53 protein-coding genes and 1 other RNA gene (1 of these 54 running past the window's edge) are annotated in these 56054 nt (G+C 56.4%); 29 read left to right on the top strand and 25 right to left on the bottom strand.

Going from position 1 to position 56054, the window contains the following annotated elements; genetic code table 11:
* A protein-coding gene (locus tag N879_RS06345) for a LysR family transcriptional regulator (RefSeq protein ID WP_009454819.1) crosses the window boundary here: on the bottom strand, window positions 1–489 show its 5' portion. It extends 417 nt beyond the left edge of the window; the window shows 489 of its 906 coding nt (coding positions 1–489); it begins with the start codon at window positions 487–489; its stop codon lies off the left edge, out of view.
* Window positions 490–733: 244 nt separating this feature from the next.
* Between N879_RS06345 and hglS the strand changes: the two genes are divergently transcribed.
* From hglS to N879_RS06325, 4 genes are all read left to right on the top strand, one after another.
* A complete protein-coding gene (hglS, locus tag N879_RS06340; protein WP_031232389.1) occupies window positions 734–2122 on the top strand; it encodes a 2-oxoadipate dioxygenase/decarboxylase HglS in 1389 nt (462 codons plus the stop codon).
* Window positions 2119–3423 (top strand): NAD(P)/FAD-dependent oxidoreductase, encoded by a 1305-nt coding sequence (locus N879_RS06335; protein ID WP_009454823.1) that lies wholly within the window; start codon window positions 2119–2121, stop codon window positions 3421–3423. The genes hglS and N879_RS06335 overlap by 4 nt, the downstream gene beginning before the upstream one ends.
* A gap of 71 nt (window positions 3424–3494) precedes the next feature.
* Window positions 3495–5024 carry an L-piperidine-6-carboxylate dehydrogenase gene (gene amaB / locus N879_RS06330; protein WP_152978308.1) on the top strand — a complete coding sequence of 510 codons (1530 nt, stop codon included), beginning with the start codon at window positions 3495–3497 and terminating at the stop codon, window positions 5022–5024.
* Window positions 5025–5178: 154 nt separating this feature from the next.
* Window positions 5179–6582: an amino acid permease gene (locus tag N879_RS06325; protein ID WP_009454829.1), complete on the top strand. Its 1404-nt coding sequence runs from the start codon at window positions 5179–5181 to the stop codon at window positions 6580–6582.
* Window positions 6583–6630: 48 nt separating this feature from the next.
* Here the strand turns inward: N879_RS06325 and N879_RS06320 are convergent, their stop codons facing one another.
* From N879_RS06320 to N879_RS06305, 4 genes are all read right to left on the bottom strand, one after another.
* Entirely contained in the window at window positions 6631–7932 is a 1302-nt protein-coding gene (locus tag N879_RS06320; RefSeq protein ID WP_009454831.1) for a sulfate adenylyltransferase subunit 1, read from the bottom strand.
* Window positions 7932–8843 (bottom strand): sulfate adenylyltransferase subunit CysD, encoded by a 912-nt coding sequence (gene cysD / locus N879_RS06315; protein WP_009454833.1) that lies wholly within the window; start codon window positions 8841–8843, stop codon window positions 7932–7934. The genes N879_RS06320 and cysD overlap by 1 nt, the downstream gene beginning before the upstream one ends.
* Before the next feature lie 9 nt (window positions 8844–8852).
* Window positions 8853–9590, bottom strand: a complete 738-nt coding sequence (locus N879_RS06310; protein WP_022983217.1) for a phosphoadenylyl-sulfate reductase — start codon at window positions 9588–9590, stop codon at window positions 8853–8855.
* A 187-nt stretch (window positions 9591–9777) separates the two neighbouring features.
* Window positions 9778–10668 (bottom strand): DMT family transporter, encoded by an 891-nt coding sequence (locus N879_RS06305; protein WP_009454837.1) that lies wholly within the window; start codon window positions 10666–10668, stop codon window positions 9778–9780.
* Window positions 10669–10820: 152 nt separating this feature from the next.
* On the opposite strand from N879_RS06305, the gene N879_RS06300 reads away from it, so the two are divergent.
* From N879_RS06300 to ahpF, 3 genes are all read left to right on the top strand, one after another.
* Window positions 10821–12257: an aminotransferase-like domain-containing protein gene (locus N879_RS06300; RefSeq protein ID WP_009454839.1), complete on the top strand. Its 1437-nt coding sequence runs from the start codon at window positions 10821–10823 to the stop codon at window positions 12255–12257.
* A gap of 191 nt (window positions 12258–12448) precedes the next feature.
* The gene (gene ahpC, locus N879_RS06295) at window positions 12449–13012 is read left to right on the top strand and encodes an alkyl hydroperoxide reductase subunit C (RefSeq protein ID WP_009454841.1); all 564 of its coding nucleotides are present in this window, start codon (window positions 12449–12451) and stop codon (window positions 13010–13012) included.
* 116 nt (window positions 13013–13128) lie between these two features.
* Window positions 13129–14721, top strand: coding sequence for an alkyl hydroperoxide reductase subunit F (ahpF, locus tag N879_RS06290; RefSeq protein WP_009454843.1), 1593 nt, complete (start codon window positions 13129–13131; stop codon window positions 14719–14721).
* Between the two features lie 1280 nt (window positions 14722–16001).
* Here ahpF and N879_RS06285 read toward each other — a convergent pair.
* Window positions 16002–16910: a LysR family transcriptional regulator gene (locus N879_RS06285; RefSeq protein WP_009454845.1), complete on the bottom strand. Its 909-nt coding sequence runs from the start codon at window positions 16908–16910 to the stop codon at window positions 16002–16004.
* Window positions 16911–17173: 263 nt separating this feature from the next.
* On the opposite strand from N879_RS06285, the gene N879_RS06280 reads away from it, so the two are divergent.
* From N879_RS06280 to N879_RS06245, 8 genes are all read left to right on the top strand, one after another.
* Window positions 17174–18697, top strand: coding sequence for an acetyl-CoA hydrolase/transferase family protein (locus N879_RS06280; protein WP_009454847.1), 1524 nt, complete (start codon window positions 17174–17176; stop codon window positions 18695–18697).
* Window positions 18698–18843: 146 nt separating this feature from the next.
* Window positions 18844–19479: a leucine efflux protein LeuE gene (gene leuE / locus N879_RS06275; protein WP_022983215.1), complete on the top strand. Its 636-nt coding sequence runs from the start codon at window positions 18844–18846 to the stop codon at window positions 19477–19479.
* Between the two features lie 63 nt (window positions 19480–19542).
* On the top strand, window positions 19543–20529 hold the full coding sequence (locus tag N879_RS06270; protein WP_009454851.1) for a diaminopimelate dehydrogenase: 987 nt from the start codon (window positions 19543–19545) through the stop codon (window positions 20527–20529).
* A gap of 134 nt (window positions 20530–20663) precedes the next feature.
* Window positions 20664–20855: a YqaE/Pmp3 family membrane protein gene (locus tag N879_RS06265; RefSeq protein WP_009454854.1), complete on the top strand. Its 192-nt coding sequence runs from the start codon at window positions 20664–20666 to the stop codon at window positions 20853–20855.
* Between the two features lie 86 nt (window positions 20856–20941).
* Window positions 20942–22528, top strand: a complete 1587-nt coding sequence (locus N879_RS06260) for an ABC transporter ATP-binding protein (protein ID WP_080748106.1) — start codon at window positions 20942–20944, stop codon at window positions 22526–22528.
* A complete protein-coding gene (locus tag N879_RS06255) occupies window positions 22515–23576 on the top strand; it encodes an ABC transporter permease (RefSeq protein WP_009454858.1) in 1062 nt (353 codons plus the stop codon). Before N879_RS06260 ends, N879_RS06255 begins: the two co-directional genes overlap by 14 nt.
* Window positions 23576–24493 (top strand): ABC transporter permease, encoded by a 918-nt coding sequence (locus N879_RS06250; protein WP_009454860.1) that lies wholly within the window; start codon window positions 23576–23578, stop codon window positions 24491–24493. Before N879_RS06255 ends, N879_RS06250 begins: the two co-directional genes overlap by 1 nt.
* A gap of 24 nt (window positions 24494–24517) precedes the next feature.
* Window positions 24518–25597 (top strand): BMP family ABC transporter substrate-binding protein, encoded by a 1080-nt coding sequence (locus N879_RS06245; protein WP_009454862.1) that lies wholly within the window; start codon window positions 24518–24520, stop codon window positions 25595–25597.
* Window positions 25598–25827: 230 nt separating this feature from the next.
* Here N879_RS06245 and N879_RS06240 read toward each other — a convergent pair whose 3' ends face one another.
* Window positions 25828–27234: an MATE family efflux transporter gene (locus tag N879_RS06240; protein ID WP_009454864.1), complete on the bottom strand. Its 1407-nt coding sequence runs from the start codon at window positions 27232–27234 to the stop codon at window positions 25828–25830.
* A 3-nt stretch (window positions 27235–27237) separates the two neighbouring features.
* A complete protein-coding gene (locus N879_RS06235; RefSeq protein WP_031232386.1) occupies window positions 27238–27675 on the bottom strand; it encodes a PaaI family thioesterase in 438 nt (145 codons plus the stop codon).
* 145 nt (window positions 27676–27820) lie between these two features.
* Here N879_RS06235 and N879_RS06230 point away from each other — a divergent pair, with 145 nt between their 5' ends.
* The gene (locus tag N879_RS06230) at window positions 27821–28312 is read left to right on the top strand and encodes a copper chaperone PCu(A)C (protein WP_009454874.1); all 492 of its coding nucleotides are present in this window, start codon (window positions 27821–27823) and stop codon (window positions 28310–28312) included.
* Between the two features lie 66 nt (window positions 28313–28378).
* Here the strand turns inward: N879_RS06230 and N879_RS06225 are convergent, their stop codons facing one another.
* The 9 genes from N879_RS06225 to N879_RS06185 form a co-directional block, all read right to left on the bottom strand.
* Window positions 28379–29185, bottom strand: a complete 807-nt coding sequence (locus tag N879_RS06225) for an alpha/beta fold hydrolase (protein WP_009454876.1) — start codon at window positions 29183–29185, stop codon at window positions 28379–28381.
* Window positions 29186–29275: 90 nt separating this feature from the next.
* Window positions 29276–29965 carry a tol-pal system protein YbgF gene (gene ybgF / locus N879_RS06220; protein ID WP_022983212.1) on the bottom strand — a complete coding sequence of 230 codons (690 nt, stop codon included), beginning with the start codon at window positions 29963–29965 and terminating at the stop codon, window positions 29276–29278.
* Window positions 29966–30181: 216 nt separating this feature from the next.
* Window positions 30182–30685, bottom strand: coding sequence for a peptidoglycan-associated lipoprotein Pal (gene pal, locus N879_RS06215; protein ID WP_009454878.1), 504 nt, complete (start codon window positions 30683–30685; stop codon window positions 30182–30184).
* A 34-nt stretch (window positions 30686–30719) separates the two neighbouring features.
* Window positions 30720–32030 carry a Tol-Pal system beta propeller repeat protein TolB gene (tolB, locus tag N879_RS06210; RefSeq protein ID WP_009454880.1) on the bottom strand — a complete coding sequence of 437 codons (1311 nt, stop codon included), beginning with the start codon at window positions 32028–32030 and terminating at the stop codon, window positions 30720–30722.
* A 15-nt stretch (window positions 32031–32045) separates the two neighbouring features.
* Window positions 32046–33164 carry a cell envelope integrity protein TolA gene (tolA, locus tag N879_RS06205; RefSeq protein ID WP_022983210.1) on the bottom strand — a complete coding sequence of 373 codons (1119 nt, stop codon included), beginning with the start codon at window positions 33162–33164 and terminating at the stop codon, window positions 32046–32048.
* Between the two features lie 50 nt (window positions 33165–33214).
* On the bottom strand, window positions 33215–33661 hold the full coding sequence (gene tolR / locus N879_RS06200; RefSeq protein ID WP_009454886.1) for a protein TolR: 447 nt from the start codon (window positions 33659–33661) through the stop codon (window positions 33215–33217).
* Window positions 33661–34335: a protein TolQ gene (gene tolQ, locus N879_RS06195; protein WP_009454887.1), complete on the bottom strand. Its 675-nt coding sequence runs from the start codon at window positions 34333–34335 to the stop codon at window positions 33661–33663. Before tolQ ends, tolR begins: the two co-directional genes overlap by 1 nt.
* 2 nt (window positions 34336–34337) lie before the next feature.
* Window positions 34338–34763, bottom strand: coding sequence for a tol-pal system-associated acyl-CoA thioesterase (gene ybgC, locus N879_RS06190; protein WP_003805592.1), 426 nt, complete (start codon window positions 34761–34763; stop codon window positions 34338–34340).
* A 66-nt stretch (window positions 34764–34829) separates the two neighbouring features.
* Complete coding sequence (locus tag N879_RS06185) at window positions 34830–36566, bottom strand: proline--tRNA ligase (protein ID WP_009454889.1); 1737 nt, start codon at window positions 36564–36566, stop codon at window positions 34830–34832.
* A 64-nt stretch (window positions 36567–36630) separates the two neighbouring features.
* Here N879_RS06185 and N879_RS06180 point away from each other — a divergent pair, with 64 nt between their 5' ends.
* From N879_RS06180 to N879_RS06170, 3 genes are read left to right on the top strand one after another with little or no spacing between them, the layout of a single operon-like run.
* Window positions 36631–37197 (top strand): RNA pyrophosphohydrolase, encoded by a 567-nt coding sequence (locus tag N879_RS06180; protein WP_009454891.1) that lies wholly within the window; start codon window positions 36631–36633, stop codon window positions 37195–37197.
* Window positions 37178–37864 carry a response regulator gene (locus tag N879_RS06175; RefSeq protein WP_022983208.1) on the top strand — a complete coding sequence of 229 codons (687 nt, stop codon included), beginning with the start codon at window positions 37178–37180 and terminating at the stop codon, window positions 37862–37864. The genes N879_RS06180 and N879_RS06175 overlap by 20 nt, the downstream gene beginning before the upstream one ends.
* Window positions 37861–39384, top strand: a complete 1524-nt coding sequence (locus tag N879_RS06170) for a sensor histidine kinase (RefSeq protein WP_009454892.1) — start codon at window positions 37861–37863, stop codon at window positions 39382–39384. Before N879_RS06175 ends, N879_RS06170 begins: the two co-directional genes overlap by 4 nt.
* A gap of 1 nt (window position 39385) precedes the next feature.
* On the opposite strand, the gene N879_RS06165 is transcribed toward N879_RS06170, so the two are convergent.
* Entirely contained in the window at window positions 39386–40309 is a 924-nt protein-coding gene (locus N879_RS06165; RefSeq protein ID WP_022983207.1) for an NAD(P)-dependent oxidoreductase, read from the bottom strand.
* A gap of 224 nt (window positions 40310–40533) precedes the next feature.
* Here N879_RS06165 and N879_RS06160 point away from each other — a divergent pair, with 224 nt between their 5' ends.
* The 4 genes from N879_RS06160 (at window position 40534) to N879_RS06145 (ending at window position 45627) form a co-directional block, all read left to right on the top strand.
* Window positions 40534–41571 carry an ABC transporter substrate-binding protein gene (locus N879_RS06160; RefSeq protein WP_009454900.1) on the top strand — a complete coding sequence of 346 codons (1038 nt, stop codon included), beginning with the start codon at window positions 40534–40536 and terminating at the stop codon, window positions 41569–41571.
* Window positions 41572–41654: 83 nt separating this feature from the next.
* Window positions 41655–42740 carry an ABC transporter ATP-binding protein gene (locus tag N879_RS06155; RefSeq protein ID WP_022983206.1) on the top strand — a complete coding sequence of 362 codons (1086 nt, stop codon included), beginning with the start codon at window positions 41655–41657 and terminating at the stop codon, window positions 42738–42740.
* 12 nt (window positions 42741–42752) lie between these two features.
* Window positions 42753–44438 (top strand): ABC transporter permease, encoded by a 1686-nt coding sequence (locus tag N879_RS06150; RefSeq protein ID WP_022983205.1) that lies wholly within the window; start codon window positions 42753–42755, stop codon window positions 44436–44438.
* A gap of 154 nt (window positions 44439–44592) precedes the next feature.
* Entirely contained in the window at window positions 44593–45627 is a 1035-nt protein-coding gene (locus tag N879_RS06145) for an NAD(P)/FAD-dependent oxidoreductase (protein WP_009454902.1), read from the top strand.
* 190 nt (window positions 45628–45817) lie between these two features.
* On the opposite strand, the gene N879_RS06140 is transcribed toward N879_RS06145, so the two are convergent.
* Window positions 45818–47323, bottom strand: coding sequence for a tripartite tricarboxylate transporter permease (locus N879_RS06140; protein WP_022983204.1), 1506 nt, complete (start codon window positions 47321–47323; stop codon window positions 45818–45820).
* Between the two features lie 17 nt (window positions 47324–47340).
* A complete protein-coding gene (locus N879_RS06135; RefSeq protein ID WP_009454910.1) occupies window positions 47341–47799 on the bottom strand; it encodes a tripartite tricarboxylate transporter TctB family protein in 459 nt (152 codons plus the stop codon).
* A 340-nt stretch (window positions 47800–48139) separates the two neighbouring features.
* Between N879_RS06135 and N879_RS06130 the strand changes: the two genes are divergently transcribed.
* The 3 genes from N879_RS06130 to ssrS all read left to right on the top strand — a co-directional run bounded on the left by N879_RS06130 (window position 48140) and on the right by ssrS (window position 49096).
* Entirely contained in the window at window positions 48140–48544 is a 405-nt protein-coding gene (locus N879_RS06130; RefSeq protein WP_009454912.1) for a hypothetical protein, read from the top strand.
* A gap of 3 nt (window positions 48545–48547) precedes the next feature.
* On the top strand, window positions 48548–48859 hold the full coding sequence (locus tag N879_RS06125) for a cell division protein ZapA (protein WP_009454914.1): 312 nt from the start codon (window positions 48548–48550) through the stop codon (window positions 48857–48859).
* Between the two features lie 53 nt (window positions 48860–48912).
* Window positions 48913–49096: non-coding RNA, 6S RNA (ssrS, locus tag N879_RS20020), on the top strand.
* A gap of 54 nt (window positions 49097–49150) precedes the next feature.
* Here the strand turns inward: ssrS and lgt are convergent.
* The gene (gene lgt / locus N879_RS06120; RefSeq protein ID WP_026485505.1) at window positions 49151–49948 is read right to left on the bottom strand and encodes a prolipoprotein diacylglyceryl transferase; all 798 of its coding nucleotides are present in this window, start codon (window positions 49946–49948) and stop codon (window positions 49151–49153) included.
* A gap of 84 nt (window positions 49949–50032) precedes the next feature.
* Here lgt and N879_RS06115 point away from each other — a divergent pair, with 84 nt between their 5' ends.
* Together N879_RS06115 and msrA are read left to right on the top strand one after the other, a co-directional pair.
* The gene (locus N879_RS06115) at window positions 50033–50401 is read left to right on the top strand and encodes a c-type cytochrome (RefSeq protein WP_035275678.1); all 369 of its coding nucleotides are present in this window, start codon (window positions 50033–50035) and stop codon (window positions 50399–50401) included.
* Entirely contained in the window at window positions 50398–50928 is a 531-nt protein-coding gene (gene msrA, locus N879_RS06110; protein ID WP_009454920.1) for a peptide-methionine (S)-S-oxide reductase MsrA, read from the top strand. Before N879_RS06115 ends, msrA begins: the two co-directional genes overlap by 4 nt.
* Here the strand turns inward: msrA and N879_RS06105 are convergent.
* The 4 genes from N879_RS06105 to N879_RS06095 form a co-directional block, all read right to left on the bottom strand.
* On the bottom strand, window positions 50925–51905 hold the full coding sequence (locus N879_RS06105; protein ID WP_009454922.1) for a hypothetical protein: 981 nt from the start codon (window positions 51903–51905) through the stop codon (window positions 50925–50927). The two genes, msrA and N879_RS06105, sit on opposite strands and share 4 nt — an antisense overlap.
* Window positions 51906–52135: 230 nt before the next feature.
* A complete protein-coding gene (locus N879_RS20640; protein ID WP_009454924.1) occupies window positions 52136–52300 on the bottom strand; it encodes a hypothetical protein in 165 nt (54 codons plus the stop codon).
* Between the two features lie 11 nt (window positions 52301–52311).
* Entirely contained in the window at window positions 52312–53418 is a 1107-nt protein-coding gene (locus tag N879_RS06100) for a YeeE/YedE family protein (protein ID WP_009454926.1), read from the bottom strand.
* 11 nt (window positions 53419–53429) lie between these two features.
* Window positions 53430–54395: a sulfurtransferase gene (locus N879_RS06095; RefSeq protein ID WP_009454928.1), complete on the bottom strand. Its 966-nt coding sequence runs from the start codon at window positions 54393–54395 to the stop codon at window positions 53430–53432.
* A gap of 848 nt (window positions 54396–55243) precedes the next feature.
* On the opposite strand from N879_RS06095, the gene N879_RS20635 reads away from it, so the two are divergent.
* Window positions 55244–55642 (top strand): hypothetical protein, encoded by a 399-nt coding sequence (locus N879_RS20635; RefSeq protein WP_041202868.1) that lies wholly within the window; start codon window positions 55244–55246, stop codon window positions 55640–55642.
* Window positions 55643–56054 lie beyond the last annotated feature (412 nt).

The raw sequence follows: 56054 nt of genomic DNA, 5'->3' as shown, positions 1-56054 counted from the left end.
CAGAAAATCCAGATTCGCCCCCGGCCAGTCGGGCAGGCCGTAATGGATGGCGGCATCCACATTTTCCATTTGAAAGTCAAACGGTTGCAGGCGCGTCAGCAGGTTAATGGTGATGCCGGGGTATGCAGCCACAAACTCTGGCAGCCGGGGGGCAAGCCAACGAGTCCCGAACGTGGGCAGGATGGCCAGGTTCAGCGTTCCGCCATGCGGATTGGCTTTGAACCCCAGGGTGGCGTTGGCAATGCGTCGAAGAGCATCGCTTAGCTCTTGGGCGTAAGTGCTACCCGCCTGAGTCAAACGAACCGTCTGGCGTTCTCTGACGAAAAGTTCCGCGCCCAATATTTCTTCCAGCAGTCTGATCTGTCTGCTGACGGCGCTTTGGGTCAGATTCAGCTCGCCCGCTGCTGCCGTGAAGCTGCCCAGCCGTGCGGCGGCTTCAAAGGCAATCAGGACGTGCATGGGAGGAAGAAAACGTTTGGGAATGGACATGCTGGTTTGCTAAGGGAAAACGTTTAGTCATTCTATTTAGGAATGACTTGAGTTGGAATCATCGTTTGACCCCTCTTGCCACTGCTCACAGAATGAGGTGCAAGTTTGCTAAGTATTTCAGGCTTATAAGATGACGGGCTTCCGCTGGCTGTGGTGTGAAGGAGTGCATACGAGTACACGGAAGTGATTCATTAATGGACTGACCTTGCCTTGTCGACAGGTCATGCAATTTGCTGGCGGTTCTATGGACACCTCTGTTTTTGTTTCTAAGGACGAAATCCGTTCCCGTTTCTCAGGCGCCATGTCGGCCATGTATCAGCAGGAGGTGCCACAGTACGGGGCCTTGTTGAGCCTGGTGCACGAGATCAATGCCAGTGTGCTCAAGCATGACCCAGCATTACGCAGCGCCTTGCAGCAGCAGTCGGAGCTGACCCGTCTGGATGTGGAGCGCCATGGCGCCATTCGGGTTGGTACAGCGGCGGAGCTCAAAGGGATTGCAAAGATTTTTGCTGTCATGGGTATGTATCCCGTTGGTTATTACGATCTGTCGGTGGCGGGTGTACCCGTCCACTCCACCGCGTTTCGCCCTGTGGACGACCATGCGTTACAAACCAATCCCTTCCGGGTGTTCACCTCTCTGCTCAGACTGGAGCTGATAGAGGATGCGAATCTGCGAGCGCAGGCAGCTGCAATCTTATCGCAACGGACTATTTTTCCCTCAGGGTTGCTGGAGTTGGCGGAACAGGCGCACATGTCTGGTGGCCTGACCGAACTGCAGGTCACGGAGTTTGTGGCTGCCGCCACCACTGTTTTTCGCTGGCATCGCCAGGCGACTGTCGATCAGGACACGTATCGCAAGTTGCATGAGGCCCATCGTCTGGTGGCCGATATTGTTTGTTTCAAGGGCCCCCATATCAATCACCTGACTCCCAGAACCCTGGATATTGATGCGGTACAAGAGGCCATGCCCCAATGGGGGATCCCTGCCAAAGAACTGATTGAAGGCCCACCGCGCAGGCGCCATCCCATCTTGTTGCGCCAAACCAGTTTCAAAGCCTTGGAGGAGGAGATTGAGTTTGCCGGTCAAGCCAGGGTAGGGTCTCATACCGCACGTTTTGGTGAGATAGAGCAACGTGGCGTGGCTTTGACCCAGGCGGGCCGGGCACTTTATGACTCCTTGTTGGCTCAAGCCAGAGATGCCGGGCAGCAAGCCGCTACTACACAGACGTATGCCGAACGTCTCCAGCACGTGTTTGCTCAGTTTCCAGATGACAGCGATGAAATGTACGAGCGTGGGCTGGCTTTTTTTCGGTTTGAACCACGGGATCCTGCTATCTGGCAGCAGGAACTGGCTGCCGGCCGGCCCTGGAACCTGCCTGATTTGATCAAGCGCGGCGTAGTCGCATTGACCCCCATTACTTACGAGGATTTTCTGCCAGTTAGCGCGGCGGGGATTTTCCAGTCCAACTTGGGGGATGCTGAACAGAGAAACTATGTATCGCAAGCGGCTCGGTCTGAGTTTGAACGCGATCTGGGTGGCCCCGTGCTGGATGAAATTGAACTTTACCGCGCTGCTCAGATGCGTTCCGAGCACGCCTTGCAGCAACGTTTTCTGGCGGAGTCGAGGTCATGAACGCGGACGGGCGCAGCCATGGACTCTGGCAGGCATCAGCTCCAGCCCCTCTGGTCTGCGAGCGTTTACAAGGCCAAGTCCAAGCGGATGTTGCGGTTATTGGCGCTGGGTTTACCGGCTTGTCCGCGGCCCTGAATCTGGCACAGGCTGGAGCGCGGGTAGTGGTCCTGGAAGGGGCGCAGATCGGCTTTGGCGGATCGGGACGAAATGTGGGGCTGGTCAATGCTGGCTTGTGGCTTGAGCCAGAGACGCTGCTCAAAACATTGGGTTCTTATTACGGGGACCGCCTATTGCACTTGTTAAGCGGGGCGCCGGCTGCTGTGTATGAATTGGTAGCCCAACACCGGATTGATTGTCAGGCCGTGCAGAATGGTACTTTGCACTGCGCGGTCGGCGCGGGTGGCCTTCGCAACATCCGGAAGCGTTGGCAGCAATGGCAAGCTCTCGGGGCGCCGGTGGAGTTGCTCGATCACACACAGGCTACGGCGGCAACGGGAACCACCGCCTATGCGGGTGCCTTGCTGGACCGGCGCGCGGGCACGCTCCAGCCTTTAGCCTATGTTCGAGGACTGGCGCGGGCAGCGATCACGGCGGGGGCCCGCATTTGCGAGCAAAGTGCCGTCAGGCGGGTTGAGGATGGTCGCACGCACTGGGTGTTGCAAACGCAGGATGGGGAGGTGCTGGCACCTTGGGTCATTGTGGCGACCAATGCCTATACCAGCGATATCTGGCCAGCCTTGCCCGCAGAACTGGTGCGTCTGCCTTATTTCAATGTGGCCACGCAACCGCTGGATACTGCACTGCGCGCCCAGATTTTGCCGGGGGGGCAGGGTGCGTGGGATACGCGTTCGGTTTTGTCCTCGTACCGCTTCGATCAAGCCGGTCGCCTGGTGTTTGGCAGTGTGGGGGCATTGCGCGGACGCGGACAAGCAATACATAAGGCGTGGGCGCAACGCGCATTGCAGCACTTGTTTCCGGCCTTGAAGCACGTGCAGTTTGATTATGAATGGTATGGCTGGATAGGCATGACGTCTGATGCCGTACCCCGCCTGCATCAACTGGGGCGACAGGTCTTGTCATTTAGCGGCTACAACGGGCGTGGCATTGCTCCTGGAACGGTCTTTGGATGTGAGCTGGCGCATCTGGTTCTGGGGCGGATCAAGGTGGAAGAGCTGCCTTTACCTCTGTCTCCGCTCAAGTCGGTCCCATGCAAGTCTGGGAAGGAGGCAGTTTATGAATATGGCGCACAGTTGGCGCATCTTGTCGGTGCCCGCAGCCCCCAGGGGCGGCGTCGGTCTTGAGGACAGACTTTTTTTAAGGAATGGGCGTGTTTCTGAAAGCCGATATTCCGCATTTTTTATAGGGTACAGGTATGACTTACACAAGCATGACGCAGACAAGCGAACTGGCACATTCCACCCTGGCCCAATTGGGTGTGACGGCTGCGCTGGATGTTCAAGGGGGAATGTCGGTGCGCTCGCCTATCGACGGGGGCATTCTGGCCCATCTGCGGCCTCACAGCAGCGAGGAGCTTAGCAAGGCGATTGCTCGTGCCCATGATGCCTGGCAGGTGTGGCGTACCGTGCCTGCGCCGGCACGAGGTGAGCTGGTTCGACTGCTGGGCCAGGAGCTGCGGGCCCAGAAGCAGGCTTTGGGCCAGTTGATTTCCCTGGAGGCTGGAAAGATTACGAGTGAGGGCTTGGGTGAAGTCCAGGAAATGATTGATATCTGCGACTTTGCGGTGGGTTTGTCCCGACAGCTCTACGGTTTGACAATTGCCTCTGAGCGGCCTGGTCATCGCATGCTGGAAACCTGGCATCCATTGGGAGTGGTCGGGGTGATCACCGCTTTTAATTTTCCCATGGCGGTGTGGGCCTGGAATACTGCGCTGGCCTTGGTGTGTGGCGATGCCGTGATTTGGAAGCCCTCCGAAAAAACACCCTTGTCCGCCCTGGCGTGCCAGGCTGTCTTTGAGCGGGCAATGGCGCGGTATGAGGCCGGGCCGGCGCACCTGAGCCAAGTGCTGATTGGTGGGCGCGAAGCCGGAGAGCTACTGGTTGATGATCCCCGGGTGGCGCTGGTGTCGGCCACCGGCAGCACACGGATGGGTCGGGAAGTGGGGCCTCGTGTGGCGCGTCGTTTCGGGCGCGTTTTGCTGGAACTGGGGGGCAATAATGCCGTTATTGTCACGCCTAATGCGGATCTGGATCTGGCGGTCCGGGGGATTGTCTTTGCGGCGGTCGGGACGGCGGGGCAGCGCTGTACAAGTACACGACGCTTGATTGTGCATCGTAGTGTCAGTGAGCAACTGGTAGAACGGCTCAAGCAGGTGTATGGCAAGCTCAGGATTGGCAATCCGTTGCAGGAAGGAACGCTGCTGGGACCTTTAGTCGATCGGGCCTCTTTTGAGGCGATGCAGACCGCACTGGATGCGGCGCGCGCTCAAGGGGGGCGGGTTAGCGGTGGAGAGCGGGTGCTGGAGGATGAGTTCGCATCGGCCTATTACGTCAGACCAGCCATCGTGGAAATGGACAGCCAGACCGATACGGTACGGCAGGAAACCTTCGCACCTATTTTGTATGTGCTGCGCTATGAGAACCTGTCCGAGGCACTGGCGCTGCAAAACGATGTTCCGCAAGGCCTGTCGTCCGCCATTTTCAGTAATGACTTGCGTGAAACTGAGGAGTTTCTGTCGGCCAGCGGTTCGGACTGCGGTATCGCCAACGTCAATATTGGTACTTCCGGGGCGGAGATCGGTGGCGCCTTTGGTGGGGACAAGGAAACCGGCGGGGGGCGCGAGTCCGGTTCCGATGCCTGGCGTGCCTATATGCGCCGGGCGACCAATACCATCAACTACTCCCGAGAATTGCCATTGGCTCAGGGGGTGAAGTTTGACCTTTGACGCTGCCTGAGCGTTCGGACGGAGGGTCCTAGCCGATGATCGGCCGGGCCTGGCTGTTGGGTGACGTGCGCCTATAGCAAGCGAAGCATATCGTCGGGGCGCCCCGGGCGGGTCAGAACTGCCCCGCCATTGAATAAAAAGCGAGGAGACAATAATGACCATGCCTGAACAGGCAGGCCAGGGTGCGCTCGCGCACGGCCTGAACTCAAGACAGATGTCCATGATCTCTATCGCGGGGATCATTGGTGCCGGACTGTTCATTGGATCAGCCAATGCCATCGCGAAGACCGGGCCGGCAGCGGTACTGTCCTATATCTTGACGGGAGCATTGGTGCTGCTGGTCATGCGGATGTTGGGCGAGATGGCTGTCGCCAATCCTGATAGTGGCTCATTTTCCACCTATGCCGCGCGGGCGATCGGGCCCTGGGCGGGATTTTCCATTGGCTGGCTGTATTGGTGGTTCTGGGGCTTGATCATTCCCGTTGAAGCCATTGCCGGGGCCTATATCTTGCATCAATGGATGCCGGGTATCCCTTCGTGGCAGTTTTCCATTGTCATCATGGTCGCCTTGTCGATGACCAATCTGTTTAGTGTCAAGAATTTTGGCGAGTTTGAGTTCTGGTTTGCCTTGATCAAGGTGCTGGCCATTATTGTGTTCATTGTGGCCTGTCTCTGCGCCCTGACCGGCTTCTGGCCCTGGGTTGACGGGGGGAAGGTGCCGATGATTCCCGTGTTCAGCAACTTCGCGCCGCAAGGCATGGGCGCCGTGTTGGCGGGTATCCTGATTACGATGTTTTCATTTTTTGGGGCGGAGATCGTGACGATTGCCGCCGCCGAAACTGATAACCCGCAGGAAAAGATACGTAAGGCGACCAATCTGGTGGTCTACCGTATTTCCCTGTTTTATGTATTGTCGATTTCCTTGATTGTGCTGATCGTCGGTTACGACGATCCCAGGCTGATGCAGGTAGGGTCATTTCAGCGCACGCTGGAAGTTCTTCGCTTGCCTGGGGCTAAGCTAGTTGTGGATGTAGTGGTACTGATTGCGGTGACTTCCTGCATGAACTCCGGCTTGTATACGGCCTCTCGAATGATTTATTCCCTGTCCGTCCGTGGTGATGCTCCTGCTTGTATTGCCAGGGTATCGTCCAAAGGTGTGCCTTATAACGCCGTACTTGTATCGACCTTGGCCGGTTTTGCAGGCTGCCTGGTGAACTATCTCTTGCCTGGACAGGTGTTTTCGTTCTTGCTATCCACAACGGGTGCGATTGCCCTGATCGTTTATTTGGTGATTGCTGTGTCCCAGCTACTGTTGCGTCGCCAGGCAGAAAACTCAGGCATAGATTTGCCATTCAAGATGTGGTTTTTCCCCTGGCTGACTTATCTGTCCATCGTGCTGATCTTGGCGGTGCTGGTGTATATGGCGATGGTGGAGGCGTACCGCTATCAGTTAGCCATGACTTTGGGTGTGAGCGCGTGTATTGTGCTGGCGGCATTAATGAGGCTCAGGCGCAGTTCAGCACGGGGCCGGTCTGTCAGGCAGCAAGAGGCGTCGTGATCTTATACGGTGCCTGCGGCAAGACGTGGGTCTGCCGCAGGCTGTTCTTTATACGCGCTTCTGGACCAGACCAGCAGCCACGGTCTGGTTCGTGCTGGGGTCAATCAGGATGAAAGAGCCCGTGCTGGAATGATCCTGATAATCGTCCAGCACCAGTGGGTCACGGCTGACCAGGCTGACACGGCCAATATCATTCAGGGATAAGCTGCCAGTGGCTTGCTGCTCTTGCAGGCTATGTACATCGCGCAAGGCATGAACGGCTTGCACCTTGGCTTGGGTAAGGCGCGTGCCTTGCTTTAACCAGTAAGAGCGGGTGGTGTTCAAGGCCTGCTCGTCCAGCCAGCACAGCTGCGCATCAAAGTGTTTGCTGGTGCTTACCTCTTCATGGGCCAGTGTCAGCAAATCGCCCCGTGAAATGTCCAGTTCACGATCCAGCGCCACAGTCACGGCGTCCCCGTCGCTGACAGATGTTTGTTCCGTACCCGCGCGAAACAGCTGTGTGATCACCGCCGTTTTTCCGCTAGGCCATACTTGAACGCTATCGCCCACCTGGATACGGCCGCCACTGAGCTGACCGGCGTAGCCACGGAAGCCATCAGCACGGCTGCCGCCATGACGCGCCACCCATTGCACAAACAAACGGGCAGGGCGCTGAATGTTCTCGCGCAGATCCAGCGATTCCAGCAAAGGCAGCAGTGGCAAACCTTGATACCAAGGCGTGTGTGGCGAAGCCCGGGTGATGTTCTCGCCCTTCAGGGCCGAGAGCGGAATGATGTGAAAGTGCTCAATCCCCAGCTGGGTAGCCAGTTGGCGATAGGCTTCATGGATACGGTCGAACACGGCTTGGTCCCAATCGACCAGGTCCATCTTGTTCACCGCCACCACGATATGGCGCAGGCCCAGCAATTTGGCAACCGTGCTGTGGCGCTTGGTCTGGGTCAGCAGTTCACCGTCCTTGGCGCGGTGCGCATCGATCAGAATAATGGCGGCCTGGGCGGTGGAGGCCCCCGTAATCATGTTGCGGGTGTACTGCTCGTGACCGGGGGTATCGGCCACGATGAATTTGCGTTTGGGGGTCGCGAAGTAGCGATAGGCCACGTCAATCGTGATGCCTTGTTCGCGCTCGGCTTCCAGGCCGTCGGTCAGCAGGGCCAGATCGGGTTCGGCGTCCTCGCCACGCTTGTATTTGGAGCGCTGGATGGCCGCAATCTGGTCGGCAAACACGCCCTGGCTGTCTACCAGCAAGCGGCCAATCAAGGTGGATTTTCCGTCGTCCACGGAGCCAGCGGTAATCAGACGCAGCACGCCTTGATCGGCAGCCTGCAGCCAGGCGTCATTGACTGTGTTCATTAGAAATATCCTTGTTTCTTGCGGTGTTCCATGGAGGCTTCGGACGTCTGGTCATCCATGCGGGTGGCGCCACGCTCGGTAATGGTGGCCAAGGCGGTTTCAGCAATAATGTCTTGCACGGACGCGGCGGTAGAGAGCACCGGGCAGGTGCAGGAAATATCGCCTACGGTGCGGAAACGCACATCGCGCCATTCAGAGGTTTCCCCATCCAGCAAGGGAGTCAATGGCGTGATGGGTACGATCAGCCCCTGACGCTCCACCACTTCGCGCGAGTGGGTGTAGTAGATGGATGGCAGATCAATGGCCTCACGCTGGATGTATTGCCACACGTCCAGCTCGGTCCAGTTGGAAATCGGGAATACGCGCAGGTTCTCGCCCTTGTGAATACGGGTATTGAACAAGTGCCACAGCTCGGGGCGTTGCGCTTTGGGGTCCCATTGGCCGAATTCGTCGCGAAAAGACACGATGCGCTCTTTGGCGCGGGCTTTTTCCTCGTCACGGCGGGCGCCACCGAAACAGGCATCAAAGCCAAATTCGGCAATCGCTTCCAGCAAGGTGACGGCTTGGGCCCCGTTGCGGCTGGCGGTTTCATTGCGCAGCACCACGGTGCCGCGCGCGATGGAATCCTCCACGCTGCGCACAATCAGTTCGGCGTTCAGCTCGGCGGCGCGGCGATCCCGAAATTCGATCACTTCCGGGTAGTTGTGGCCGGTGTCCACATGCATCAAGGGAAACGGCAGCGGGCCGGGCGCAAAGGCTTTCTGGGCCAATTGCAGCAGCACGGCGGAGTCCTTGCCGCCGGAGAACAGCAGCACGGGTTTTTCAGCTTCAGCCGCGATTTCACGCAGAATAAAAATGGCCTCGGCTTCCAGCCAGTCCAGATGAGTACGGGTAGAGAGTGGTTCGCCCATGGGGTTCCTTCAGGTGTTGACACTGCTATTCAGATTGCTGGCATGCAGGCCGCATTCCAGGCTGTCGCGCTGTTCCCACCACCAGCGCCCGGCGCGCACGTCCTCACCGGGGCGAATGGCGCGCGTACAGGGCTCGCAACCTATGGAGGGGTAGCCCTGGTCGTGCAGCGGGTTGTAGGGGATGCTCAAGCCACGGATCACGGCCCAGACATCGTCCTGAGTCCATTCGATCAAGGGATTGAATTTCTGCAGCCCAAAGACGCTGTCGTATTCCTTGCTGGACAGTTCGGTGCGGCTGGCTGTTTGTTCGCGGCGCTGACCGGTAATCCAGGCTGATCGGCCTTGCAAGGCACGACGCAGTGGCTCCACCTTACGGATCGCGCAGCATTCCTTGCGCAGCTCCACGCTTTCGTAAAAAGCATGTGTGCCATGCGCGCTGACGTGTTCCTGCACCCGGTCCGGATTCGGGTGAAAAAACAGGATGGGGCGTTCGTAGTGCTGCTGGACGTCCCGCCCCAGCTGCAAGGTCTCTTCGTGCAGACGACCAGTATCCAGGGTGACGGTTTGCAACTCGGGGGTGTAGATGGACATGGCATGAAACAGCACCATGTCTTCCGCAGCCAGAGAACTGGCCAGAACGGCATCCGTGTGTTCGAGCGCGATGTATTGCAGATCGTCGCGCAGCTGTTTCCACAGCATCAGTGGCCGGGCGCTCAGGGCAAGCGCGGCAGGGGCTTGGGCGGGCATGATCAGATGTCCTTGCGGCAATACCAGTACCGGCCCTGCTCAAAACGGAGTCACGTGGGCCGCGCTATCGCCTTTACATGGTTCATGAAGTGATGAGCCAGTGTGCTTGCGCGAGCCCTCGCTGGGAACGAAGTATTAGTTAGGTGAATATGCCCTTGCTGTATTTAGCCGCCTTGTCATTGTGTTTTCAGGCCCGTCGGCTGGCGGCAATAATGGCGATGATGACGATGCAGGACAGCCAGGTCAGCAAGTCCACTTGCTCGCGTAACCATACTGCCGAAATCAGTACGGTCAGGAAGGGTTGGGCCAGTTGTACCTGACCAATACGGGCCACACCACCCATGGCCATGGCCTTGTACCAGGGGAAGAAACCCAGCAAGGAAGAGAACAGGGCCAGGTAGAGCAGAGCCATGACAGATTGGGAAGAGGGCATTTCTGTCATGGGAAAAGTCAGCCACAAGGTGGCAGGAATGGTCAGCGGCAAGCTGGCTGCCAGGCACCAGCAGATGGTGCGCCAGCCACCCAGGGTACGGGCAACACGCCCCCCTTCGGCATAGCCTACGCCAGACATGAATACCGCCAGAGCCAACCAGATATCGCCGGTTTGCAGGGCGCCCTCACCGATATAGAAAGCGTAGAGCAGCACCAGTACGGCACCCAGCAGGCTCAGCATCCAGAAGCGGCGGCTCAAGGGTTCACCGCTGCGGGCGGAGGCAACAATGGCGGTGGCCAAAGGAATCAGCCCGCTCAATACGGCCCCGTGCGAGGAAGGCACGGTCTGCATGGCAATCGAGGAAAACACGGGCCAGCCTACGATTACACCCGTACAGGACAGGGCAATCCCGCGCCATTCCGACGCAGTGGGGCGACGGCTGCGGGTTGCCAGCAAGATGATGGCCGCAAACACCCCCGCGATACTGGCTCGTGCCATTCCGACCAGCCAAGGGTCAAAGCTTTGTACCGCCAGCCGTGTCATGGGCAAGGTGAAGGCAAAGACGGTAACCCCGATAAAAGCGTAGAGATAGACCAGCAATGCTGGGGCGGTACTGGGCATGGGAAGACTGGTGCTGCGGCTCATGAAAATCACCACGGATGAGAAATAGGTTTATCACAGCTTTGAGCTTAAAATAAATAAACAATACAGTTGCGATACAGTTCATCAATCAGTCGGTCAAGCTGTACTGGTCAAACTTCCGCTACAGTCGGTTTTCTCGCTTGGAGCTCAGCATCATGGAATGGTTGGATTGGCAGCCCGTGCGCGGTTCGGACGTGACACTTAGCGATCAACTGGTCGCCTGGGTGCAGCAGGCCCTGCATTTGAGGTATCGGGGCGGCAGTCGCTTACCCTCTGTGCGCCGGTTGGCGCAGTCTGCCGGGGTCAGTACGCATACTGTTGTGGCCGCGTACGACAAGTTGATGGCCTTGGGCTTGGTGGAGTCCCGGCCCGGTTCCGGTTTCTTTGTGCGGGTGCGCAGCCCTCGACGCCTGCGTTCCGAATCCCTGCATGTAGAAAAGAATGAGCCGCGCAAAATAGATGTGAACTGGATGTTGAACAGTTTCATGGGGCATAGCGACAGCGCGGGCATTCCCAGTCAGTGGCTGGATAACGAGATGATTCTGGCGGCCTTGCGGCAGGTCAGCCGTAGCGCCGGCTCCAACTTGCTGGGCTATGGGCATTCGCATGGCTACAGGCCCTTGCGTCAGCACATTGCGGGACAACTGGAAGATAGCGGCATACAGGCAGATCCTGATACGCAGCTTTTATTGTGCAGTGGTGTTACGCAGGCGCTGGATTTGCTTCTGCGCCATTGGCTACGGCCTGGTGATGCGGTTGTTGTGGAAGATCCGGCCTGGTATCTCTTGTTTGCTCGCCTGGCGGTGGTGGATGTGCGAGTGCTGAGTGTGCCACGCCGCGCAGATGGCCCGGACCTGGCGGTACTGGAACAGCTGGCGCGCGAGCATCGTCCACGTCTGGTCATTTTGAATACCGTGGTGCATAACCCCACCGGCTTTAGTTTGAGTCCGGCGGTGGCGCACAGCATTCTGACTTTGGCCCAGACCTGGGACTTTCACATTATTGAAGACGATACCTATAGCGAGCTGCACGCCAATCCTGCCTGCCGTCTAGCGCAATTGGATCAACTGAACCGGGTGACATTGGTGGGGGGCTATTCCAAAGTCATGGCAGCTGGTTTGCGGGTGGCGTATATGGCAGCAGCTCCTGAACTGCTGCAGTCTTTGGTGAATCTGAAAATGCTGGCAGGGCTGACGTCACCGGAGCTGGGTGAGCGGGTCATTCACCGGGTGCTGGTAGATGGACCCTATCGCAAACACCTGGAGCGGTTGCGCCGTCACGCCAACGCCGACAGGCATAAAACCCTGGAGCAATTGGCGCATGTAGGCCTGGCGCCGGACGCACCACCCCAGGCGGGCATGTTTGTCTGGGTGGATACGGGTGTGGATACGGAAAGTCTGGTGCGTGCTTTGGGGCGACCAGGGCATTTATTGGTGCCGGGGGCCTTGTTTTCCCCGCAACAGCAACCATCTACATATATGCGTATTAATGTTTCTTTAGGCGACGATGCGCAGTTTTGGCAGGATTTTGCCCGTTGTTTGTTCAACGCCAAGCAGTCCTCCAGCCCCGTGGCCAGCGAAGTAGCCTTATAGCTTGAACGCTGATAGTTGCACTGTCATCCAGCTCTGTTAGCATAAGTCTGTGCGACGCATAGAAAGAAGTTTTTATGCGAAGCGCGATAGCTAATAGCAATGAACGTTATTGCATTAATCAATTTTACTAATCGGCAGTGGCTTCCTATAATGGCTTTACTGTCAATGATTAATCACTCACCGGAGCAAATATGTCTTTGATCAACACCGTCATCAAACCTTTTAAAGCACAAGCTTTTCACAACGGCAAATTTATCGAAGTCAGCAACGAAACCGTTGCCGGTAAGTGGGCTGTTTTCGTTTTCTACCCAGCCGACTTCACGTTTGTTTGCCCAACCGAACTGGAAGACCTGGCTGACCACTACGCCGAATTCCAGAAAATGGGCGTAGAAATTTACTCGGTGTCCACCGACACTCACTTTGCTCACAAAGCATGGCACGACACTTCGGAAGCCATCAGCAAAGTTAACTACCCAATGATCGGTGACCCAACTCATCAGCTGTCGCGCAACTTTGACGTGCTGATCGAAGAGGAAGGTATCGCTCTGCGCGGTACGTTCGTGGTGAACCCAGAAGGCGAAATCAAGGTCCTGGAAATCCACGACAACGGTATCGGCCGTGTGGCTTCCGAACTGCTGCGCAAAGTTAAAGCTGCTCAGTACATCGCCGCTCACCCCGGTGAAGTTTGCCCAGCTAAATGGGAAGAAGGCGCCAAGACGCTGACTCCTTCCCTGGATCTGGTTGGCAAGATCTAAGACCTTTTAAACACGGGTCTTTAGCGGTGGTCGGCGCGCTGCGCCGCCACCCCGGTGCCTGACCGGTTCAGGCACCTCAAGTTGTTTCGTTCAGTACAGGATAAAGGGCGTTTCACATGTTAGATGCAAACATCAAAACTCAATTGAAGGCATACCTCGAGAAGATCACGCAACCGATCGAGATCGTTGCGACGCTGGATACTGGCGCCAAGTCCGTCGAGCTGCGCGAACTGTTGCAAGAAATTGATGGTCTGTCCGACAAGACCAGCTATCGCGAAGATGCGGATGCGCAAGAGCGCAAGCCTTCCTTCAAAATTAACCGTCCCGGTACCGACATTAGCGTGAGCTTTGCGGGTATCCCGATGGGACACGAATTTACCTCTTTGATCCTGGCCCTGCTGCAAGTGGGTGGCCACGAGATCAAACTGGATGCCGCTGTGATTGAGCAGATCCGTAATCTGCCCGGCGACTTTGTTTTTGAAACGTATTTCTCGCTGTCGTGCCAGAACTGTCCTGACGTGGTGCAGGCCTTGAACGCCATGTCCGTGATCAACCCACGTATCAAGCACGTGGCGATTGACGGTGCCCTGTTCCAGGACGAGGTTCAGCAGCGCAACATCATGTCGGTTCCGGCCGTGTTCTTGAATGGCGAAATGTTCCATCAAGGCCGTGCCAGTGCTGAAGAGTTGCTGGCCAAACTGGATACGGGCGATAACTCGGCTCGTGCCGAAGCCTTGAATGCCAAGGACGAGTTTGATGTGCTGATTGTGGGTGGTGGTCCTGCAGGTGCTGCCGCTGCTGTGTACGCCGCTCGCAAGGGTATTCGTACGGGTGTATTGGCCGAGCGTTTTGGTGGCCAGGTTCTGGACACCATGTCGATCGAGAACTACATCTCGGTGGTCGAGACTAATGGTCCTGCGTTTGCAACGGCGCTGGAGCAGCACGTCAAAGCCTACGATGTGGACATCATGAATCTGCATCGCGCCAAGGGCATTCGTCGTGAAGGCAAGCAGGTCATTGTGGATGTGGATGGCGGTGCTCAGCTCAAAGCCAAGTCCGTAATTCTGGCTACTGGTGCCCGCTGGCGCGAACTGAATGTGCCTGGTGAGCAGGATTACCGTAACCGTGGTGTGGCGTACTGCCCGCACTGTGATGGTCCTTTGTTCAAGGGCAAGGATGTGGCGGTGGTTGGCGGTGGTAACTCCGGCGTTGAGGCGGCAATTGACCTGGCTGGTTTGGTCAAGCACGTTACCTTGATCGAGTTCGGTGATGCCTTGCGTGCTGACCAGGTCTTGCAGACCAAGCTGCGCAGCTTGCCTAATGTGACGATCATCATGCAGGCTCAGACCACTGAAGTTCTGGGTGATGGCACCAAGGTGGTGGGTCTGAATTACCTGGACCGTGCTACTCAGGAAGCCAAGAGCCTGAAGCTGGATGGTGTATTTGTTCAGATCGGTCTGGTGCCCAACACGGAATGGTTGAAGGGCAGCGATGTAGGTTTGTCGCGTCATGGCGAGATCGAGGTTGATGCTCGCGGTGCGACTTCGCTGGCTGGTGTGTTTGCAGCGGGTGATGTGACGACCGTGCCTTTCAAGCAGATCGTGATTGCTGCTGGTGAAGGTGCCAAGGCTGCGTTGAGCGCTTTTGATTACCTGATCCGTAGTTCGGCTGAAGTTGAAGAGCCGGCAGCAGAGAAGGTGACTGCTTAATTATTTCTGATTGTTGGACCTGGCTGTTCAAGAGGGCCACCCTGTTTTGGGGTGGTTCTTTTTTTTGTCTGTGGGTGGGGTGACAAGTAGTTGTTGTGTATCGGGAATGCTTCAGCATAGATCCCGTTCTTTGAGAAAAGTCGTCTCAGGAAAGACGCCGCTCAAGCCGTCTGCCCCTGCCTCGGGGCTTGACTACTTGCCGGTGCTGCGCACCGGTGCCCTTGTCTGTTCTGGAATCCGGGCGCCCTGTGAACTCGCGGCGTACTTGGTCCCCCGGACCAAGTACAAGCGTTCCGCTCAAACAGCACAGGGCTTGCATCCCGGATTCCAGAACAGCCCGCGGCAAGCAGTCTGAATCGCCCCGAGGCAGGGGCAGACGGCTTGAGCGGCTCGATGCATGAGATGGCGCGATTTTTCAGTCGTTTCATGTACGAGAAATTGGCAGGGATGTGGAACAAAAGAGGTGTTTGATTTCCTATGTTCCATGTGGAGACAACTGGCGGTTTGTGATGTGTCCTGAGCAGATGGTCATGATCCTGCCAACTAGCTGTTGATGGACGCTAAATTGGCGGGGTTTCTTGTTTTCTGTTGGTCTACCTACCTACCTACCTACCTACCTACCTACCTACCTACCTGTCTGCTTGTCTATTTGGCTGTCTGTCCATTTATTTCTTCGTGTTTACTTGTCAGTCGATCTGCTTGTCTGGCAACTAAGCACCTACCCGCCCACATGTTTTTTGATGCAGTGGCCAATCATGATCATCTTGCTCTAATTTGAATGTGCCGATGCTGATTTGTGATTCAGCTCTACATGTAAATACTTCCTCACTGCATACACCGTCTCAGGCTTAGAAGTTGGTTTAATGCTTGCTGACGCTATAAACCACTGCTGCGGCCTGCGGGGGCGCGGGGCGATTCAGACTACTTGCCGCGGGCAGAAAGACAGGGCGGGATGCAAGCATTCTGCTGTTTGAGCGCGACGCTTATAGCTCGTCCGGGGGACGAGCTATCGCGCGAGTTCAGAATGCGCCCGTCCTGTCTTTATGACAAGGGTACCGACGCGCAGCGTCGGCAAGTGGTCAAGCCCGGCACCCCCGCAGGCCGCAGTAGTGGTGCTTTACAGAGATTGCCTATTCATTAATCCAGGCTCTTCCAAACCGAAACGACATCACATAAGAAAGACATGCTCCTGCATGTACATGGCAATTCAATGCGATTGGGCCGGCCTTGGCCTAGTGTCGAGTACACGATGAGCATTCAAGGGCTAATAAATAGTCCTGCTATAAATCCCCTTCAAGCTCCGGCCAGTTCCCACCCAATACATCCGTACAAACCTGCAGCCATGCTCTGGCCGCCTGCGACAGATACCGCCCATTCCACAGTAGCGCCACTTCCCAGTTCAAGGCCGGTTCCACCACTTCTTTGGCAACCCAATCCCCCGGTTCCAGCCGAGAAAGAAACGGCTGGGGCAACAAAGCGACTCCCATTCCCGCCTGTGCCATGGAAGCCACCCAATCCCATTGATTGCTTTGCGCCGCAATATTCGCCCGCAAGCCCGCATGGGCGAACGCACGCCGCAACATACGGGTCAGGGCATAGTCTTCGCCCAGGAATATCAAAGGATGTTTCTCCAACTCCCGTAGCTTGATCTTCTTTTGCGCACCGGTCAGCGTATCTTTATGGCCAATCGCCCAAACCGCATGCTTGGCCACGGGGGTAGCCGATACATTCAGCTCCGGCCCCAAAGGCAAAATACTCAGCCCCATTTCAACCGTGCCCGCCGCAACCATACGCTCAATCCCCATGCCGGTTTCTTCATGCAGAATCAGCTCGATCTGCGGATGCCGGTTTTTGAAAGTCTTGAGCACTTCCGTAAACAGCACATTAATCATGGGCGGAATACCCAGATCCAGGCGGCCGCGTTGCAAGGCCTGAACTTCGTGAACCTCTCGCAGCAAGCCCTGCATGCTCTGCAGAACTTCCTGCCCCCGCTCCAGTACTACCTTGCCGCAATCGGTCAGCTGCAATTGACGATGATCGCGAATCAGCAGGGGCTCGCCCAGCTCATCTTCCAGCTGCTTCACCATCTTGCTGATGGTCGATTGCGTCACGTTCAGGCTCTGCGCAGCTTGCGTAAAGCTTTGATGTTTAACGGTTTCAATGAAGTATCGCAAGGATCGGATGTCCATGATTGGCAGGCCTTTTGTCTATGACTTTTACGACTTCTTGGGAGTTATTTTATTCATTATGGCGATGCTATGCTGGCTTTGTTCAAAAAACATAAACGCCTGTTGTCAGGGCGATTTCGGCTTTTTATCTCCGGCTTGTACAGCCCCTATTTTTAAAGCGTGATGTCGTTCTGTTGCGTGAAGATTTCGCCTGGCGCTTTCGGCCCTGGCTCCTTCCGAAAGCAACAACAGGTAGATCAATGACACAGAGACAGGAGCACACGATGTTCAAGGATCGCATTCGTTCCCCCGAATTGGAAGGCAAAGTCATGACCGCTCAGGAGGCAGTCGCCTTCTTCAAAGACGGGATGAATGTCGGGATGAGCGGTTTTACCCGTGCAGGGGACTGTAAGGTCATGCCTCGTGCCTTGGCCGAGCGCGCCCAGACCGAGCAATTAAAACTGAATGTGGTTACCGGCGCTTCGCTGGGTAATGATAGCGACGGCATGATGGCCGAGGCCGGTGTGCTGGCCCGCCGCTCGCCGTTTCAAGTGGACTCGGTGCTGCGCCGTCATATTAATGAAGGCAAGGTCCTGTTTACCGATCAGCACTTGTCCCTGACGGTGGAGCACATGCGTTCGGGCAACCTGCCTGCCATTGACATCGCTGTCATTGAAGCGGTTGCCATTACAGAAACCGGCGCAATTGTGCCGACGACCTCGGTAGGCAACTCGGCCAGCTTTGCCCAGCAAGCCAAACAAATCATTGTTGAGCTGAACCTGAGCATGCCAGTGGAAATGGAAGGCTTGCACGATATCTATGTGCCCGAGGCCCGCCCCAACCGTCAGCCTATTGAACTGACGGATGTGGACCAGCGTATTGGTACCACCGCCATTCAGGTGGATCCTTCCCGCATCGTGGGTATTGTGGTGACCGACGCTTTGGACAGCCCCTCCAGCGTGCTGCCACCTGATGAAGAAACCCAGGCAATTGCCGGTCACATTATTGAATTCCTGAAAGGCGAAGTAGACGCTGGCCGTATGAGCCACTCCCTGCTGCCCTTGCAGGTGGGAATCGGTACGATTGCCAATGCCGTGACTTACGGCTTGCTGGATTCTCCCTTCACCGACCTGAGGATGTACTCGGAAGTCTTGCAGGACAGCGCAATTGCCATGTTGGACTCCGGCCAGTTGAGCTTTGCCTCGGCTTCGTCCTTGACTCTGTCTGCTCCCAAGATGGCGCAGTTCCTGGAAGGCCTGGAAAACTACCGCGACAAGCTGGTGCTGCGTCCACAGGAAATTAGCAATCACCCTGAGCTGGTGCGTCGTCTGGGCATTATCGCGATCAACACCGCCCTGGAATTTGATATCTACGGCAACGTGAACTCCACGCACGTCTGTGGCACCCATATGATGAATGGCATTGGCGGTTCCGGCGACTTCGCCCGTAATGCGCACCTGTCCATTTTTGTCAGCAAGTCCGTCGCCAAGGATGGCGCCATCTCCAGTGTGGTGCCTATGGTGTCGCACGTAGACCACTGCGAGCATGATGTGGCCGTGCTGGTCTCCGAATGGGGCCTGGCTGATTTGCGCGGTTTGGCTCCTCGTGAACGTGCCCGCGTCATCATCGAAAAATGTGCCCACCCCGACTACCGTCCTGCTTTGCTGGACTATCTTGAGCGCGCCAGCAAACGTGGTGGCCACACGCCCCACATCCTGGAAGAGGCCTTGTCCTGGCACGTTCGTTTCCAGCAAGCAGGCACCATGAAACAGGAGCAATTCCAGACCCAGGAACTTGCGACTGCGTAGTCCATCAGGTCTGGTAATGCGTAGCCGAGTCAGTCCGGCAGCGCAGACCTTACAAATTGACCTGATCGCCCCTGGCATTCCACCCGTGCCAGGGGCATTTTTTTAGCGCTAAAATTGCGGATTCTGCTGCGTTTAGCGAGGCCAGCGTGTTCGAACAAATCGGTATTGTCAATTTCTGGGCCTTTGTGGTGGGTACGGTGTTTATCGTGCTTTTGCCCGGACCCAATTCTTTATACGTCCTGGCCAGTGGCGCCGGACATGGCGTGCGCGAAGGCTATAAAGCAGCCTTGGGCGTGGTCGTGGGCGACGGCATTTTGATGACGCTGACGGCCCTGGGCGCTGCCTCGCTGCTCAAGACGCTGCCCATGTTGTATATGGGCATACGCTGGCTGGGTGCGGCCTATTTGCTGTATTTGGGTGTGCGGCTTTTACAGTCGGCCTTCAGGCAAGGTGGCCCGGTTCAGTCTGTGGACACGCGTTTGCGTCACGAAACCCGCTTTCGCAAGGCCTTGCTCCTGAGTTTGTTGAACCCCAAGGCCATCTTGTTCTTCCTGTCCTTCTTCGTGCAATTTGTGGACCCGTCCAAAGGTTACACGGGCCTGGCCTTTATGTTGCTGGGCCTGGTGGTGGAACTGATCAGCATTTGTTATTTGTCTTTGCTGATTTTTGGCGGAGATCGCCTGGCAGGAATTTTCCGACGCCATCAGCGTCTGTCCCGGATGGGCAATGGCTCGGTGGGGCTGCTGTTCATGGGCTTTGCCGCCCGTATGATCAGCGACTAAGCCAGTTGCTTCAGAGCGCAGCAGTTCTGACAGCACTTATTTATCAGTTTTAAGGAAAACACCATGAGTAGCAAAATCCGTGTCGGTATTGCAGGTTACGGCAATTTAGGGCGAGGCGTAGAGCTGGCCCTGGCACAAAACCCGGACATGGAGCTGGTCAGCGTTTTTACTCGTCGTGACCCTGCTTCCCTGCGTCTGCAAAGTGCAGGCGTGCCCGTGCGCGCCCTGGACCAGATCGAACAGTACCGCAATGATATTGACGTGCTGATTCTCTGTGGTGGCTCTAAAAATGACCTGCCCGAACAAGGCCCGGCCTTGGCCCGCTGGTTCACGACGGTAGACAGCTTTGATACCCACGCCCGTATCCCTGAGTACTACGAAGCCGTGGATGCCGCCGCCAAAGGCGCAGGCACGACCGCCTTGATCGCGGTGGGTTGGGATCCAGGCCTGTTTTCGCTGAATCGCTTGTATGGCGAGTGTGTCTTGCCTGTTGGCCAAACGTACACCTTCTGGGGCAAAGGCTTGAGTCAAGGTCACTCCGATGCCATCCGCCGTGTGGCCGGTGTAGCCGGTGGTGTGCAATACACCTTGCCTATCGAAGCAGCGGTACAGCGTGTGCGCAACGGGGAGCAGCCCGAGCTGAGCACCCGTGAAAAACACAAGCGTCAGTGCTTTGTGGTCCTGGAAGAGGGCGCCAGCGCCGACGCCGTACGTGAAGCCATTGTGACCATGCCCGATTACTTCGCGGACTACGACACGGAAGTCAACTTCATTGACGCTGAAACCCTGGCACGCGATCACGCGGCAATGCCTCACGGTGGTTTTGTGATTCGTAGCGGTCAGTCCGGCGCGGGTTCGCAACAAGTGGTTGAATACGCCTTGAACCTGGGCAGCAACCCGGAATTTACCTCCAGTGTGCTGGTTGCCTACGCGCGTGCGGCTTACCGCATGAACCAGCAAGGTCAAATCGGTGCCCAGTCCGTGTTGGACGTGGCCCCTGGCCTGTTGTCGCCTAAATCGCCTGCGCAATTACGCAAAGAATTGCTGTAAATCCTGGTTTCAGGCTGCGGCCCGGCTCAGCTTGCCTGAGTCGGGCCGCAGGTCTTGCTGGTTTGCGCACAAATGATTCAGTGGGTCAATAAAGGGTAAAATAGCGCCCATTCCTCACTACATTGAGTGTTCTCATGCGCTTATTGATCGCACTGCTTCTGCCCTGGTTGGTCTTTTTCACGATCGGTCGACCTGTAGCGGGCATTATTTGCCTGATTCTGCAGTTGACCGTCATTGGATGGATACCGGCCGCTATTTGGGCGGTATATTCTCTTAGCCAATACAAAACTGACAAGAAAATTGAACAAGCCCTGGGCAAGCGTTAAGCCCTAGGTTTTCCTTCCTTTTTGCACGTCTGAGCAGGCCATGATGCGCTTGCTCGGGCGTTTTATACTTTTTTGCTGATACAGCCATGACCCTATCGTCTCCCGTGGGCCATTCTTCTGAGTCCGGTGAGCAAACGGTATCCGTAGACCCCAAGGCTGTGCCACGCCTGGAACTTCGCAATATCACCAAGGCCTATCCGGCGGTGGTAGCCAACGACAATATTTCCCTCTCTATCCTGCCGGGGCAGATTCATGCCGTGCTGGGGGAGAATGGCGCGGGTAAATCCACCTTGATGAAGATCATCTACGGTGTGGTCAAACCCGACCAGGGCCAGATTCTGTGGGACGGCCAGCCCGTCCAGATCAGCAGTCCGGCGGCGGCCCGACAGTTGGGCATCGGTATGGTGTTCCAGCATTTTTCCTTGTTTGACACCTTGACTGTCACGGAAAACATTGCATTGGGCTTGCCTGCTTCGACCAATATGCAGGAGCTGGCTGGTCGAATTAGTGAAACGGCCAGTCAATATGGTCTGGATCTGGACCCCCAACGTCATATCCATACTTTGTCCGTGGGCGAGTGCCAGCGGGTTGAAATTGTGCGTGCCTTGCTGGGCAAGCCAAAGCTGCTGATTCTGGATGAGCCAACCTCGGTATTGACCCCGCAGGCAGTACGCCGCTTGTTTGGCACTTTGCGTCAACTGGCTGCTGAGGGTTGCAGCATTGTCTATATCAGCCACAAGCTCGATGAAATCCGTGAGCTGTGCAATGCCTGTACGGTCATGCGTATGGGCAAGGTCACCGGCTATTGCGACCCTCGCGAAGAAACCACGGCCAGCCTGTCGCGCCTGATGATTGGTGCCGAGCCTCAGTCTCTGGGTGAACGCAGCATGCAACAAGGCGGGACGCTCTTGCAGGTGCGTAATCTGCAGTTAAGCAAATCCCATCCTTTTGCCTGTGAATTGCAGGATGTCAGTTTTGATCTGCACCAGGGCGAAATTCTGGGGGTGGCGGGTATTTCCGGTAATGGTCAGCAGGAGTTGCTGGCTGCCTTGTCAGGTGAAGATACCCGCGCACGGGCAGACATGATTTTGCTGGATGGTCAGGCGATTGCCCAACGCGATGCGGCTTGGCGACGAGATCAGGGCATGGGCTTCGTACCTGAAGAACGCTTGGGACGCGGTGCTGTGCCGGAATTGTCATTGGCTCAGAACCTGCTGCTGTCTCATCAGAACCCGGAAACGGTGAAGCGCGGTTTTCTGCGTTTTCCCAGCATTCGCCGTCTGGCAGGCGGGATTATCAAGCGTTTCCGCGTCAAGACTTCCAACGAGCAGGCCGCTGCCAACAGCCTGTCAGGCGGGAACCTGCAAAAGTACATTATTGGCCGTGAAGTCACCCGTCAGCCGCGCATTCTGGTCATTGCCCAGCCCACCTGGGGTGTGGACGTAGGGGCTGCCGCCCAGATCCACGCCGAGCTGCTGGCCCTGCGCGATGCGGGCTGTGCCTTGCTGGTCATCTCTGAAGAGCTGGATGAATTGTTTGCGATTGCCGATCGCCTGATTGTTATCTCCAAAGGTCGTATGTCTCCCTCTATTCCCGTGGCGCAAGCCAGTGTTGATCAGATTGGGCAATGGATGAGCGGTTTGTGGGAGGAGGGTGAACATGCTCAGGCTTGAGACTCGTGCCACGCCCTCTACCTTGATGGCCTGGTGCTCCCCTTTGCTGGCTGTCTTGCTGACCATGGTGGTCGCCGGAACCTTGTTCTGGTCGCTGGGCAAGAATCCTCTGGCGGGCTTGAACGTATTTTTTCTGGAGCCTTTGCGTGATCTGAATGGTTGGGCTGAGGTGGGCGTCAAACTGGTGCCCTTGCTGCTGATCTCGGTCGGTCTGGCCATCTGTTTCAGAGCCAATATTTTCAATATCGGGGCGGAAGGGCAGTTGGTGATGGGCGCCTTGGCAGCCGGGGCCTTTATTCTGCACGTGGACGATGGCGATAACGGTGGTTTTTTCCTGATTACCGTGGCTTTGGCCTGCGGCATGCTGGGCGGCATGGCCTGGGCTGCTATCGTGGCTTTCCTGAAAGATCGCTTCAATGCCAACGAGATTCTGGTTTCCCTGATGCTGGTCTATGTGGCTCAGCACTTGCTCAGCTATCTGGTGCACGGTGCCTTGCGCGATCCCGATGGTTTTGGTTTCCCGCAGTCCAGCCTGTTCTCGGACGGCTTTTTGTTGCCCGCGGTCTTGCCCGGCACGCGCTTGCATAGCGGTATTGTGCTGGCAGTGATTGCGTCGGTGGCGGCCTGGCTTTTCCTGACACGCAGCATGGCCGGTTTCCGCTTGCGCGTGGGGGGTATGGCCCCATTGGCTGCTCGTTACGCCGGTTTTTCCTCCCGTAAAGCCTTGTGGAGTTCCTTGCTGATTTCGGGGGCCTTGGCCGGTCTGGCTGGTGCAGCAGAAGTCATGGGCCCGGTTGGGCAACTGACCCCTTCGATATCTCCCGGCTATGGTTTTGCGGCCATTATTGTGGCCTTTGTGGGGCGACTGCACCCGCTGGGACTGATTTTTTCCTCTTTTGTGATGTCCTTGCTCTATATCGGTGGGGAATTGGCCCAAAGTCGTTTGGGCTTGCCCAATGCGATTACCGGCATTTTCCAGGGCATCCTCTTGTTTTCCTTGTTGGCTTGTGACGTGCTCATCACCAAGCGTTTGGTCTGGAGAAAGTAATGGACGCGATTGCACCTTTGCTCGCCGCAACCATCAACGCAGGCACCCCTTTGCTCCTGGCAGCCTTGGGTTTGCTGATTAATGAAAAGTCGGGCGTCATCAATCTGGGCTCGGAAGGCATGATGCTGATGGCGGCCATTGTGGGCTTTGCGGTGGCCGTGCAAACCGGCAGCCCTGCTTTGGGTTTTGTGCTGGGCGCGGTGGTTGGCATGGTCATGGCAGCCGCCTTTGCCTGGCTGACCGTCTGGCTGGGCGCGAATCAGGTGGCTTGTGGTTTGGCCCTGTCCTTATTCGGGGTAGGGGCCTCGGCCTATATTGGCTTGCCCTTTACCGGCAACTCCCTGGTCGTGACCAAGCTGTCCATTCCCGTGCTGAAAGATATTCCCCTGATCGGTCCTGCTTTTTTCCAGCAGCATTACATGGTCTATGTGTCCTGGGTGCTGTGTATTGCCGTGGCCTGGTTCCTGACTCGTACCCGCTCCGGTCTGGTGCTGCGCGCGGTGGGTGAATCGCCTGCCTCGGCGCACTCGCTGGGCTACAACGTGCGCTACATTCGCCTGGGTGCCTTGATGTTTGGTGGTGCCTGCTGCGGTCTGGCCGGTGCCTTCATCTGTCTGGTTTACACGCCCATGTGGGTCGAGAATATGGTTGCCGGGCGCGGCTGGATTGCGTTGGCGCTGACGACGTTTGCAACCTGGCGTCCCTGGCGCGTCATGCTGGGCGCTTACTTGTTTGGTGGGGTCACGATCCTGACCTATCATGCGCAGGCTCTGGGTGTTCCGGTAGCCTCGCAATTGCTGGCCATGATGCCGTATCTGGCCACGATTATTGTGCTGGTTTTAATTTCCCGAAACGCTAACTGGATCAGGTTGAATATGCCTGCATCGCTTGGCAAAAACTTCAATCCCAACAACTAGAGGACTGACATGACTGGAAACTTTATGCGCAAGGCTCTTTTGGCCGCTGCCATCGCTTCCCCCCTGGCCGCCTTGCCTGTGTCCGCTCAGGCAAACGATCAAGAACCCCTGAAAATCGGTTTTGTGTATGTCAGCCCTATCGGTGAAGCCGGCTGGACCTGGCAGCAAGACATTGGCCGTCGTGAAATGGAAGAGGCCCTGAAAGGCCGCGTGGTCACTCAGTACGTAGAAAACGTGCCTGAAGGTGCAGACGCAGAGCGCGTCATTCGCGATCTGGCTCAGCAAGGCAACAAGCTGATCTTCACCACTTCGTTTGGCTACATGAACCAGACGCAGAAAGTGGCCAAGCAGTTTCCGGACGTGAAGTTCGTGCACTCCACCGGCTACAAGACGGCTCCTAACGTGGCCACCACCAACGCCCGTTTCTACGAGTCCCGTTACCTGGCTGGCGTATTGGCCGGCAAGATGACCAAGTCCAATGTGGTCGGTTACGTGGGTGCTCACCCCATTCCTGAAGTGCTGCAAGGCATCAACGCTTTTGCCATCGGCTTGAAGAGCGTGAACCCCGAAGCCCAAGTGCGCGTGGTTTGGGCCAATAGCTGGTACGACCCAGGTAAAGAGCGTGACGCAGCGGTCACGCTGCTGGGTCAGGGCGCGGACGTGGTGACTCACCACACCGACTCCACCGCCACCGTGCAAGCGGCTGAAGAAGCTGGCAAGTACGCGATTGCCTACCACTCCGACATGAGCAAGTTCGGTCCTAAAGCCCAACTGGCTGCCGTGACCCACCACTGGGGTGATTACTTCACTCGCAAAGCCACTGAAGTTCTGGATGGCAAATGGCAGAACGACAGCACCTGGGGTGGCCTGAAGTCCGGTATGGCTGCTTTGGAAGGCTTCGGTCCTGAAGTGCCTGCTGACGTGAAAGAGTTCGTTCTGGCCAAACAGGCCGAGATCGTGGCTGGCACACTGCAACCTTTTGCCGCTCCTATCAAGGACAACGATGGCAAGGTGCGTCTGGAGTCCGGTTTCCTGGATGACGATGCCTTGAACCGCATGGATTACTACGTGGAAGGCGTGGCCAGCAAACTGCCCAAGCAATAAGCTGCCCTGCAGTCTGTAGATAAACAAAAGCCCCTTGTCGGAAAGTCCGACAAGGGGCTTTGTTGTAGGTGGCGTGTGTAGCTTTTCACGCTGTAGCTTGGGTAAAGTCTGAGCTTGTTCGGTGTTTGCTTCGGGTCTGGTTTGTCATCCGTTCAGGAAGACAAGGCTGACGCACAGAGCTGCAATACAGAGTCGCCATGCAAAATTGATCTATGGAACCGACCTCAGAACTATGCTGCCTGTGCAGGCCGCTTGCGGCCCAAGCGTGTCGATGCCCGCATCCAGCGCAGCGTCATCAGCACGGCAACTACAGACAAACCTGTCACCAGCCCGATCCAGATTCCCATCCCGCCCATATTGAACTGGAAGGCCAGCAAAGAGCCCGTAGGAACGCCCAGCACCCAATACCCTAGCAAGGCCAGCAGCATGGGTATGCGCGTGTCATGCAGGCCGCGTAGCATCCCTGCAGCCACGGCCTGAGCACCATCACTGATCTGAAACAGCGCGGCCAGCGCCAGGAAGGTAATGGCCAACTGAATAACGGTCTGGTTTTCGGCGACATCCAGATCCAGAAACAGGCCAATCAGGGTCAAGGGGGCGAACCAGAATACCAGAGCCGCCAGTCCCATGAAGCCTACCCCCAGAATGTAGGAAATCCAGCCGGCACGGCGGGCACCCAAAGGATCGACCCGGCCTGCGGCCAGCCCCACACGGATGGTGGCAACCTGACTGAAGCCCAAAGGAATCATGTAGGACACCGAGCAGATCTGCATGGCAATCGCGTGTGCGGCCAGATCAGATTGCCCCAGTACGCCCATCATCATGACGGCGGCGTAAAACACCAGGGTCTCCAGGGTGAAGGTAATCGCAATGGGGATGCCCAGCGCCCACATTTTCCACAGACGCTTCACACTCCACTGCCAGGCATCGTTGAACAGGTAGTAGCGTCGGAAGCGCGGATCCCGCAGTACCACCCAGCTCAAACCTGCGAACATGAAGAAGCTGGACAAGGTAGTGGCCAGACCTGCGCCTGCCAGTCCCATGGCGGGCATGCCCAGATTGCCAAAGACCAGGAGCCAGCCCAGCACGGCATTGATACCGATCGCGATGACGGCCACCGCCAAAGTCCATCCCGGCTTTTCCATGGCGGCCAAGAAGGAGCGCAGCACGATGTAACCCAGATAGGGCAGCAAAGCCCATTGCAGGGTGTGCATATAGGTGACCGAGCGCGCCGCGACAACGGGGTCCTGGCCCATCATCAGCAAGATATGCTCGGCATTCCACAACACAATCCAGGCAGGCAGGGTAATCAGTAAGGCCGTCAGAAAGCCGTGACGGATGATTTGCTGGGATTCGCGTACATTGCGCAGTCGTCGGCCCAGCGTTGTGGCCAGCATGGGAACGACAGCGGACACCAGCCCCATGCTGAAAATCATGAAGGCCTGATACAGACTGGCGGACAGTGAACCGGCAGCCAGCTCATCAGGACCCAGTCGGCCCATGTAAATCAGGTTGGTTGCCAACAGGCTGACTTGAGCCAGGTTGGTCAGAATCAGGGGGCCGCCCAATCGCAGGGAGGATTGCAGCTCCGCCAACCAGAGCTGGCTCGGGCTGGTAGTTTGAGACTTTGCAAACATGGTTTATTTGGCGCGAGGCAGGGACCAGGTGCTGATAACTTGTGCGACAGCCGGGCCACCGTTGGCCGGTTCCAGCAGCACATCGCCCGCGCAGGTACGGCCGGTCTTGTGAATCCGGGCATGAGCCAGAATATCGCCGGGAGGGGCCTTGCGCAGGAAATTGATGGTCAGGCTGGAGGTGACAGCATCGGGGTTGCCCGTGGCTCCGACTACAGCGGCATACAAGGCCAGATCAGCCAGCCCCATCAGCATGGGGCCTGCCACCATGCCGCCCATGCGCTGGTGGGCATTGCGCTCGGGCAAGCGCAAACAGGCGTTGTCGTGGCCTATGTGGACAACATCAATACCCAAAACGGCGGCAAAGGGATGCAGACGCTCCAGAAGATCACGAAACTGAACAATATCGATTTTAGGCTCGGGTGCAGACTGTGTGCTGGTCATGACGTCGTCACTGAAAAGAAGGCCGTTGTAAGAAGGGCATACTGGCTGGTACTGTATCAGATCGTCCCGCGTATCGGGGTAGTTCGGCGCCCGGCTGTTCAGGGCTGGACCCATTCCAATCGATCAACAAGAAGCGAGGAGCATCATGAAACGCAGCGCAATTGTGTTTGCCTTGAGTTTGCTGGCATCAACTGGCACCGTGATGGCACAGGGGCATGGAGGCCATGGTCATGGCACGCCCGAACCGGTACGCGCCTTGAGCACGCAGGTCCATGCCAGCCAATGCTGGGTGCGCATGATGCCCGAGCCCACACCTTCCGCCGCCTATCTGGAACTGGAGAACAAGGGTGAGCAGTCCGTAGCCGTGACAGGAGCCAGCTCATTGTCCTTTGGGCATGTGATGTTGCATCAAACTAGCGAGAGCGAGGGGATGGCGCGCATGTCGCATGTCTCCGAGGTGGAGATCCCGGCAGGGGGAGTATTGAGCCTGAAGCCGGGGGCTTTCCACGTGATGCTGGGTCAGGCCAAAGAAGACTTGGCCCTGGGGGAGCGCATCATCTTGAGCATTCATCTGTCGGACGATACTCAGGTCCAGGCCGAGTGCGAGTTGCGACCTGCCAAGACACAGGCTTATTAAACGTAATTAGCGTTTGGATAGAGACCGGGAGCTGGCCGCTGCATGCGGCCAGTTTTGCATTGGGCTTCAGGCTTGCAGCGCGTCCAGCACCGCCTGGTTGAACGCCTTGGGATTGGCCAGATTCATACCGTGGGCAGCCAGCGGGATGCGATGCATCTGGTCTTCGCGTCGGTACTGACGAATGATGTCCATGCAGTGGTGATAGCGTGTGGGGCTGTTTTCGCCTGTGATGAAACTTAAGGGCGCCTTCATCTGCTTGAGCCACTCCAGGTCCGGACCTTGATTGGGCTCTTGCTGCTGATCCAACATGGTGTGGGCGTTGTCCTGAATCATCTCGCGGAACCAGCGTGTCATTTGCTTCCACGTCCCCGAGCCATTGACCGTATCCACAAACAAAGCCATGGCACCATCGCGGTCGCCCTGTTCCAGGCGTTCGGCCACTTGCTGGAACAAGGGAGCATAGGAGTAGGCACCGGGAGTCGGAAAGCCGGGATCCGCCAGGGTCAGGCTGGCCACCTGCTCGGGCATTCTTTGAGCCAGCAGCAGGGCTACATGACCACCGCGAGAGTGCCCCACGATATGCACTTTCTCATCAGGAATATGCTGATCCAGCAGGGCCTGCAGGTCCTGGGCGTGTTGCGCCGTACTGAAGTGGCCGGGGCTGGGTGCTCCGGGCCAGTAGGAGCGCAGGCTGGGAGCCAGAACCCGATACTGGGTAGCAAAGGCGGGGATCTGCCAGCGCCAGTAGCGCCAGTCGCACAGGGAACCGTGGATCAGCAAAACGGGTGCGCCTTGTCCCTGATCCACAAAGGTGTGGCGATAGCCTTGCGCGGTCAGTTCAAGCGTGGAGAAATCGGCAAAAGGGTTTGTCATGGCAAGCAGTAGAGGTCAGGCAAGGATGGGCCACCTGAAAAAAACAGACCGGGTCTGAACCCGGTCCTTGTGGCACTGCGCGCTGGGTGATTATTCCAGCAATTTCAAGCGGCTGCGCGCGGTCTCGGCTGCCTCGGATTGTGGGTAGTCCTTGACGATACGCTGCAAGGTGGTTTTGGCACCGCTCAGATCGTTCAGTTCGATCTGGCTGGAGGCTGTCACCATCAGGGCATCAGCCGCGCGTGGGCTTTGTGGGGAGGCCTTCACAAAAGCCTGGAGTTTCTGAATGGAGGTCTTGAAGCTTTTGACAGCGTACAGGCTGCTGCCTTCGTAAAAGCGCACTTCGTCAGCCAGAACGCTGGAGGGGTAGGCGGCCAGAAAGCCGGCAAAGGCATCGGCGGCGGGCTTGTATTGGCCAGCGCGGTAAGCGTCCATGGCACTATCAAAGACGGCTTGTTCTTGTGGGTCGGCGGCATGAGGGCTTTGCTGGCCGGGAGCCGGGCTATTGGCCTGGCCTTGGCCGCTGGCTTGCCAGCTCAGTTTTTCTACCTGGCCGCGCAGCGACACCACTTCGGAGCGCAGGGTATCAATTTGATCAGCCAATTGCAGGCGAGCCTGGGTGTTTTGCTCGTTCATCTGACGAATTTGCTGCCGCAGCTCCAAAATGGCGCGTCGGGCCTCGTCATCGGCAAAGGCCTTGGCCGGCAGGCTGGCGAACAGGGCGGCCGTAGCGAACAGGGCAACGGTCGCGAGACGAAAAGGCTTTTTATAAGCGTGCATAGTGAAGTCCGTTAAAAAATGTGCATCCGCAATGCGCAGGCTCCTCACCTGCCGGTTTCCCCTCTGTTGGGGGCTGTGATCTGGGGGCTTTGTGCCGGCCTGGCGAGCCCGCTGTCCAGCATAACGAATTTTCAGTGGATCGGGCACAGCGCCGATAAAAAACGCCGCGGCGTTAACAACCGCCACGGCGTCGGAACCACTTGGTCGATGCAGGAATTATCGTTGGTAAACGATGTCTGCGCGACGGTTTTCAGCGTAATCAGCTTCGGTGTTACCCAATGCTTTTGGACGCTCTTTACCAAAGCTCACAGCTTCGATCTGGCTGTTGCTTACGCCCAGCAGACCCAGCATGCGTGCCACGGCGTCGGAACGACGCTGACCCAGAGCCAGGTTGTACTCGGCACCACCGCGCTCGTCGGTATTACCTTCGATACGTACGGTTTGCTGAGGATGGCTGCTCAGGTACGAAGCGTGCATTTCTACCAGGCCACGGTACTGGTCGTTAACCACGTAGCTGTCGTAGTCAAAGAACACCGAGCGTTGTTGTGCCAGTGGGCTTTGAGGGTTGAAGGGGTCCATGATCTGGCCTGCGCTGGCAGAGTCCGATCCTGTACCGCCGGTTGAACCGGAGCCAGATTGATCCAGAGGAACCGAGCTGCAAGCAGCAAGGGCGGCAGCCATAACGGCGAGGGTAAGACTTTTAAGAATGCGCGAGCTCATTTGAATTCCTTTTGAAAAAGAGTCACACAGGATGTCAGTTGGTAAATGGTCCCCAGGTGGGTTCGCGTACTTTGCCATTCAAAGACGAGAGGGTCTGACGAACGCGACCGTCCACGGATGTCACAGCTAGGACACTGCGGCCCCCCTGAACAGAACTATATAAGATCTGCATCCCATTAGGGGCGAAACTCGGAGACTGATCGTCGGGACCTGTCGTCAGCAGTTGCTCAGCTCCTGATGCCATATCTTGAGTGGCAATTCGGAAAGCACCGTTTCTGCGTGTGACGTATACAAGCCTAGTACCGTCTGCAGAGACCTCCGGTGAAATATTGTAACTCCCGTTGAAGGTAATGCGCTGTGCATCGTCACCACCCAGGCTTACTTTGTAAATGTTGGGAGCACCACCACGATCGCTCACAAATACAAGGGAGTTGCCATCGGGCATAAAACTCGGTTCAGTATCGATCAAGGGAGAACGCATCACGCGGCGCAATCCGGAGCCGTCCGTATTTAGCGTGTAAATCTGCGAAATACCGTCTCTGGAGAGCACAACAGCGACCTGATTGCCGTTGGGAGCCCATGCGGGACTACTGTTATTACCCTTGAAATTAGCTAACGGTTCGCGGTGACCGGTGGCCAAAGTTTGCACATATACAACAGGTTTGTCGTTTTCGAAGCTCACATAAGCCAGCTTTTTACCGTCAGGAGACCAGGCTGGGGAGATGATTGAGTGTCGAGAACGCAACATTACTTGCGGATTTTGCCCGTCCGCGTCAGCAATTTGTAACTCGTAGTTGTTGCCTGTTTGCAACACGTAGGCCAGTCGAGTCGAAAAAACACCGCGCACGCCGGTAATTTTTTCATAAATCCGGTCTGCAATCTGGTGGGAAATACGGCGCAGTTCTTTTTCACTGCCCGCAAAAGCCACCCCATCCAGTTGTGTTTGACGGACCGAATCCACCAGGCGATAGCTGATGGAATATTGGCCGCCGGTCTGGGCAACCGAACCATAGGCCAGGTAATCGGCACCGCGATTGCGCCATTCGTCGTAGGCAATCGTGCTTTCTGCATTCAGACCAGCACCAGTGGCATTGATCAATTGGAATTGACCCGAACGGGTCAGGTCGGCACGGATAACTTCAGCTAGCGATTGGCTGGCTGGGTTGTCAGCAAAATCGGCGATCGCGATGGGGTACTGGGTAGCACCCACACCCGATATATCGACCCGCAGTTGGGCCTGGGCCGGTTGGCTGGCGAACATGCCAGCGGCCAGGGCAAACGCTCCAGTGGCCGTGGCGCGCCAATGACGACCTAAGGTCGCCAGGGCTGGGGTAGCGGCGGTCATTATGCAATCTCCTGATTAATCGAACATGCGGTATTCGCCATCAATATACGATGGATACTGCCCGCTAGGCGGTTTGGGGAAAGGGCTGCAACGGGCAAGACCCTTGGATACGGCATCATCGAACTGCGCGATGCCGGACGATCGTTTGATTTGAACGCGGTTAGGCGTGCCATCGGCATTCAGGTCCACGCGGTACTGCAGTGCAGGGTTGCCACGTACTTCAGAGCGGGCAGGGGTGCTGTAGACCACGCCAGGCTGCACGCAAGCGCGCACCTTGGCGGCATAGCCACCATCACCACCACCGCCACCGGCCTGGTTGCGGTCTGCTGTACCACCGGCACGTCCGGGGGCACCTTCACGCATGGCTCGGCGGAATGCTTCTTCTTTGGCCTTGCGCTCGGCATCGGCACGGGCTTTGGCGGCGGCCTCGGCACGGGCTTTACGTTCCGCGTCTGCTTTGGCTTTAGCTTCGGCATCCGCCTTGGCTTTGGCTTCTGCATCGGCTTTAGCCTTGCGTTCGGCATCGGCCTTGGCTTTCGCGTCGGCTTCTGCTTTAGCCTTGCGCTCTGCTTCTGCCTTGGCTTTTGCTTCAGCTTCAGCTTTTTCCTTGCGTTCCTGTTCCTGCTTTTCCTTTTGTTCGCGTTCGCGACGTTCAGCGGCTAGCTTGTCCTGACGCTGTTTTTCCTTGCGTTCCTGTTCCAGCTTTTCTTCACGCTCTTTTTTCTCGCGTTCCTTGCGAGCCTGCTCCAGGGCGATCTCGGGATCAACCTCAGGTTCAGCAGGAGGGGTGACCTTTTCAGGCTCTGGAGGCGGCTTGGGAGCCGGAGGAGGTTCAGGTTTGGGCTCGGGCTTGGGTTCTGGCTCTGGAGCCGGCTCAGGCTCAGGCTGCGGCTCGGGTTCGGCCTCGGGGGCTTCGGGATCAGCATTGATGGCCGCATCGGGTGCGACACCGTCCATCCACAATTCGACCTGCACCGCATTGGGTGTCTTGGGTGCAGAAAAAAGGGCTCCCGCCAAAATGGCGAGCAGCAACAGCCCGTGCAGACCCAGGGCGATGAGCAAGCCGCGCCGATCTTCCTTTTGCTCAGGCGAGCGCAGCGCCTGATTGCGGGTATTGCGTGTTCTGTGCTTCATTCAGTTCAGGTTTTTCGCGCCGGACGGCGAGCACGCTATCCGGCCAGAGGTTATTTGCGAGCGTCAGGATCGCTGTTGCGATCGACGATCAGACCCAGGCGGTTGATGCCATTGGAGCGCAGTTCATCCATCAAGCCCATGACGGTCTCGTAGGGAACCTTGCCATCGGCGGCAATGACAACCGGGCTGTCGGCCTGCATACGCGAGCGCACTTCATTGAGCAGTGTGGACTTTTCGATGTTCATGAACTCGGAGCCCGCATCGCGCAAGCGAATGGCCAGTTTGCCGTCCTTATCAACCTGGATTTCCACCGGCTTGGCAGGCACTTCGGAGGCTTGGCCTACTGAAGGCAATTCCACCAGTCCGGGGGTAATCATGGGAGCGGTGACCATGAAGATCACCAGCAGCACCAGCATCACGTCGATATAAGGGACGACGTTGATTTCATTTTTCATGCGCCGGCCGTGACGGCCGGTGCTTCCACGCATCGATGGCATCAGTTCACCTGCCGCTGCAAGATGTTCAGGAATTCGTCGATAAAGCTGTCAAAGCGGATCGAGATACGATCGAGCTCGTTGGTAAAGCGGTTGTAGGCAACCACGGCAGGGATAGCGGCAAACAGACCGATAGCTGTGGCGATCAGGGCTTCGGCAATACCGGGAGCCACCGAGGCCAGTGTGGCCTGCTGCATGCCGGACAAACCGATAAAGGCGTGCATGATCCCCCAGACAGTACCCAGCAGCCCGATGTAAGGGCTGACCGAACCGGCAGAGGCCAGGAAGTTCAGGTGTGTTTCCAGTGTGTCCATTTCGCGCTGGTAGCTGGCGCGCATGGCACGGCGTGGACCGTCCAGCAGGGCTGGGCCCGAGCTTTGGCTGCGACGGGCCTTGATGAATTCGGTCATGCCGGCTTCAAAAATACGGGCCAGTGCACCGTGTTCGGCACGACGCGAGGAAATGGATTGCTGAAGCACGGCCAGATCGCCACCTGCCCAGAAGTCGTCCTCAAAGCGGCGGGTCTGTTCCAGCGTGCGTTTAAGTGCAGCCCGTTTACTGAAAATATAGGCCCACGAGAGAATCGATATTCCCAACAGAATCAGCATGACGAGCTGAACGGGAATACTGGCATCGAGAAGTAGCGAAATCAGCGACAGGTCGCTAGTAGCTTGCATGGTCAGTCCTGAACCTTTTCCAAGAGGGTACGTAAATCAGAGTCCAGCTTGCTTGGACGAAGCGTGTTGGCGTCAACGCAAACAATTTGGATGGTGCTTTGGCATAACAGTTCCCCACCTCGCAGGGCACCTTGTTCGAAATGGATGGTAGCCGAACCCAGCTGGGTAATGCGGCTGCGCACCGAGATCAAATCATCGAGCCGGGCAGGTTTGAGATATTGTATTTCAACCTTCTTGACTACGAACAGGCGTTGATTCTGCTCGGCCACATCGGATTGGTTTACGCCCAGGTTCCTGAGCCATTCTGTGCGCGCACGCTCAAAGAATTTCAGGTAGTTGGCGTAATATACGATCCCCCCAGCGTCGGTGTCTTCGTAATATACGCGAATATCAAGCCGAGCCTGGGTGTCCCACTTGTCATTAAGCATGTCGTTCGTAAAAGAGTTTATGTTGACGGGCAGGGCATGGCGCACGGCCAGCCCTGCTTGGAGTCCTTACAGCGTGGCCAAACGCTCCAGGCTGACCTGGGCAATCTGGTCCACCGGCACGTTGGTGCTGCTGGCATCACGGCGTGCCTGCATTTCAACCAGGCCTTCTTTCAGGCCGCGCTCGCCAATGGTAATGCGCAGTGGCACACCAATCAGCTCCCAGTCGGCAAACATGATGCCGGGGCGGGCGTCGCGGTCGTCCAGAATGACATCCACACCTTGCTCTTTGAGCTGGGTGTACAGATCAGTAGCAGTCTGACGCACAGCATCGCTTTTGGTAAAGCCGATCGGGCAGATCACCACTTCGAAAGGAGCCAGCGCACGAGGCCAGATCATGCCGCGTTCGTCGTGGTTTTGTTCAATGGCAGCGGCGGCAATACGGCTGACGCCAATGCCATAACAACCCATTTGCATGACAGCCGGTTTACCATCAGTTTCCAAAAAGGTGGCGTTCAGCTTTTTGGAGTAGACATCGCCCAGGAAGAAAACGTGACCCACTTCAATGCCGCGCTGGATGGCCAGCTTGCCGCCTTCGGGGGCAGGGTCGCCGTGAACCACGTTGCGCAGGTCTGCCTTGATGGGCTCGGGCAGGTCACGGCCCCAGTTCACGCCGGTGTAGTGGAAGCCTTCTTCGTTGGCGCCGCACACAAAGTCGCTCATGTTCGCTACGGTCAGGTCGGCAATCACCTGCACAGGCTGACGGGTGCCGATCGGACCCAGGTAACCGGGCTTGCAGCCAAAGGTGGCCACAATTTCCTCTTCCGTGGCCAGACGGTGGCCTTTTTCAAAGCCGGCCAGCTTGGAAACCTTGATGTCGTTGACTTCATGGTCGCCACGAACCAGCAGCAGGTGGACGGTGCTCTTGGTCTTGCCGTCTTCTTCGAGGTCCGTTGCCAGCACAACCGACTTGACGGTTTGGCTCAGGTCACATCCCAGGAATTGGGCCACCAGTTCACACTTGGGGGCATCAGGCGTGGCGGTCTTGACCAGGGCTTGGCCAGGAGCGGCACGCTCGGCCAGCAGGCAAGGGGCGGGAGCCAGCTCGATATTGGCAGCGTAGTCGGTGTCAGGGTTGTACACCAGCAAGTCTTCGCCGGTATCGGCAATCACCTGGAATTCATGGCTGCGCGAACCGCCAATGGAACCGGTATCAGCGGCCACGGCACGGAAGTTCAAGCCCAGGCGCCCAAAGATGCGCATGTAGGCGTCGTACATATTGTCGTAGCTGGCTTGGGCGTCTTCGGCATTGCGGTCGAAGGAGTAAGCATCCTTCATGGTGAACTCGCGGCCACGCATCAAGCCAAAGCGGGGACGGCGCTCGTCACGGAATTTGGTTTGAATGTGGTAGAAGTTGATGGGCAACTGGCGCCAACTGTGGATTTCGTTGCGGGCAATGTCCGTGATCACTTCTTCGGAGGTAGGCTGCAGCACGAAGTCGCGCTGGTGGCGATCCTTGATTCGCAGCAGTTCGTCACCATATTTTTCCCAACGGCCCGACTCTACCCAGAGTTCGGCAGGCTGGACGACTGGCATCAGCAGCTCAATGGCGCCGGAGCGGTCCATTTCCTGACGGATGATGTTTTCAATCTTGCGCAGCACGCGCAGGCCCATCGGCATATAGGTATAGATACCGCCGGCGGCTTTACGGATCATGCCGGCGCGCGTCATGAGCTGGTGGCTGGCAACTTCGGCCTCGGTAGGCGCTTCTTTCAGGGTATTAATGTGATACTGGCTAGCATGCATGGTAGGGAACTCGTCAGGTACGTATAATCAGATCTAATTGTATTGAATTCGTTAGAGGTGGCCTATGTTAGATCGTGAAGGCTACCGTCCTAATGTCGGAATTATCCTCGTTAATCGCAAGAACGAGGTTTTTTGGGGCAAGCGTATTCGGGAACATGCCTGGCAGTTCCCGCAAGGCGGTATTAAATACGGTGAAACACCCGTACAAGCGATGTACCGCGAACTGCATGAAGAAGTGGGCTTGCTGCCTGAGCATATCCGTATATTAGGCCGGACGCGAGATTGGCTTCGCTACAACGTGCCCAATCATTTTGTACGTCGGGAGGCGCGTGGCCATTACAAGGGCCAGAAACAAATCTGGTTCCTGTTGCGGCTGGTAGGGCGAGACAGTGATGTCTGCCTGCGTTCCTCGTCGACGCCGGAGTTTGATGCATGGCGCTGGAGTCAATATTGGGTGCCACTTGATTCAGTGATTGAGTTCAAGCGGGAAGTCTATCAGCAAGCGCTGAACGAGCTGTCGGATATTTTGTTCCGACGACGGCAGGAAAATCGTTATTTACGTCAGCGCCTGCAAAGCGCAGTTGATGCCGATACCTTAGATAGCAGGGATCATGCGCATATTATTGGTTGAAGATGAGCGGGAAATGGCCGCATGGCTGGAGCGGGCCTTGGCGCAAAGTGGTTTTTTGCCCGATCCCGCTCATGACGCCCGCTCGGCAGAAGTATTGTTGGCGGCCCATGAGTATGATGCGGTCGTGATGGATTTGCGCCTGCCCGACAAACACGGGCTGGTGCTTTTGCGCGAGATGCGCGAACGCGGCGATCACACTCCTGTGCTGATTCTGACCGCTCAAGGCGCCTTGCAGGATCGCGTTCGTGGTCTGAATCTGGGTGCCGATGATTTCCTGACCAAACCCTTTGCCCTGGAAGAGCTGGAAGCTCGTCTGGCGGCACTGGTACGGCGTAGCCGTGGCCGGGTGGCTCCAGTGGTCAGCTGTGGCTCTTTGGAATACAACCCTGAGAGCCGGGCATTCCTGCTGGACAATGCCATTGTGCATTTGACGCCGCGTGAACATGCGGCCTTGCTGGTTCTGATCAGCCGCTCTGGCATGCCTGTAGAAAAGTCTCAGCTATTTGCCCGAGTATTCGAGCACGATAGCGATGCCAGCCCTGATGCCATCGAGGTTGTCCTGCATCGCTTGCGCAAGAAACTGGCCAATAGCGATGTGCACATCGTGACGGTGCGTGGTCTGGGCTACATGCTGGAAGTGCTTGAGGCGGAATCCGGCGTTTCATGACGGCCCCTTCTCCACCCCCCGCCAATGCCTGGCAAGGCAGTTTGCGCTTTTGGCTGCTGGTACTGCTGATACCGGGGGTGGTGGCTTTACTGCTTTACGACAGCTGGGAAGACTACCTGGCCATGAACGCGGTCACGGAAAATGTCTACGACAGCGCCTTGCTGGAACCGGCCAAAGTGCTCGAGACCAGCGTGGAGTTCAATACTGACGGCAGTTTGCGTATTGATCCGCCTTTTTATGCGCAGGTCATGCTGGAATCCCGACCGGGTAATCGCAAGTATTTCCGTGTCGAAGAAATCACCCCTTTGGTCCGTAATCTGGGCGGTGTTGATGCCAATCAGTTAAAAGGGCGCACCTTGCTGGGGATGGAAGGGCTGCCGCGTCCTTCCAATCTGGCCGACCATGAAGGCGTGCCGGTTTTCTACGATTCATATTTCCGCAATGACACCGTGCGCATGGTGGCCTTGTGGCGCGATCTGCACTACAAAGGCCAGCACAGGCAGGTTCTGGTCATGGTGGGCGAAAGCCTGGATTTGCGGTTGCGCACCCAGCAAGAAGCCTGGCGCGAAGGTATTTTCCGCAATTTGCGTATGTTGCTGCTGGCTGTGGCGTTGGTGTGGTTTGCCGTAGCGTGGGCCTTGCGCCCCCTGCAGGCCTTGCGACAGGAAGTGCGTAACCGTAGCGTGGACGACTTGCAGCCTTTGGACGAGCGTGATGTTCCTCGTGAAGTAGTGCCTTTGGTGCGTTCGGTCAATCACCATATTGAGTTGTATCGTTCCGTGCTGGATCGGCAGGCCCAGTTTCTGGCCGACGCCTCGCATCAATTACGCACCCCTTTGGCGATCATTCATACCCAGGCCCAATACGCTCGCCGTGAACCGGATATCGAGCGTGTCCGTGAGTCCCTGGGGGCGATCATCAAGCAATTGGGGCAGGCGACTCGCCTGACCGAGCAGTTGTTGGCTCTGGCTCATGCCAGCCATACCACCACCATGAGCCAGGGGCAGGTTGACCTGGCCAGTCTGGGGCGTGAGGTGGTGCTGCAATATCTGCCTTTGGCCCGTGAGCATCGTCAGGATCTGGGTTGGATCGGGCCAGGAGAAGAGGGCGAGCAGGCACCTTTGTGGGTGTATGCCAGCGATGCCGAGATCCATGAGTCCGTTTCCAACCTGATTCACAACGCCATCAATCACGCTGGTAGTGGCAGTGCAATTACGGTTTCTGCCGGGCATGACGACAAGCTGGCCTGGATCAGCGTTACCGACAACGGCATGGGCTTGGCCGCCAGTTTGCGTGAAAGCGTATTTGTACGTTTTGACCGGGGCGGCCCGGCACGCAAGGGTGGACGGGGTTCTGGCTCCGGGCTGGGTCTGGCCATTGCGCTGGCTTACGCCGAGCGCAATGGCGGCACGATTGTGCTGACCGATGGGGAGCCCAACGATATGGGCGGCTACGGTTTGAAGGCGACGCTACGCTTGCCTTTGCTGCAGCCCGAAGCGCCTAAACCAGAAAACACGTGAATTAAGCCGCGTCGTTTGGACGGGCCAGCAGATTGAACAGGGTAGAAATATCCCAATCGCGATGGCCCTGCTGGGCAATCTTCGCAAACTGCTCCTGAATCAAGCGAGTTGCGGGAAGCTGGGCCCCATTACGCTGTGCCTCCCGCTGCACCAAATCCAGGTCCTTCAACATCCAGTTCACGGTAAAGCCGGGCTGAAAGTCTCTGGCCAGCATTGTGGGGCCTTTAGTTTCCATTTGCCAGCTGCGCGCCGCACCCTTGGTCAATACAGACAGGGCCTGCTCCATATCCAGTCCGGCCCGTTCACCAAAAGCCATGGCTTCGGCCAGACCTTGCAAGAGTCCGACAACGGCAATCTGGTTCACCATCTTGCACAGCTGCCCGGACCCCAAGGGCCCCATCAGGGTGCAGGCCTGGGCGTAGCTCATCATCAGCGGGCGGGCGCGTTCCATATCCTCAGCTTGCCCACCACACATAATGCTGAGCATGCCTTTCTGGGCACCCGCCTGTCCGCCAGAAATGGGGGCGTCGATAAATGCAACTTCTTGCTTGGCCGCCTGTGCTCCCAGTTCCTGGGCCACTTCGGCGGAGGCAGTGGTGTGGTCGATAAACAGGCTCCCTGCCCTCATGCCTGCCAGCACACCGTTCGGCCCCTGAAAAATCGAGCGCAAGTCATCATCATTGCCCACACAGGCCATGACAATGTCTGCTTGGGCAGCGGCCAGGGCCGGTGTAGCGGCCCATTCCTGTTTGAACTCCTCACTCCATTGTTCCGCCTTGGCCGGGTTGCGGTTGTACACCGTGACTTGATGCCCTGCCTGGGCCAGATGTCCTGCCATGGGATAGCCCATCACCCCCAGACCAATGAACGCCACTTTTTGCGGGCTGGCGGGTTCATAGTGTTTAGGCTGAATGGATGGGGTCATGGCGCGGGTCTCCTGGAAAATAATCTGTTCGATCGTACAGCTTAGCGCAGCTTTATCGGCTTGATCTTTGCCTGCCCGAATAAGCGGCAAAACGTTTTAGGCTTGACGGCGTCAGGCCCCTCATGTTCTAAACCAAACATAGATCTGTAATAAATGGAATTTGCCTGTCTGGATTATGATGGGCGCACATAATTTCCTGGCTAATTAACTGGAACTTGAATCCTATGACCACTTTTGATCGTCGTCGTTTCTTGAAGCTGGCAGGTGCCACCGGACTGGCGTCTATGAGTACCTCTTTGCCATGGGCGGCGTGGGCGGCAGACGCAGCCGTACTGGAAAAAGCAAAGGCTCAAGGCCAGGCTGTTTTCTACGCCAACATCACGGCGGTAGAGCCCATCATGAAGGCCTTGCAACAAGCGCAAGGCATTGAAGGCAAATACACCCGTATTTCCAGCTCCAAGTTCATCCCCACCATCCTGACCGAGTTCAATGCCGGCAAGTTGATGGCGGACGTGGTTCAGGCTCCCTTGCCCATGCTGCAACTGCTCAAAGAGCAGGGCGTGCTGATTCCCCATCAGTCCGAAGCCGTGCAGGGCTACCCCGAGTGGGCCATTCAAGACGATTCGATTATTCAATTTGGCATCGAATATGTGTCTTATATCTATAATACGGACCACCTCAAGGCCGAGGATGCGCCACAACGCTACGAAGATCTGGCCGATCCCAAGTGGAAAGACAAGATTGTGATGGCCAACCCTTCCAACCACCCCTCCACCATTGGCTGGCTGATTGGTTTGAAGGAAAAGGTCTTTAGCAGTGAAGAGCAGTGGCTGGACTTCCTGAAAGGCCTGGCTGCCAACAAGCCCATGTTCGTGGCCTCGTTTGGCCCAACTCCGGCTCCTATTGAAAGTGGCGAGAAGTTGATTGCCATTTCCATGCCCAAGTACATCGTGACCAAGTCGCCTGCGCCATTGGCCTGGGGCCCCATGTCGGATCAGCCCTTGCTGGGCTCCCCACGTGCCATCGCCCTGACCAAGAATGCACCGCATCCTGATGCTGCTCGCGTGTTCCTGGACTACTGGCTGGGTAATGAAGCCATGGGCATTCTGGCCAACAAGGTTGGCGAATACGTCCTGGCTCCAGGGGTACACCCTCCGGTTGCGGGGATCGATAAAGCCAAGGTCGAGCCTATTCGCGACCTGAGCGACGAAGAACTGGTCCGTTGGGGCCGCGAATTCAGCCGTATCTTCGCCGTCCGTTAATCGGGACGACAAGAACGACAGGTTCGTCTAGAACGGGGCGCCTTGGCGCCTCGCCTTATTTTTATTGAAAACATTTACTCATTATGCAAATTGAAATTACCGGCCTAAGCAAGACCTATGTCTCAGAGGGCAAAACCTTCAAGGCTTTGGACAATATCAACCTGACGATTCCCGCTAATGAGTTTTTCACACTGTTAGGGCCCAGCGGCTGCGGCAAAACCACGCTGCTGCGGTGCATTGTTGGTCTGGAAACCCCAGACGAGGGTGAAATCCGCATTGGGGACGAGATCGTCTGGTCCAGCGCCAAGAATATTGCTGTGCCGGTGGAAAAGCGCGGTTTGGGCATGGTGTTTCAGACATACGCCATCTGGCCGCACATGACGGTGTTCGACAATATCGCTTACCCCTTGCAAGTGCGCGGCGAGCGCAAAGAGGTGATTCGTGAAAAAGTCGCGAACATCCTGAAGTTTGTGCAGCTGGAAGGGGTGGATCAGCGTTCCGCAACGCGTCTGTCCGGTGGTCAGCAGCAGCGTGTGGCATTGGCCCGAGCCCTGGTGGCCGAGCCTAAAGTCATTTTGTTTGATGAGCCGCTCAGTAACCTGGATGCCAAGCTGCGTGAAGAAACCCGTAAAGAACTGCGCGAATTTCTGAGCCGTCTGGACATTACCGCTGTGTACGTGACGCATGATCGCGTCGAGGCATTGGCCTTGTCCAACTCCATCGCTGTGATGCGTGGTGGCAAGATTCTGGAAATTGGTACGCCAGAAAAAATTTACTTTGATGCCGATCACCGCTTTGTGGCCGACTTTATTGGTCGTGCCAACCAGATCAGCGCCAAAGTGCTGGAGCAGCGTGCAGACTCCACCATTGTGGAATGCGAACTGGGCCAACTGCATTGCAAGAAGCGTGACCTGCCCGTGGGCACCGAAGTTACCTTGTGCATTCGCCCAGAATTTATTCGTGTCAGCAGCCAGGCCAATGAAGTGGGGCAGAACCTGTTCCACGGTCAGGTCCAGGCCCTGGAGTTCGTCGGTGAGTCCTACGAGGCCGAGGTCAAAGTGGGTAAAGAGCAGCTTCTGGTGTGTATTGATCCAGACGTGAAGGTGAAAGAGGGCGATACCGTACGCTTTAACCTGCACCCTGAACACTGCATGCTGTTGTCGGCATAAGGGCGGGGCATCATGAATCACACACGCAGACCACTTAGCTGGTCGCTTATTCTGATCGTCGGCTTTCTGACGCTGTGCCCGGTCCTGATGTTGCTGCTGGGCAGCTTCTCGCAGGGCCTGACGGCTTTTGGTTCCTTTACCACGGCTAAATACGTAGCCGCCTACACCGATCCCTTCTTGCTGGAAGTCACCTTCAATACGGTGGTTTTCGTGCTGGGCTCGTCCCTGTTCTCTACTGCGCTGGCTGTTTTCCTGGCCTACCTGAATACGCGTACGAACATGCCCATGAAAGGGGTGTTCACGGTGCTGTCCATCGTCCCCATGATGATTCCGCACTTGCTGTTCTCGGTGAGCTGGGCATTGTTGCTGAACCCGTCCAACGGCCTGATCAATATGTTCTTGCAGGATACATTGGGCCTGCAGGAAGCGCCGCTGAACATCTACTCCCTGTGGGGCATGATTCTGGTTGAAGGCTTGTTGAACATGCCTGTGGCCTACCTGATCATTGCGCCTGCCATGGCCTCTTTTGACGTTTCCATGGAGGAGTCCTCCCGTGTATTCGGGGGCGGTCTGTGGCGTACCTTGACGCGGGTTACCCTGCCGATTCTGCGTCCAGCCATCATGGCGGCTTTCATTCTGGCGATTGTGCGGGCCTTGGCTTCCTACGCCGTGCCACGTGTTCTGGGTACCCCAGGTCGTGTGGATGTGCTGGCCACTTATCTGTTCGAGATGATCTCTACCGGCTTCGCTCCAGATTACGGAAAAGCGGCGGCGCTGGGCATGAGTGTGCTGTCGGCCTCCATTGCCCTGATCGTTCTGTATCGCTACATGACGAAAGAAAGCAGCAAGTATGTGACGATCTCCAGCCGTGGTTTCAAACCCACTCAGCTGGAATTGCGTCGCGCGAAAATCCCCTTGTTCATCATTGTGGGCATTATCAGCTTGCTGATGGTGGTGCTGCCTGTGGCCGTGTTGCTGTATACCTCCATGATTCCGTACTCCATGGTGCCTAGTGCTCGCGCCTTCTCCTTGATGAGTTGGGCGAACTGGATTGATGTCATTCAAGATCCGATCTCCAAAGTGGCCATGAAGAACAGTTTGTTCCTGGCTGTGGTCGGAGCCAGTCTGGGTGTATTGCTATCGCTGTTTGTGGCCTATGTGGTGGTCAAGTTACGAACGCGGGCGGCGGCGCTGCTGGATACCTTGAGCTTCCTTTCCTTTTCCTTCCCGGGGATTGTGATCGGTATCGGCTTTATGTGGTTCTTTGTGCAAACGCCTTTGTATGCCACGCTGACCGCCTTGCTGCTGGCCTATATCGCCGCTTATCTGCCTTACGGTATCCGACCCTTGTCGGCCGCTTTTGTGCAGGTCCATGCCCACCTGGAGGAGTCCTCGGCCGTTGCCGGGGCCAGTTCCTGGACCACCATGCGCCGCATCATTATTCCTTTGCTGATTCCTGGTGTGGTGTCGGCCTGGATCTTGATGGCAACCATGTTCATTCGTGAGCTGACGGTGTCGGTGGTGCTGTCCCGTCCCGGTACGGAAGTGCTGGCGGTACAGGTGCTGGGTTATGCCGAAGATGGTTTGTGGGGCAAGCTCTCGGCGCTGGGGATCATCATGATTCTGATCTCTACCGTGCTCGTGCTGCTAGCCATGTATATCGGTAACTTTTACAAGCGCCGCCAAGGCACGATGTAAGTTGGACTGATCTCAAGGGCCTGAATTCCGCAAGGGATTCAGGCCCTTGTTGTTTTTGCTGAGAGCAGACCGTATCTTGTTGCCTGGCTGGCTATTCGCTTGTTCATGCGCACAAGGGGCTGGCTGTTTTTTGTTTATCCATTAGTAGAAAGCTATGACGCATAAATGCAAAGTGCTGGTCGTCGGTGGTGGCGTGATGGGGGCGTCGGTCGCCTGGCATCTGACTCAAGCGGGTGCCGCAGTCACTTTGATCGATCAGGGTGCGGGTAGTGTGCCCAGCGCAACCGCAGCCTCTTTTGGATGGGTAGGAGCCAGCGCCAGTACACCTTCTGATGACACTGACGCCTTTGCCTTGCGTCTACACGCTCTGGAAGAGTACACGCGTCTGAAGCAGACCTTGGGGGCATTGCCTGTGACCGTGCGTGGAGCCTTGTTCTGGGGGGAAACGACGGACGAGACAGCCGCCTTGATTGCCGAGCATCTGGCAGCCGGCTCCAGGGTTGAAAGCCTGTCAGCCGCGCAAGTGCGTCAGAAAGAACCGTCGTTGGCAGCCGTACCGGATTTGGCAATGTGGGCGCCCGATGATTTCGCCTTGGAGCCAGTAGATCTGGCACGTTGTTTTATTCAAGCGGCACAAGCGAATGGCGCCACGGTTCTGTCCGGTACGGTACAGCGTGTGTTGTCGGCAGGAGGGCGAGTGAACGGTATAGAAGTGCAAGGGCAAGTCATCGTGGCCGACAAGGTGGTGCTGGCCAATGCTTATGGTGCCTTGGTTTTGGCAGCCAGTGCAGGGGTAGCCTTGCCTATAGAGCAACAGCCCGCCGTGTTACTGCGCCTGGATGCTGATAGAAATCGGGTCCGGCATTTACTCTGTGCTCAGGATCTGGAGGTGCGACCGGGCAAAGAAAGAGGGTTGATGTCGGCGTTGGATTATCCCTTGGAAGGCGAGGCAGGTTTGCAGCGTCTGGCCGAGCAAACCTGTCAGTCCATTGCTCAGTTGCTGCAACTGCCTTCTGTCCCGCGCATCTTGTCGATAGAGGTCGGGCAGCGCCCCATGACTAGTAACAATCAGCCATTGTGTGGGCCTATTGGGACTGTAGATGGTTTGTTCGCCGTCGTGGCTCACCCCGGTGTCATTCTGGCTCCCTTGTTGGGAAGCTTGTGTACGCAGGCAGTTCTGGCTGCCTGAGGTTTGTTTCCTGACGTAGGGCTGTGCGCTCTTTCAAAGATTTGGCTGTCTTGAAAGCAGGCAGCGAAACCAGCTAATAAAGAAAAAGGCCCGATTTCGTGGAGAGACGAAATCAGGCCTTCTTGTTGACTGCGCCGGTTTGAATGCTCCCTTTCAGCGGGAGCGTTCAAACCAGAGAACGGACGGTGTCTTAGTCCTCTTCGACGAAGGTTTCTTCGCGTTTCTTTTTCACCGAAGGAAGGGCTACAACCACAACCAGGAAGGCAGCCAGGACCAGCAGCGACAGGGACAGAGGACGTGTCACAAAGGTGGTGTAATCACCGCGGGACAGTAGCAGGGCACGACGGAAGTTTTCTTCCATCATTGGTCCCAGGACCAGACCCAGCAACAGCGGAGCTCCTTCACAACGCAGCTTGGACCAGACGTAGCCCACCAAACCGAAGGCGGCGGTGACCAGAATGTCAAACACGTTGTAGTTCAGCGAGTACACACCCACCGTGCAGAACACCAGAATGGCGGGGAACAGCAGGCGGTAGGGCACTTTAAGCAGTTTCACCCACAGTCCTACCAATGGCAGGTTCAGGATGACCAGCATCAGGTTACCAATCCACATGGAGGCGATCAGCCCCCAGAACAGTTCGGGGTGGCTGGTCATCACTTGTGGACCAGGCTGAATGTTGTGGATGGTCATGGCGCCAATCATCAGCGCGGTCACAGCGTTACCGGGGATACCCAGGGTCAGCAGCGGGATGAAGGAGGTTTGAGCGGCAGCGTTGTTGGCAGACTCGGGACCGGCCAGACCAGCAGGGTGACCTTTACCAAAGCGTTCCGGGTTCTTGGAGATTTTCTTCTCCAATGTGTAAGACGCAAAGGAGGACAGCACCGCGCCACCACCGGGCAAGATACCCAGGCAAGAACCCATGGCGGTACCACGCACGACAGCAGGCCAGGACTCCTTGAACTCTTGCTTGTTGGGGTACAGCGACCCGACCTTGCCAGTGATCTCCACGCGTTGATCGCCCAGCTCCAGGTTGTTCATGATTTCGGAGAAACCAAACACACCCATTGCCACCACGGCGAAGTCGATACCGTCTTGCAGTTCTGGAATACCGAAGTCGTAACGGGCAACACCGGAGTTCACGTCGGTACCGACCATACCCAGCAGCAGACCCAGCAAGATCATGCAGATAGCTTTGGGCAGGGAGCCCGAAGCCAGCACCACAGCACCGACCAGGCCCAAGACCATTAATGAGAAATACTCCGCAGGTCCAAACTTGAAGGCGACTTCAGCCAAGGGCGGAGCAAAAGCGGCCAGCAGCACGGTGGCCACACAACCGGCAAAGAAAGAACCCAGAGCAGCAATCGCCAGGGCAGCACCGGCCCGGCCATTACGGGCCATCTGGTGTCCGTCCAGCACGGTGACTACGGCCGAAGTTTCCCCCGGCAGGGCAACCAGAATGGCGGTTGTAGACCCACCATATTGGGCGCCATAGTAAATACCGGCCAGCATGATCAGACCAGCAACGGGAGGCAGCACATACGTAATGGGCAGCAGCATGGCAATGGTTGGTACAGGGCCAATGCCTGGCAACACGCCAATCAAGGTGCCCAGTATGCAACCGAGCAAAGCGTAGGCCAGGTTCTCGGGCGTGATCGCCACCGAGAAACCCAGCATCAGGTTGTCAAATAATTCCATATTCGTTCACCCCCTAATCAGGCCAGAAAACTTGGCCACAGGGGGAACACCAGCCCCAGGCCCTTGATGAATGCCAACCAGACGAACAGCACCAAAAAGACGGCTGCGCCCAGTGCAACAGGCCAGCTAAATTCATGGCTGGCAAAGCTGCTGATCAGTACAAGCAGGAAAATGGAGATGTAAACACCCAGCGAGTTCAGTGTCAGACCGCAAAGCACGACCGCGCCGATGATAACGAAGAGCACTTTCCAGTTAAACTTCTCTACCTCAGTGCTTTCTGCTTTGGCAGACATCGAGCCCAAAGTGACGACCGCCCCTAACAAGCTCAGGCATACACCAAGCCAGAAGGGGAAGTAGCCGGGCCCCATGCGGGCGGCTGTTCCCATCGAGTAGCTGGTGGCCCCGAGCGCGAAAGCGGCGCCCACGACCACGAACATGACCCCGGACCAGAAGTCCTGTTTATTTTTAATTTGCATAAGGTGGATTCTCCTTGTCTGCCTTGCGCATTGGTTTTCCTTTTTCCTGTGTCAGCTTCTTTATAGTGGAGCGGGCTCCATACTCTGCGTGTGCCGACTGCATTGAACAGAGGTGACGCATGGTAATGGAGCACTTGAAGACTGGAAACCCTGAGATGACCCTAGTTTTTAAGGGTTTTCCCGGTAATTCTGAAAATTTAGGGTTTTTTGGGAGCGTGTTCGTAGGTGGATGGCAGGCTTTGAAAGAAGTTTGAAAGGTAATGGAAAGATGGGTGAAAGGTTATCATTAGTATGAAATTCCTCTACCCAGTAACGCTAGCAATGGTTTACGATAAGGCCCATGTTGCAAGATCTCGACTTTCTCGCTGACCGTATCGGTCAACTGGTAGAGCAATCTCGTCAGCTCAACGCTGAACGCGCTCAATTATTAGCTCGTCTGAAAACTCAGGATGCCGAGCTGGACGCCTTGCGCCAGCAAAATCGTCGTCAACAAGATGAGTTCGAGTCCCTGTCCACCGGTGTTGCTTCGCATCAGCGTCAACTGGATATGGTGCAGCAACAAGCGCAGGCTGATCAGGCAGAACTGAAAAAGCTGCTTGAACAGGAACAGGCCCAGGTAGTTGCCTTGCGTCGCGAGTTGGACAGCGCACGCGCGGGTATGGGTGTGTTGCGTGATGTAGCAGGACAGGCTCGCGACCAGATCGGTTCGATCCTGATGCGTTTACCCGGTGCCGTACAGGAGTAAGTCATGGAACGAGTCGATATTTCCCTGTTGGGCCGCGATTACTCTCTGGCATGCCCTCCTTCCGAAAAAGCGCGCTTGCTGGAAGCTGTCAAACTGGTAGACCAGCGCATGCAGTCTATCAAGGGTTCGGGCCGTGTCTCTGGCAACGAACGTATCGCCGTCATGGCCGCCATTCAGATCGCCAGCGAGTTTTTATCCGCTAAAGCACCTGATGGTCCTCTAGCTAATGTTGCTTTTGGCGATTTCAAGCGTAAAATTGAAGACATGCACGCAATGATTGACGAGGTCATCGAACCTTCGGGTACCGCGCGCTAAACCAAATTTGAAAGCAGTCCCTTGTTGTCCCTCGCGGACTGCTTCATCCCAGTAAGTCCCTGCCGTGTTCGTGACACGACCATACATTCCTTGAACCAATGCTTTTGGCATACAGGTTGTTGGATTAGCCAGTAGGAGCGATCGTCCTCGTCGACGAACCCGAAGCTGGCTTGATGACAGCCGATCTTGGACCCTCGGTTCCAGGATGCCGGTCTTGACGGCAATGGTGGGGCACCTGCAAAAAAAGCCCGTCCAGATCTGGACGGGCTTTTTTCTTTTCTGCTGTTTTGTTTATTTCTGACTGCCAGGCGCAACGTCTCGTTTGCTGGCATACGCAAACAGAGCCAGGCCAGCGACAATCATGGGCAAGGACAACCACTGCCCCATCGACAAGCCTGCGCTGAGCAGACCCAGGTAGCCGTCGGGCTCGCGGGTGTATTCCACCATGAAGCGGAAGAAACCATAGCCGATCAGGAACAGGGCACTGGTTTGACCGACGGCGCGTGGACGACGCGTGAACCACCACAGCAAGATAAACAGGGCAATGCCCTCCAGGGCCATCTCATACAACTGCGAAGGATGGCGAGGGGTTGCGTCCACTTGCGGAAATACCATGGCCCAGGGCACATCACTGGGGCGACCCCATAGTTCGCCGTTAATGAAATTACCCAGGCGGCCCACGGCCAGCCCCAAGGGAATCAGGGGAGCCAGAAAATCGCTGACTTCCAGAAAACGCCGTTGACGGTTTCGAGCAAACAGCGCAATTGTCACCAGCACACCGATCAGACCACCATGAAAGGACATGCCACCTTGCCAGACATACAGAATCTCCAGCGGGTGCGACAAGTAGTAAGAGGGTTGATAGAACAGGGTGTAGCCCAGACGCCCACCTGCCACCACGCCCAGGACGCAGTAAAAGATCAGGTCTTCCAGGTCCTTGCGGGTCAGCAAGTCATAGCCCGCACGGATACGCGCTGTGCCAGCCAGCCAAACCAGGCCAAAGCCCACTAAATACATCAAGCCATACCAATGAATGGCAAGGGGTCCAAGTTGTATGGCGACGGGATCAAACTGCGGGTGAATTAACATGCGTGCCCATTACAGAGATGAATATCAGATAATAGCGTGACTGCGAGCCCAGACCAGGGCTGGGTAAATTGTAAGGGAAGGATCATGCTGCATTCAGTCTCTTGGGCCAGACGTTTACCATTAGTAGTTTTTTGTGGATTGATGATCTTTAATCCGGTGGCAAAGGCTGATACGGTAGCGCTGATGGATATCGTGCAGGCGCAGTGCTTGTCCTGTCATCAAATTGATCGTAAACGGGTCGGGCCCCCTTTTCGGGAGATCGCCCAACGCTATGCGTCAGGTCCGGCGCAGGAAACTCAGGCGTACTTGCAGCGACAAATTCAACAGGGTAGTCGGGGGAACTGGGGAGCTATTCCCATGCCCGCTCAAAACCGGATCAGCGCCGAGCAAGCACAAGCTATTGCAGCCTGGTTGCTGAGTCTAGCCAATTCGTCAACAAAGGAGAATTCATGAAGGAAACAGCCATATTAGGTGGCGGATGTTTTTGGTGCACTGAAGGGATTTTCAAAGCCTTGCGAGGTGTGCAGTCTGTGGTGCCCGGATATTGTGGCGGCCATGTAGAGCATCCCACCTATGAGCAGGTTTGCGGCAAGCAGACCGGCCATATTGAAGTGGTCAAAGTGGAATTCGACCCTTCCGTCATTTCCTATCGGGATTTGCTGGAGGTATTTTTCCTGACCCATGACCCTACCACGCCGGATCGTCAGGGCGCTGACCAGGGACCACAGTATGCGTCGGCAATTTTTTGTCAAAATGAAGAACAGCGCCGCCAGGCCTTTGAGGTCATCGAAGAAATCAAATCGCAGTTTGATGCACCGATCGTGACCCATGTGCTCGACAGTTCCACTTTCTGGGAGGCCGAGGACTATCACCACGATTATTTTGCATTGAACCCCGAGCAAGCGTACTGCCAGATGGTCATTGCGCCCAAGCTCAAGAAGTTCTACCAGCGTTTTCAGGATCTGCTGGTAAAAAGCTAAGCATCCTGAGGATGCGAGGCAGAAGCAAGGTAGCGTCTGTACAGGGCGCTACCTGGTAATGTCAGACGGGCCATCAGGCCAATAATCAACAAGGTCAGAACAAGTCGGCCGACCAGGGCCACCCAGATGTTGGCACCCAGAGCCAGAATAAGAATGGTGTCTTCAATCAGGGAGTGGCTCAGTGACAGCCAGGACAAGGCCAGCAAGCGTGTTCTGGGACTGTAGTTCTGCTGGCGGGACTCATCAATAATCAAGGCACCGCCGTAGCTCAAGCCAAGCAATACGCCAATCGTGGTGGTGGGGGCGACTCGTTCTTCCAAGCCTGAAAAGCGGAGCAAGGGAAGCAGGAGTCGAGTCAGCAATCGGGTGAAGCCGATTTTCTCCAGGACTGACAGGATCAGGAGCAGGCCAAGAATAATCAGCCAGGTCATGAATAGCGAGCTGGCCGTTCCCCACAACCAGTCTACCCAGCCTTGCCAACCGCCTTGTGTGGCATTGGATTGCCCATAAAGCCAGGCAAGGGACACGGGTTCCTGTAACAGCCCGGCGCTATTCAAACCCCAGGCCAGCAGGCCACCGTAAAGCAGGGCGCAGACAATCCGCAGCGTGGCGGTAAACCAGAAGCTGGCTCCGGCCCGACGCACAATGGCCTGTTCCATAGGCATATTGTGTGCAAACAGCATCATGGTGCCCAAGACGCTGATTTGAGCCACGTTGAAACTCAAGCTGTCGCCCAAGGCCGCCATTGATCCTATGCCAGCGTAAATACCGGCCAGAGCAGTGGTTGCCCAGACAATACCGGCTTCGGCTGGCAGGCCAACCAGTGCCATGATCGGGCCTATCAGTTTACCGACTTGCTCGATCAGACCCAACTGCGCGGCAATACGCACCGCAATCATGATGGGGAGCATGATGCGCGCAACGGTATAAAACATGCGCAGGCTGCGGCTAAAGGTGGTGCGAAGGAAGGTCAGCATGACAACAGAGGGTTGGGAAATCTGATTGATGCTAGCACGGCTCTGTGCTTGCTTTGTCGTGCTCTGGCGCTTGTGTGGGGGCGGGCAATGCAGGCTGTCGGTTTGTCACTACAAGCGGATGCGCTTTCCTTCACCCAAAAGAAAACCCCTGAGGGTGAAACCCGATGCAGCCAAGTAAGGCTGCCTGGTTTTCTCCCATCAGGGGTGTTACAGGCCGGGTAGGCCCTGGCTTATCGACCCGAGCAGTGGCCACCGCTAGCAGCTTGTCCACTGCCCCAGGCAATGGGGGCGGGCTCGGGACGGTAGGGATAGTCTTGCAGGCTGTCCATGACAACTAGCAAGACAACGACCAGCCAGAAAGTACTGGTAATAAGGCGGAAAGTAGTTTTGCTCATGCTTGCACGACTCAAGGATTAACGCGGCGACGAATGCGCACGCCTATGATGGACCCGGCAAAGGCCAGTGCAAACCAGACCCAGCCATGGATGCTGGCCGAGGCAATGCCTCCCAGGAATGCGCCCACATTACATCCAAAGGCCATACGGGCACTGTAGCCCATCACCAGGCCCGCAATTGCACCTACCCACAAAGTGCGGGCATTGGGGGATTTGAAATTGGCAGGATGATTCCAGCGTGAGGCTGCCATGGCGCCCAAAATCAAACCAAAGTTGGTGACCGAAGTAACGTCAGCCAGGACGGGTTCAGCCAGACGTTGTGCATGTGGAGCCACGCCCCAGAACGCGTCGCCAACTGGGGACCAGCCCAGAGCCGAGAATACTTTTGCGCCCCACAAGCCAATACCATAGACGATGCCCCAGGGTTGGCCTGCGACGATCATGTGAATGGCATACAGCACGGCCAGCAGCAAAGCGCCCATCCACCAGCGCATTTCCCATTTGGCAGGTGGGCTGTTTTGCTCTTTCCGATGGCGACGTGCACCTCGGCCGACGAACCAGGATACGGCGGCGCAGCCTAGTACGGTAATCAACAAGGCAGTGGGCCAGCCCAAGGACACAGTCAGGTCGATAGCGGGTAGGCCGCCCAGGGCAATCCAGCCGGGCTGGTGCGATGCGCCTAGAAAGCTACCAATGGCAAAGGTAGGCAGAACTGCAAAGGAAATCGGTGCGCCTGCGCCTGCTTTATAGAGAGTGCCGGAACCGCAGCCATCGGCCAGTTGCATGGCAGCGCCAAACAGAAAGGCACCCAATACCAGGCTGATGGTCAATGGGGCAATCGCGCCAACCAGCTCACCGCCACTATCGGCGATCAAGGGTAGGGTGAAGGCAGCGGCCAATACCAGCAGGAGCATTTGTGCCCAGATACCTTGAGGGTCACGGCGCTCGATATAGTTACGCCATCCGGTCGTGAAACCGAAACGGGCTCCTTGCAGGACGGCACCAAAGCCAATCCCCAGCAGGGTGAGCAGGCCTTGGCGCAGTCCACCTACCAGAGCGACCCCAACAATCAGGGCCAGGCTGGCCAGGATAAAGCCCAGTCTAGTCAGATAAAGCATGATCGATTTCTTTAGTTAATGGCGCGTTTGGCATCGAGTTTCAGAACTTCGAAACGGGAGGGCTGGTTATCCATAGGCAAGTTGCTGCGGCTCCATTCCACGACGGACTCGGGGTAGAGCTTCACGTTAGGGTTGCCGGCCAGTTCGGACAGGACAAACCAGTTCGTGGCAGCCCAGTGGCCGGTATTGCAGAACGAAACGGTGGGTTTGTCGTCCAGGCCTTGTTCTTTGACGATCTTGACGAGTTCTCCGGTGTCTTTCAGGACAGGTTTGTCGCTACGGAAAAAGCTGTTGAAGTCCAGCTCGCGTGCGCCGGGCAGGGTGCCGTAGCGGGCGGCGGCGTCAACGCGCTTTTCGCCTTTGAAGAATTCGGTTGGGCGAGCGTCCAGCAGGACGGGAGCCTGACCGTTCTTGATGTAGTCAGCGACTTCTTGTGTGCTGACCACCATGTCTTTGTTGTAGTGGTAGCTGAATTCGGTGGGGGTGACAGTGGGGGTGTCTTTGCTCAGGGCTTTGCCTTCGGCTTCCCAGGCTTGCAGGCCGCCGTCCAGAATGGATAGCTGGGTCAGGCCGCCAGCTTTCAGTGTCCAGTACACGCGTGCTGCTGCGCCGAAGTCCGTGGGGTTGGCGCCCGCGTAGGTGACGACAACGTAGCTGTCCTTGGAAATGCCGGCTTTGCTGAACAGGGCAGACAGCTCGGCTTCGGAGCGCAGGGCACCGGCGTTCTCGGCTGGGCCGCGGTAGGCACCATATGGAGTGTGGACGGCACCTGGTACATGGCCTGCTGCATATTCTTTGTCTGTGCGGATATCCAGAATGCGCAGATTGTTTTGATCCAGCTTGGTGGCCAGGTCGCCAGCCGAGATCAATGCGGCTGGTTTGGCTGCCGTGTCGGGTGTGCTTGGCTCTGCGGAAGCAGTCGGTGCCAGGACCGCGCTGAATGCAAATGCCAAGGAGATGAGGATTGGTTTGATCATTATTACTCTCTTGAGTAAGCAGAGGCCTGCTTAGAGGATTAAGTGCATAAGGAATGGTAATGAACGTGGCTACAGAAAATAACAATGAATTGGGGATTAGCTTATTGCTTGGGGGCGTAAGGAGGGGAGGATCTCTATATATAGAGTAGATAGGAGGGGGAGCTGTGTTTGTGCCCAGCCTTGGGTGAGCTTGTGTCTCTGTAGTTGCTTTCTGCAGGCGTGTCTTTGTCCTCTATATTGAGAGAGCGTGCCGGTCTAGAGGACGTTCTATCGGTGAAGAAAGCTGGGTTTTTTCTACTAGAGAGGATGTGTTGAGATGATTGGTGTTCTCATGAGTGCAGACTTAGAGACTTAGAGACTTAGAGACTTAGAGACTTAGAGACTTAGAGACTCGGAGAATCTAAGACCTAAGCAAAGAGACTGAGAACCAAAGGGCTATTGAAGGTCAGTGAGGATAGAGGGTGGGGGGATTGGATTACTTCTTGGGGAGGCTCACCACCCAACTATATATAGAGGGTTGAGTCGCAACAATGAATGGCCCTTCTATATAGAGAGGGCGCTCATTGTTTCAACCGCTCTACGTAGGTCGCCACTCGAGGCCCCGGGACCGGGTGTTGGGGCGGACTACTTGCCGGCGCAATGCGCCGGTCCCCTGGTCGCAGTCATGATCGGGGCGCAGTCTGAACTCGCCCAGTGATTGGTCCCCCGGACCAATCACAAACTTTGGGCTCAAACAGCAGACTGCTTGTATCCCCGATCATGACTGCGACTGCGGCAAGTACTCTGACTCGCCCCAACACCCGGTCCCGGGGCCCCGAGCGGCTAGCAGCCCTGCATAATGCTCGATCTTGGAGGCCATTCAACTCGCTATCTATATAGAGACACTGTTGATTGGAGGCATAGGGCCGATGCAGTGTTCGTGTGGTCGTTTTTTTGTCCGTTATCTATCCAGCAAGCAAGCAAGCAAGCAAGCAAGCAAGCAAGCAAGCAAGCAAGCAAGCAAGCAAGCAAGCAAGCAAGCAAGCAAGCAAGCAAGCAAGCAAGCAAGCAAGCAAGCAAGCAAGCAAGCAAGCAAGCAAGCACAAGGGCTGATGACTGGTGTGGGTGATGAGTTTCGCTGTCTCTATATAGAGAAAGGGCTATTAGGCGGCAGGAGAATATCTAGCCAATTTTCACGAGAAAAACAGCGGTTTGGTCTGGAAGATGCGGTTGAGGATGGGCTGGCCGCTACCAGGGGAAAAGACTGAAGTTAAGCTAAAAAATATTTTTATAGTTATTCTTCATAGTTATCAATGAGCTAAGGGTTTTTTTGGGGGTTTCTCTCCTGAAATACCTAGGAAAATCCCATAGAACGCTTGCAAAGCGGAAAATCCTCGTGCTATAGTTCTTTTCTCGCTGCAGCACACACAGGGTTTTCCCTGAAGCGCTACAGAGAGCAGTTAGACAAGTTTCACCGCCTTGGCCAAGAGGCCCGCACCGAAGCTTGAATGACTGGTCAGGAAACTGACAGGGTGTAAAACCCGGAGCTTGACAAATCAGAAAATTCTGTGTTAAAGTTCTAGGTTCTGCTCCAGAGAACGCAACGTTAAGTTTTTAAGCGGTTTTGCAGGTTGAAACGGTTTTGAAAATTTACCCTTGTTTGTGAAGTTGGATGGTTAG

This window comes from Alcaligenes sp. EGD-AK7 (genome assembly GCF_000465875.3).
Taxonomy (GTDB): Bacteria; Pseudomonadota; Gammaproteobacteria; order Burkholderiales; family Burkholderiaceae_B; genus Alcaligenes; species Alcaligenes phenolicus.
Note: the sequence above shows the minus strand (reverse complement) of the source record. Positions and strands in the feature narration are given on the sequence as shown.

What these genes read in the sequence shown, in the direction of transcription:
- N879_RS06280 (WP_009454847.1), top strand. Translation starts at nt 17,174, where the DNA reads ATGTTCAAGGATCGCATTCGTTCCCCCGAATTGGAAGGCAAAGTCATG.
- tolQ (WP_009454887.1), bottom strand. Translation starts at nt 34,335, where the DNA reads ATGCAAGCTACTAGCGACCTGTCGCTGATTTCGCTACTTCTCGATGCC.
- N879_RS06240 (WP_009454864.1), bottom strand. Translation starts at nt 27,234, where the DNA reads ATGTTTGCAAAGTCTCAAACTACCAGCCCGAGCCAGCTCTGGTTGGCG.
- N879_RS06270 (WP_009454851.1), top strand. Translation starts at nt 19,543, where the DNA reads ATGAGTAGCAAAATCCGTGTCGGTATTGCAGGTTACGGCAATTTAGGG.
- N879_RS06305 (WP_009454837.1), bottom strand. Translation starts at nt 10,668, where the DNA reads ATGAGCCGCAGCACCAGTCTTCCCATGCCCAGTACCGCCCCAGCATTG.
- tolA (WP_022983210.1), bottom strand. Translation starts at nt 33,164, where the DNA reads ATGAAGCACAGAACACGCAATACCCGCAATCAGGCGCTGCGCTCGCCT.
- N879_RS06150 (WP_022983205.1), top strand. Translation starts at nt 42,753, where the DNA reads ATGAATCACACACGCAGACCACTTAGCTGGTCGCTTATTCTGATCGTC.
- N879_RS06225 (WP_009454876.1), bottom strand. Translation starts at nt 29,185, where the DNA reads ATGACAAACCCTTTTGCCGATTTCTCCACGCTTGAACTGACCGCGCAA.
- hglS (WP_031232389.1), top strand. Translation starts at nt 734, where the DNA reads ATGGACACCTCTGTTTTTGTTTCTAAGGACGAAATCCGTTCCCGTTTC.
- N879_RS06180 (WP_009454891.1), top strand. Translation starts at nt 36,631, where the DNA reads ATGTTAGATCGTGAAGGCTACCGTCCTAATGTCGGAATTATCCTCGTT.
- cysD (WP_009454833.1), bottom strand. Translation starts at nt 8,843, where the DNA reads ATGGGCGAACCACTCTCTACCCGTACTCATCTGGACTGGCTGGAAGCC.
- N879_RS06105 (WP_009454922.1), bottom strand. Translation starts at nt 51,905, where the DNA reads ATGCTGACCTTCCTTCGCACCACCTTTAGCCGCAGCCTGCGCATGTTT.
- tolR (WP_009454886.1), bottom strand. Translation starts at nt 33,661, where the DNA reads ATGCCATCGATGCGTGGAAGCACCGGCCGTCACGGCCGGCGCATGAAA.
- N879_RS06140 (WP_022983204.1), bottom strand. Translation starts at nt 47,323, where the DNA reads ATGGAATTATTTGACAACCTGATGCTGGGTTTCTCGGTGGCGATCACG.
- N879_RS06245 (WP_009454862.1), top strand. Translation starts at nt 24,518, where the DNA reads ATGCGCAAGGCTCTTTTGGCCGCTGCCATCGCTTCCCCCCTGGCCGCC.
- N879_RS06260 (WP_080748106.1), top strand. Translation starts at nt 20,942, where the DNA reads ATGACCCTATCGTCTCCCGTGGGCCATTCTTCTGAGTCCGGTGAGCAA.
- N879_RS20640 (WP_009454924.1), bottom strand. Translation starts at nt 52,300, where the DNA reads ATGAGCAAAACTACTTTCCGCCTTATTACCAGTACTTTCTGGCTGGTC.
- N879_RS06250 (WP_009454860.1), top strand. Translation starts at nt 23,576, where the DNA reads ATGGACGCGATTGCACCTTTGCTCGCCGCAACCATCAACGCAGGCACC.
- N879_RS06130 (WP_009454912.1), top strand. Translation starts at nt 48,140, where the DNA reads ATGTTGCAAGATCTCGACTTTCTCGCTGACCGTATCGGTCAACTGGTA.
- N879_RS06115 (WP_035275678.1), top strand. Translation starts at nt 50,033, where the DNA reads ATGCTGCATTCAGTCTCTTGGGCCAGACGTTTACCATTAGTAGTTTTT.
- lgt (WP_026485505.1), bottom strand. Translation starts at nt 49,948, where the DNA reads ATGTTAATTCACCCGCAGTTTGATCCCGTCGCCATACAACTTGGACCC.
- tolB (WP_009454880.1), bottom strand. Translation starts at nt 32,030, where the DNA reads ATGACCGCCGCTACCCCAGCCCTGGCGACCTTAGGTCGTCATTGGCGC.
- N879_RS06160 (WP_009454900.1), top strand. Translation starts at nt 40,534, where the DNA reads ATGACCACTTTTGATCGTCGTCGTTTCTTGAAGCTGGCAGGTGCCACC.
- N879_RS06230 (WP_009454874.1), top strand. Translation starts at nt 27,821, where the DNA reads ATGAAACGCAGCGCAATTGTGTTTGCCTTGAGTTTGCTGGCATCAACT.
- N879_RS06265 (WP_009454854.1), top strand. Translation starts at nt 20,664, where the DNA reads ATGCGCTTATTGATCGCACTGCTTCTGCCCTGGTTGGTCTTTTTCACG.
- N879_RS06155 (WP_022983206.1), top strand. Translation starts at nt 41,655, where the DNA reads ATGCAAATTGAAATTACCGGCCTAAGCAAGACCTATGTCTCAGAGGGC.
- N879_RS06235 (WP_031232386.1), bottom strand. Translation starts at nt 27,675, where the DNA reads ATGACCAGCACACAGTCTGCACCCGAGCCTAAAATCGATATTGTTCAG.
- ahpC (WP_009454841.1), top strand. Translation starts at nt 12,449, where the DNA reads ATGTCTTTGATCAACACCGTCATCAAACCTTTTAAAGCACAAGCTTTT.
- ahpF (WP_009454843.1), top strand. Translation starts at nt 13,129, where the DNA reads ATGTTAGATGCAAACATCAAAACTCAATTGAAGGCATACCTCGAGAAG.
- N879_RS06125 (WP_009454914.1), top strand. Translation starts at nt 48,548, where the DNA reads ATGGAACGAGTCGATATTTCCCTGTTGGGCCGCGATTACTCTCTGGCA.
- N879_RS06335 (WP_009454823.1), top strand. Translation starts at nt 2,119, where the DNA reads ATGAACGCGGACGGGCGCAGCCATGGACTCTGGCAGGCATCAGCTCCA.
- N879_RS06320 (WP_009454831.1), bottom strand. Translation starts at nt 7,932, where the DNA reads ATGAACACAGTCAATGACGCCTGGCTGCAGGCTGCCGATCAAGGCGTG.
- pal (WP_009454878.1), bottom strand. Translation starts at nt 30,685, where the DNA reads ATGAGCTCGCGCATTCTTAAAAGTCTTACCCTCGCCGTTATGGCTGCC.
- N879_RS06135 (WP_009454910.1), bottom strand. Translation starts at nt 47,799, where the DNA reads ATGCAAATTAAAAATAAACAGGACTTCTGGTCCGGGGTCATGTTCGTG.
- N879_RS06100 (WP_009454926.1), bottom strand. Translation starts at nt 53,418, where the DNA reads ATGCTTTATCTGACTAGACTGGGCTTTATCCTGGCCAGCCTGGCCCTG.
- amaB (WP_152978308.1), top strand. Translation starts at nt 3,495, where the DNA reads ATGACTTACACAAGCATGACGCAGACAAGCGAACTGGCACATTCCACC.
- N879_RS06175 (WP_022983208.1), top strand. Translation starts at nt 37,178, where the DNA reads ATGCGCATATTATTGGTTGAAGATGAGCGGGAAATGGCCGCATGGCTG.
- N879_RS06165 (WP_022983207.1), bottom strand. Translation starts at nt 40,309, where the DNA reads ATGACCCCATCCATTCAGCCTAAACACTATGAACCCGCCAGCCCGCAA.
- N879_RS06310 (WP_022983217.1), bottom strand. Translation starts at nt 9,590, where the DNA reads ATGCCCGCCCAAGCCCCTGCCGCGCTTGCCCTGAGCGCCCGGCCACTG.
- ybgC (WP_003805592.1), bottom strand. Translation starts at nt 34,763, where the DNA reads ATGCTTAATGACAAGTGGGACACCCAGGCTCGGCTTGATATTCGCGTA.
- N879_RS06095 (WP_009454928.1), bottom strand. Translation starts at nt 54,395, where the DNA reads ATGATCAAACCAATCCTCATCTCCTTGGCATTTGCATTCAGCGCGGTC.
- N879_RS06170 (WP_009454892.1), top strand. Translation starts at nt 37,861, where the DNA reads ATGACGGCCCCTTCTCCACCCCCCGCCAATGCCTGGCAAGGCAGTTTG.
- msrA (WP_009454920.1), top strand. Translation starts at nt 50,398, where the DNA reads ATGAAGGAAACAGCCATATTAGGTGGCGGATGTTTTTGGTGCACTGAA.
- N879_RS06255 (WP_009454858.1), top strand. Translation starts at nt 22,515, where the DNA reads ATGCTCAGGCTTGAGACTCGTGCCACGCCCTCTACCTTGATGGCCTGG.
- ybgF (WP_022983212.1), bottom strand. Translation starts at nt 29,965, where the DNA reads ATGCACGCTTATAAAAAGCCTTTTCGTCTCGCGACCGTTGCCCTGTTC.
- N879_RS06300 (WP_009454839.1), top strand. Translation starts at nt 10,821, where the DNA reads ATGGAATGGTTGGATTGGCAGCCCGTGCGCGGTTCGGACGTGACACTT.
- N879_RS06285 (WP_009454845.1), bottom strand. Translation starts at nt 16,910, where the DNA reads ATGGACATCCGATCCTTGCGATACTTCATTGAAACCGTTAAACATCAA.
- N879_RS06325 (WP_009454829.1), top strand. Translation starts at nt 5,179, where the DNA reads ATGACCATGCCTGAACAGGCAGGCCAGGGTGCGCTCGCGCACGGCCTG.
- N879_RS06145 (WP_009454902.1), top strand. Translation starts at nt 44,593, where the DNA reads ATGACGCATAAATGCAAAGTGCTGGTCGTCGGTGGTGGCGTGATGGGG.
- N879_RS06185 (WP_009454889.1), bottom strand. Translation starts at nt 36,566, where the DNA reads ATGCATGCTAGCCAGTATCACATTAATACCCTGAAAGAAGCGCCTACC.